Consider the following 53617-nt stretch of genomic DNA (forward strand, 5'->3'; position numbering starts at 1 on the left):
CTGATCGACACCCAGGGCGCGCGCTCGGTGTTGCTGGAAATGGCGGTGCTCGCTTCCAACCTTGCGCTGTCGCCCGTCACGCCGGAAATCCTCGCGGCCCGCGAGCTGCGGCGCGGCACCATGCAGTTGCTCGAAGACATTGCGCCGTACCGGCACCTGGGCATCGAGCCGCCGCCGCTGCATCTGCTCATCAACCGCGTCCATCCGGTGTCCGCCAATGCACGGCTGATCCAGCAGGCTCTGCGCGACCTCTTTCAAAACCATGCCGGCATCCGCGTGCTGACCACGGACGTACCGGCCATCGAAGCCTATCCGCGCGCCGCAACGCGCGGCCTGCCGGTGCATCGGGTCGAAAACCGCCAGCCGGCCGGCAGAGTCGCCCCGGCCGCGCTCGATACGATGCGCGCACTCGCGAGCGAGTTGCTCCCACAATGGCAGGACCGACTGGCTCAAGTATCCGGCCGCCCGCAGCGACCTCTTGATCCTGGGAGGCCCCATGGCGAACGCACATGAGCTGGCCCGCGGGCATAAGCGGCTGCGCGCCCTGATCGAGTTCGCGGTCGGTGAAGGCTGGCACGTCAAGCGCACGCCGGGCGGGCACCTCAAGTTCACCAAGGCCGGCTGCGCGGCAATCTACACCAGCTCGACCGCGAGCGACCACCGGGCCGAATTGAACGCCCGTGCCCAGATCCGCCGCGCCGAGCGAGAAGCCCGCTTGGCGCCGGTCGGCGGTCGCGGGGACTGCGAGGGGTACGGCCATGGCTGACATGACCTCGCAGGACATGGCCGGCAAGCTGCTCGCGGCCGGCTTCGAGCGCAGTGGCCCAGCGGCTACGGCCTTGACCGATCCGATCGCCGACACACCCATGGTCGTGACGCTGGACCAGTTGCGGCCCTACGACCATGACCCGCGCATGAAGCGCAACCCCGCCTACGAGGAAATCAAGGCGTCCATCCGCGAGCGCGGCCTGGACGCGGCGCCGACCATCACGCGCCGGCCCGGCGAGGACCACTACATCATCCGCAACGGCGGCAACACGCGGCTGGCGATCCTGCGCGAACTCTGGTCGGAGACCAAGGAAGAACGCTTCTTCCGCATATCGTGTCTGTTCCGGCCATGGCCGGAGCGCGGTGAAATCGTCGCGCTGACCGGGCATCTTGCCGAGAACGAACTGCGCGGCGGCCTCACATTCATCGAGCGCGCGCTCGGCGTCGAGAAAGCACGCGAGTTCTACGAGCAGGAGAGCGGCGCCGCCCTGAGCCAGTCAGAGCTGGCCCGCCGCCTGGCGGCCGATGGGTTTCCCGTCCAGCGGTCACACATCACCCGCATGGCCGACGCGGTGCGCTACCTGCTGCCCGCCATTCCCACTGTGCTCTATGGCGGCCTGGGGCGCCACCAGGTCGAGCGGCTGTCGGTCATGCGCACGGCCTGCAAGCGCACCTGGGAGCACTATGCCAAGGACCGCACGCTGCCGCTGGACTTTGACAGCTTCTTTCAGGAGGTGCTGGCGCAGTTCGACACGCAGGGCGACGAGTTCGCGCCGCAGCGCGTGCAGGACGAGCTGATCGGCCAGATGTCCGAGCTGCTGGGCGTCGGCTACGACGTGTTGGCGCTGGATCTGACCGAATCGGAAAGCCGCCACCGGGCGCTGGTCAGCGATCCGACGCCACCTGCGGCGCCGCCGGCGTTGCCTTCGCCCACCGCCAGCACGCCGACTCCCCCGGGCGCAGCATCGTCCATTGCCACGCCTGCACCAGCGGCCAGTCCATCACCCGCCAGCCCAGCGGTGTCCGAGCCCACTTTGCGCCACGACGACACGGCGGCTGGCGCAGCGGCCACGGGAAGCCAGGCGGCCGCACCGGGCGATCTGCTTCGCGAGCACATCGTCTCGCCGGCACCGACGACCGAGCGGCTGCAGTCGATCCAGCGCATGGTCGCCGACCAGTTGGGCGATGCGCTGCCGCCCGACTTCTCGGCGAGCGTGCTGCAGTCCATCCCGGTGCAAGCCGGCGGGCTCTATCCGATCTCCGACGTCTGGTACATCGACGCCGGCCTGGACACGCCCGATCGGCTGCGCATCCACATCGCGCAGTTCGCGCGTGAAATTGCCGGCGAGGCTGGCCTGGACGAGTGCATCGAGGACCGCGCCGACGGCATCGGGTTTGCGTGCCGCGCCCACGGCCAAGCCCCGTCGCCGCTCGGCCGCGCGGTGCTGACGCTGCTCGCTTCCCTGACGGGTCAGCCCGTCGCCGAAGCGGGCGTGGACGGCGCGCAGCTTGCCACCGACCTGCCGACCCTGTTGCATGGCCAGAGCCAAGGCCATGGCAGCGGCGCAAGCCGCTTGAGCGACACGGCTTTGGTCAAGCTATTTCGGCTGCTCCGTCTGGCGCGGCGTCTGCTGGACCTGGAAGCCGGCTCCTCGGCGCCCGGGACGTGAGCGAGGGAGGCCGCATGTCCACATCGCATCCGCTCAACCAGGCCGTGATTGCCCAGGCGCTGTATGACCTTCGCAACGGCCAGCTGCGCCGCTGCAAGGCCATGGGCTTCGGCGAGGCCGAGCTGGATGCGCTCAAGCATCCCGCGCTGATCAGCGTGCTGGCCAACGCCAGCGTCTCGTGGTGCTCGGTCACGGTCAACCGCGAAGTGCTGCAGCGCCTGCTCAACCAGGCACAGGACGTGGAGAAGGAAATCGCCACGGTCGATCGCATGCTGCGGTTGGGGGGCAGCACGGAGATGGTCAGCCGCTTCTATGGCCTGACCCATCAGGAAGTCGCCTTGAGGCGGGAGATCCTCGGCCTGCCCAAGCGCAAGGGGCGCCACCCCGTCCTGGACGAGACTCAGGACACCGAACTGTGGCGGCAATGGAAAGCCATGACCAGCAGCAGGAACGTCGATCTGGAGGACGAGACCTCAGTTCTCGATGCGGCCATGGACCTGGCCGAGGGCATGTCACTGCCGCTCTCGGTGGTCTGGGCCGCGATCAGGAACTGGGTCGATCAGGGATTGGGCTAGGCCATGGCCGTGGACGACACCGCCCCACGAGCCCAGCGCCCTGGCCCCATCGCCCTCGCCGACCTGTTCGACGCTGCGCTGAAGGACCTCACGCCCAAGCCAAATCCCAGCGCGCCAGCGCCCATGGCAGTGCCCACGCCTGCGGCGTCCGGCGACGCCTTCCTGTTCAGTGGCAATCGGCATGAGAGCGTGCCGCGGCGGCTGTTCCTCGACCGCCGCCTGACACCGCTGGAGCGCAACGCCTGGCAGGTGTTCCGGCTGATGCTCAACGACGACGGCGTCACGGCGTTCCCGACCTATGAGCAGTTGCGCCCCTGGCTGGCGTCCATGCCCTGCGCGGGACAAGCCTCCCACGAGACCGTCGCGCGGGCGCTGACGCTGCTGCGCCTGACGCGCTGGCTGAGCCTCGTGCGGCGACGGCGCGACCCCAAGACCGGCCGCATCCTCGGCAACCTCTACGTCCTGCACGACGAACCCCTGACACCGTTCGAGGCCATGCAACTCGACGCCGACTACCTGGCCCTGGTCAGCCAGTCGCTGGGGCATTCGGCCAAGGCCGTTCAGGTGGTGGGACTCAATACCCTCCAGGAGATCGCGGACGACCCGATGTTGTCCGGACGCACCTTGCCGTCGCGGCTGCAAGTGCTCGCCGAGCGCCTGGCCGACCAGGGCATCACCGCCTCCGAAAGTTATCCACAGGAGGATGCGATCCACGATTCCGAAGAAGGGCTCACAAGCCTTCTTCGGAATGGCGAACGCCCCTCTTCGGAATCCGAAGCAGGGCCGAAACCCGCGCCAGACGGCGCTCTTCGGAATCCGAAGCAGGACCGTACAGTACGTAGTAGTCGTATTGATGAAGTACGTACTACCGCGCAGGCGCGCGCGCTGGGCGACCTGCAATGGCCCAAACGCTTCACGGATCTGAAAGCGGAACAGCAGGCCGGCGTCAGGATGGCGTTGCAGCAAGTGGACGCTGCCCTGCGGCAGGCCGTGCTGGACGAATGGGCCGCACGGTGCGGCAAGCATGGCATCCGCAACCCCGCCGGATATCTGTTCGGCATCATCCAGCGCGCCATGCGCGGCGAGTTCAATGCCTGGGCCAAGCAGACCGGCCCGGCACCGCCAACACCATCGGCGACGCGAGCGCCACCATCCGAGCCGCCGCGCAACGTCGTGCCGCCCGAGGTGGCCCGGCAGCACATCGAGCGCCTGCGCGACCTGCTGCGCAAGACCTGAGCGCAGGGCTTGGCAAAGCCGTGAAGTAGACGTCTATGGCGGTCAACAGAACGGTCCCCAGGGGACGGCTGTGCGGTGAAGCGCCGGGCGACGGCGCGACCCGCTGCGCGAAACCTGGGCAAAGCGCCTTGGCAAGGCCATGAAGCAGACCTCCATGGCGCTCAACGGAACGGTCCCCTGGGGACGGCTGCGCGGCGAAGGATCGTGTCGAACGGCAGCGCGACGTGCGGTGCAGCACGCATACCGTCAACAACCGAGGACGGGAACGCCGACGTAAGTGCCTATCTGCGGAGCGGTCCCCAGGGGACCGTTGCGCGCTGCACCGCCAGCGCGCACAGAACCGGGGCCGGCTCATTTCGGTTTGTTGACTGACTGCCTTCCGCCGCATGCGGATGCTGGCGGCTCCCTGTCCACCAGCGAGCGATCACCATGGCAACCAGCAACGAACCATTGCAACTCAACCTCGGCTCCCTGCGCAGCGCGATGTCGCTGACGCTGCACACCCACCACGCCTCGCGCATCTGGCATGGCCGCGCCGCCGCTGAGGGGCGACCTGGCATCGTCGGCCTGAACGGCTACATCGCCGTCATGAACAAGATGAAGCGCGGCTCGGAGCAGGACGACCCGTACAGCGACTGGTGGATGCTGCGCATTGAAGACAAGCTCGACCAGACCAAGACCACGCTGCAGACGCTGCGCGAACAGGTGGACCAGGCCCTGGCCGGCGTGCCCGCCGCGTTGACCCTGGGCGAGAATCTCAACGTGCAGCCCGTCAAGCTGCCGCTGTTCGTCAATGCGCAGTTGGGCTTTGCCGCCGTCTATCTCCTGGCCGACTACGACGACATCGCGCGCAAGCTGATCCTCGCCCACCACACCGCGCTGATCGACCGCAGCACTTTGGAGCGCTGGCTCAACGAGGGCGCGCACGCGCTGCGCAGCCTGTTCTCGCTGGCCCAGCAGTACCGCTACTCGGGCTGCACGCGCGACGACTTCGCGGCGAAGAATGCCGCAGCGCGGGCCGCGCTGGAGAAGTTCGGCGAGTTGCCGCAGGACGTCCTCGAAGGCACGCACCGCTCGAAGTTTGCGCCACCCATCGTGCGCCGTGGTCTACAACAGCGCGGTGAGAGTCCTGCCGCAGCCGCTACCAGCGCCGATGGTGATGCGGCCGCTGCTGCCGACCCGTCCGAAGGCGCAGCCACTGCCGGCGAGGACGAATCCGCATGAGCGATCTGTACCAGCCGACCCGCTACTTCCGGGGCCTGCAACAGGGAGCCTTCATGCGCCTGGAGCACGCGGCCTCTCTAAAAGGCCTTTTAAAGCCTTTTAAAGGTAAAGGGGACTTGGAGGCCTGGGCCAGCCAGTGCTTCGCCATGCGCGACGAGTTGATCGGCCTGGCGCAGCGACAAGTGCTGCAACAGGCCAGTGGGCATCCCTTCCACCTGCTGCCCGTGGAACTGGCCCAGCAGACCACTGGCGCGGGAACGACGTTCCTGCGCTGGCGCAGGCACGACCGCTCGGCCATGGGCGTGGCCCTGTGGCAGGAGCTGATGGCGAGCACCAGCACGCCGGTCAACCTGCTGGCCGACCTGCACGCGATCGAGCTGCAGCGCATCACGCTGAACATGCAGATCAGCCTGTTGCACACCCTGGGCAGGCAGGCCCAGGAGTGCGCCAGCAAGGCCGCCGAGGCGGAAGACGCCTACCTGCGCCGGCTCGCGTCCATCCCCCCCGCAGTGCGCGATCGGTGATCGCGTCGGGCACCCCAGCACGCGCCCGGCGGCAGTGAGGCGCGGGTATTTCAACCACCACGGAGATCACACCATGAGCACGCATTTTTCCGGCGAAGGCAACATCGGCTCGCCCCCCGAGTACCGGGAGTTCCCCAACGGCAACGACGAACCGCGGCGCTTGCTGCGGCTGAACGTCTATTTCGACAACCCCGTTCCCACCAAGGGCGGCGACTATGAGGATCGCGGCGGCTTCTGGGCGCCGGTGGAAATCTGGCACCGCGACGCCGCGCATTGGAAGGACCTCTACCAGAAGGGCATGCGCGTGCTGGTCGTCGGCCGCATGGAGCGCGAACCCTGGACCGACAACGAGGAGCAGCCGCGCGAGACCTGGCAGATCAACGCGCGCAGCGTCGGCATCCTGCCGTTCCGCATCGAGTCCGTCGTCCTCAGCCCCAAACCGCAGGAGACCGCGCAGGACGCGCAGCCCAAGCCCCAGCCCGCCCAGGAACCGGCTGCGCCGAAGGAGACCAAGAGCAGGAAGTGACCCAGCATGGGGGGCGGCCGCGGCTCTTCGCCGCCCCCCATGTCCTCGCGAGCTATCCCCTGGGGATAGCTCCACCGACGTCCACCGGCTTCCACGCGCTCCCGAACATCGCGGCTCCCGGCCAGCACACCACCGGCTGCACGCCATCCCCGCCGCAGCCATCCCATCTCGTGAAAGCGGTCGCCACCGCATGCGGCTTGTTTGCTGCTGCTTCCGCAGGCGCTCGGCATCCTCGATCCCGGCAACTCCATGAACAACGGGAAGCGGATGGACGGACATGCGGCTGTTTCTGTGCGAGAAGCCCTCCCAGGGCAAAGACATCGGCCGGATTCTCGGCGCCACCCAGCGCGGTGAAGGCTGCCTCAATGGCTCCGGCGTCACGGTCACCTGGTGCATCGGCCATCTCGTCGAAGCAGCAGCACCCGAGGTCTATGACGCGGCGCTCAAGCGCTGGTCGCTGGAGCAGTTGCCCATCATTCCCCAGCAGTGGCGGGTCGAGGTCAAGCCGAAGACCGCCACGCAGTTCAAGGTCGTCAAGGCGCTTCTGGCGAAGGCGACCCACCTTGTCATTGCCACCGACGCCGACCGCGAGGGCGAGCTGATCGCCCGCGAGATCATCGACCTGTGCGGCTACCGCGGTCCCATCGAACGCCTGTGGCTGTCGGCGCTCAACGATGCGTCCATCCGCACCGCGCTCGCCAAGCTGCGGCCCTCGGCCGAGACACTGCCGATGTATTACTCGGCGCTGGCGCGCTCGCGCGCCGACTGGCTTGTGGGCATGAACCTCAGCCGGCTGTTCACCGTGCTCGGGCGGCAAGCCGGCTACGACGGCGTGCTGTCGGTCGGGCGTGTACAGACCCCGACGCTCAAACTCGTGGTGGACCGTGACCGAGAGATCGCGGCCTTCGTGTCCGTGCCGTACTGGGCCATCGACGTGTCCTTGTCCGCAGGCGGTCAGACGTTCACCGCGCAGTGGGTGGCACCCGATGCCAGCGCCGACGACGCCGGCCGCTGCCTGCAGCAGCCCATCGCACAGCAGGCCGCGCAGCAGATCCGCGCCGCGGGCAGTGCCCAGGTGGTGTCGGTCGAAACCGAGCGCGTGCGCGAAGGCCCGCCGCTGCTGTTCGACCTGGGCACCTTGCAGGAAGTCTGTTCCAAGCAGCTTGGGCTGGACGTGCAGGAGACACTGGAAATTGCCCAGGCCCTGTACGAGACGCACAAGGCCACGACGTACCCGCGCTCGGATTCGGGCTACCTCCCCGAAAGCATGTTCGCCGAGGTGCCCACGGTCCTGGACAGCCTGCTAAAGACCGATCCCACGCTGGCCCCGATCATGGGCCAGCTCGACCGCACCCAGCGCTCGCGCGCCTGGAACGACAGCAAGGTGACGGCGCACCACGGCATCATCCCGACGCTCGAACCCGCGAACCTCTCCGCCATGAGCGAGAAGGAGCAGGCGGTGTACCGGCTGATCCGGGCGCATTACCTGGCCCAGTTCCTCCCGCACCACGAGTTCGACCGCACCGTGGCGGACCTCTCCTGCGGCCAGCAGAAGCTGGTGGCCACGGGCAAGCAGGTCTTCGTCAAGGGCTGGCGCCTGGTGCTGGCCGAGCCAGAACGTGAAGGCAGCGCCGACGAGGACGGCGATGCCCCGCGCAGCCAGGTGCTGCCCGCATTGCGCGACGGGATGGCATGTCAGGTCGCCGGGGCCGACATCAAGGCCCTCAAGACGATGCCGCCCAAGCCCTATACCCAGGGCGAACTGGTCAAGGCGATGAAGGGCGTTGCGCGTTTCGTGACCGACCCGCGCCTGAAGCAGAAGCTCAAGGACACGACGGGCATCGGCACCGAGGCGACGCGGGCCAACATCATCAGCGGGCTGATCGCCCGCGGCTACATCGTGAAGAAGGGACGCTCCATCCGCGCATCGGATGCGGCGCTCACGCTGATAGACGCCGTGCCCGCGGCGATTGCCGACCCCGGCACCACCGCCGTCTGGGAACAGGCGCTGGACATGATCGAGGCCGGACAACTCACCCTGGATGTGTTCATCGGCAAGCAGGCTGCATGGATTTCGCAGTTGATCGCGCAGTACGGCAGCACGTCCCTGTCCATCAAGGTTCCCCAAGGACCGGCTTGTCCGCAGTGCGGCGCACCCACGCGCCAGCGCACCGGCAAGAGCGGCCCGTTCTGGTCGTGCAGTCGCTACCCCGCCTGCAAAGGCACGCTGCCGGTGGCAACCGGCACGTCCAGGCGTGGTGCCTCGCGTCCACGCCGTACCAGTGGCGGTGGCTGCAAAGGCGCCTGACCGCCCCCGTTCCCCGTGAGCCATGCCCGCCATCGGCGGCGTGGCCCGTGTCCCGCATGCCCTGCGGGACGCCCCAGCGCGCAACGCCTTCTTGCTCCGTGTGCGCGTCCCGTCCGGCCGTCCCCGGCCGCGGGACCTGAAGGTGGCTTCTCCGCGAACCGCACCCCGCGCGTTCTCCTCGTCTGCATTCCTTCCGCCGCTGCGAAGGGTCCCCCGATGGCTTGCCTGTGCGAGCCATCCGGAGACCCTTCGCGGTCAGCGGTATTCGGTGCCGGTGCCCGCCGGCGCAAAAACGGGCGCCCTTTGTGCGCGGATGTGCGCCAGACGATGCCGGCCCCAGCCACGACATGGGCCGGGTGTGATTGCTTGATGAGCAGACGGTTCTAGCGACGACCGGGCCTGCCAATCAGCCCACGGGTGGTTCTTCTTTCCTCCCGAGCCGAAGGCCCCTGGGGCCTTCGGCGCCTTTCTCCTGCCTTTCAACGCCCCGGCCAGGGCGATGGCCCTGCGCCATACGAACAGGAGACCGACATGCACCCGAATCTTTGCGCACCGCCGCGCAACACGCCGCTGCTCTACGGCAGCGTCTGCAGCGGCATCGAGGCCGTGAGCCTCGCCTGGCAACCGCTCGACCTCGAAGCCGCGTGGTTCGCCGAGATCGAGCCGTTCCCGAGCGCCGTGCTCGCCCACCGTTACCCCCGCGTGCCTAACCTGGGCGACATGACCGCGATCGCCCGCCAGGTCCGCGCCGGCACCGTGCCAGCGCCCGACATCCTGGTCGGCGGCACGCCGTGCCAGTCGTTCAGCGTGGCCGGCGCGCGCCAGGGGCTGAACGACCCACGTGGTGCCTTGACCCTTGCCTATGTGGAGCTTGCAAATGCCATCGACCAAACCCGCCACCAAGACCGCCGCCCGGCGGCAACGCTCGTCTGGGAAAGCGTCCCCGGCGTCCTCAGCGACCGCAGCAACGCCTTCGGGCACTTCCTGGGAGCACTGGCTGGAGAAAGCCGTGCGCTCGAACCGCCAGGGCAAAAATGGGCGCACGCAGGTTGTGTGTCTGGACCCCGGCGCCGCATCGCCTGGCGCGTGCTCGATGCTCAATATTTCGGCGTCGCCCAACGGCGCCGTCGCGTGTTTCTTGTGGCAAGTGGTGGAGGTGGCGTCGATCCCGCCGAGGTACTTTTTGAGCGCGACGGCGTGCGCGGGGATTCTTCGCCGGGCTTCGTGCCGTGGCAAGACGCTGCCGGCGCTGCTGGATCGGGCGCTGCGGCAGCAGGCGGGTACTCGGGATATGCAGGACTGAAGCAGCCCTACGGCAAGGCCACGGTGACGTTCGGATTCGGCGGGGGCAACACCGCAGGCCCCATTGACGTCGCGGCCTGCCTGACCGCGGCACCTGGCCCGAAGAACGACTTCGAGGTCGAGACCTTCGTGGCGCAGTCCATCGCGGGCAGCATCAGCCACACGCTCAGCACCGCCAACGGCGGCAAGGGCTGCAGCGAGGACGGCACCGGCAAGGGTGTGCCGATCATCGCCTTCACCGCCCAGGGCTGCGGAGCCGATGCAACGATGGCCTGGGCACCGACGCTGCGCGCGGGCGGGCATCGCCTCAGCCACGCGAATGCCGGCGTCGTGCCGGCCATCGCGTTCGCGCAGAACTCGCGCGGCGAGCTGCGGCTGGAATCCGGCCACGGCCAGCTTGCCGGGACGCTCTCCACGGGTGGCGGCAAGCCGGGCCAGGGCCGGCCGATGGTGATCGGCGTGGCGCTGCGCGGTCGCACCGAAGGCCTGGCCGCTGAACTGGGCGATGGCGTCTCGACCGCGCTGCGCACCAGCAGCGGCGGTGCCGACAAGCCCCATGTGCTGGCACCGGACTTCGAGGCACATTTCCGCTACGACTGGAACGACCCCGGCCCGGGCGACTGGTCGCAGTGGCGGGTACGTCGGCTGATGCCTGTGGAGTGCGAGCGGCTGCAAGGCATGCCCGACGACTACACGCTGGTGCCGTACCGCGGCAAGCCCGCCGCCGACGCGCCCCGCTACAAGGCGATCGGCAACTCCATGGCCGTGCCGTGTGTCGCGTGGCTGGGCCAGCGGCTGTTGCAGTGCCCGCACAAGACGGGATCGAGCGCTTCGGATTGATGCACGACGCGGCCGGCGGGCCGCGTGATCCTCCCTCCTGCATTGCCGACGCATCGGCAACAGCCAGCAGCCAGGGTGTCAAGGCTGCCGTGGGTTCCTCCCACGCCACCCGCCAGTTCGCCCCGGCATCTCTCCGGCGAACGCTGCCCACCGGGCATCGATGCCACCTTCCTCCAACCCACGGGATGTATGCCGCGTCCCGTCAGGGGCGTGTCGTCAACCCGGTCGATAACAGGACTTCCTATGGACACCATCACCCGACAAGACCGCATCACGCTCAAGAACCTCAAGGTCGCGGATTTCGCGAGCGAGGAAACGCTGTGCTTCACCGCCACCGTCATGTTCGACGGCAGGCCCATCGCCGAAGCCCGCAATGACGGACACGGCGGCTCGACGTTCGTGCGCCCGCTGCAAGGCCAGGCCGCGCTGCTGGCCCAGGCCGAGGAATTCGCCAAGAGCCTGCCGCCGGCATCGCTCGACGTCGAACGCGAGGACGACGAGCCGCTTCTCATCGACATGACGCTCGACTTCCTCGTGGACCAGTTGGCCGATGCCATGCATGCGGAGCGCAAGCTGCGCACCGCGTTCAACCGCGACATCGGCAACAAGGTGCTGTTCATCAAGGACGGCCGGCTGCTGTTCCTCAAGGGCATCAAGCTCAAGGCCATTGCCGACCGCGCGGCGTATTTCGCAAAGCTGCGCAGCCGACAGGACCAGCCCATCATCATCCTGGCCGAGCTGCCAGCGGACGAGGCATTCGCCATCTGGAAGCAGCATGTCCTGGGTGACAAGCCCCGCTGATCCAGCCTCACCGCACCGTCATGACCGCCCCGCACTCGTTGCGGGGCTTTTCTTTGTCCTGCGCACATCAATCGGGGCTGGACCAGATGCCGATTTCCAACTGACGTGGCGCGGCACCCTCACGAAGCTGTCCGCATGTCCGCTGATTCGTCAGCACATGCCAGCAGCCAGGGTTTCAGGCTGCCGCGGGGTTCTCTCCGCGCAACCCACCAGTCCGCATCGCATCCATTGCGCGGACGCGCGTTCCCAAGACGCTGATGCTTTTTTTTCAACCGCGTGCGGGAGCTGCCATCCCGTGAGGGACAGGGCCCCGCTTTTCCAAGGAGCCCATCCATGTCCCAGCAAGCCTCTTTCGGCCGATTCGGTCAATTGGCCTTGACCTACTGCGGCAAGTTCCTGCCGCTCGAAGTCCTGCACAGCGCCGCCGGCCACTACATCGGCACGCGCGATACCGAAGGTCCCGTTTCGCGGGAATCTCGTGAGTACTTCCGCAGCCATGCTGCGGCTCAACGTGCCCTCGAAAGAGGCGGCTGGTCCCAGCTCGCCATTCCCTGATCCAACTGGAGGAATCACGTCATGAACCAGCTACTGCCGCAGGAAGTCGTCGATCAGATCGTTCGGGAAGAACGGCATTTCAGCGCTGCGCCCCAAGCCTTTTTTGAGGCCTGGAAGCGTGGTGTCGAAATCGCCGGCCCGCAATGGTTTGGCGATGGCACCCGTGAAGGTCTGAACCAGGCCAAGAGCAAGTGGGATCTGCGTCCCGACATGCTGAGGCTCAACGACGCCCTCGGCGTCCTGAGCAGCGGGGAACGCATGTTCCTGTCCGCGATGGTCAGCTTCTACAACGCGCGCGAGGGCGGTGCCATGCTCAAGCGCTGCCACTTCAACGGGTTGTCGGACTTCGACGGCCTCGATCTGCCACGTCGCCAGGTGATCGCCGACCTGCTGCTGAACTACAGCGGTTGGTGAGCCGGTCCCTGGCACACCTTCATCACTGCGTTCACGGGACCCCATGAGGGACATGCGCCTCGTTCGAGGCCATGTCCCTCGCGTTTTCTCCCCGCCCAGCGCCATCCGGCATCAGGCGGTTTCCCCTGCGGATGCCATCGTCCGCAAGGGCTGGCTCCGTTCATTCATCGAAAGGAGCCTTCATGGCCAACAACTACTACGAAGCCACCGGCGTTCTCGTGCTCGACCGTGTGACGCCCGTCATCCAGGCGCTGTTCGGCGCCTTCGCGCTGGACGAGAGCCACCCCGGCAACGGGCAGGCCTACATCGCCCAGATCGCCGAGACCACCAATCCGCAATGGCCGGACGTGCTCGATGGCCTGGAAGACCTGGCCACGCAACTCGGTATTCCGATGCCGGACGACGAAGGGCTGTCGATCCCGCCGCTGCTCGAACTGCTCGCCGTGCACTTCCGTGCCGATGAGGACGAAGAGCTGGGGAACTTGATCGACCGTCATTCGTTCGAGGACACCGCCGATCTCGACGCATTGTTTCTGATCGCCACCCGGTTCGATGACGGGCACCACCTGACCGCCATCCAGTTCGAGGGCTGCTGGTACTGCAGCAAGCCGCGGCTGTTCGAGTTCGGCGGCAACGGCTGCTACCTGAGCCGCGAGGTCCGCTTCATCAGCTCCTCCTCCCAGGCCCTCCAGCTCGGCGACCAATTGCGCAAGACCATTGTGGCCGCCGACATCGAAGAGGCTTCGGCCCTGATCGCGCTGGAGACCATCAATCTGCTGGCGGGCGTCAGCGACGAGCCATTCCGCATGAATTTGCGCCGGCGCGTCGCCGAGCGATTGGCCCAAACGCCAACGATCAGCGTCACCTGACGCTGTTTCCTTTCTTTCCACCCACCGGGGTCAATTCCCGGTGGCGGGGATTTGCTCCATCATTATTCTGTTGGAGAAATCCCATGTCCCAGAATCCCAATCCCTTTCTACGCGGCTACTGGAATCTGAAAATCGTCCGCACGCTGTCCATCAGCTACGAGGACGGAAGCCCGCATGTCTGGCGAAACATCCACCCGAGCCAGCAGCACCTCTGCGACGCGGCGCTGGTTTCTTCTCCTTGCATCATCACCAGCGACTTCGCGGTGGTCAGGACTGGCACCGAACCTGTCGGCGCCGCACTGATCGCCGAATGCGACGCGGCTGAAGGGGGCAGCGGCGAAGGCATGGTGGGTGCCGTGGTGTACGCGATCCACGGCGACGACTTCGACGGCCGCCCCGTCCACATTGGCGACACCTATTCGGCCGAGGCCGCACGGGAAGTCGTGCAGCGGTTGAGCTTCGAGACCGGCTACTACAGCCGGTGCTGGGAAATCAACAGCGCGCACATCAGCCGCGAAACCGGCCAGTACCTGGCCAACCTGGCTGACCTCGCGACGCCGGAGGCCTTTTTGTTCATCGCGTTCCGGATTCCCTACAGCCCGGCGATCGGCGTCAAGCTGATCTCCACGCCCTGGACGGACCAGCACCTGCAGGACGTCGAGGGGATCGCCGCCGAGCAGCTTCGGCAGGAGCACCGCAGCAAGGGCATGCCGGACGAGCTGGCACAGATCCTTGAACTGGCCGGCCAGGCCGACGTGCGCATCCTCATCCTCGATGCCGACGCACCCGTGTTGCCGGGCCTATCGCTGGCCGGCGAATAGCTGCCACACACATCCCCGGCCTTCCTTGTCCTCACCGCATGCCGGCCCGGTCTCCCGCCAGAGAGCCGGGCCGGCGCACTTTCACAGGAGCGATCCCATGTTCCCCGACCTCATCACACCCGCATCCGACTTCGAGCACCAACTCGGAGCCTGCGTCAACGCCATGAGCCAGGAAGATGCCATCGGCCAGATCCTGGTATTCGAGCGCATGAGCGGCACGCTGCACATGCGCCATATCGCCAGCGCCGACCTGGTGGACACCGACGTGGACGACTACGAAATGGTCGTCTTCGACGGTGGCAACACAAGCGGCGACACGTGGAAACACGTGTTCTTTCCGCGTCAGCGCGAGCACTACTTCGTGTACCAAGCCTGATTCCTCCAGCCCCTTTCGAGGGGCTTTTTCTTGCCCGCAGCACAGGAAAACGGTTGTGGTGCGGTGCCGTTTCCTGCGGGCAGGCAGACCGCCCCAGGGCCATGCTTGCCCCATGTTCGTCGGCGTTGCCGGCACATGCCCAGGCAGTCGAGACCTTCGAGGCTGCAAGCGCGGGAAACCGTGCTGGTCGTTTCTTCCTACGGACCTACCGCGTCCATCCACGCCACCCACAAGGGACCTCTCCCTTGCGGGCGGGGAATCCCTTGTTTTTCCTCAAGGAGTTTCCCCATGGATCGTTCCCTCATCAAATCCATGATGCCTTCGCTGGTCGCAGGCCATGTGCCCCGCAACGTGCGGTCGTTCAAGTACCGCGTGTTCGATGATCAGCCGCTGTCCTCAACGCTGGGCTTCGCCATCGACCCCCAACCCTTCGACGGCAAGGTGGTCGCCGCGACCGACGATGCCATCGTCGTCAAGCTCAAGCCTTCCGAGTTCGCGGTGCTCGATCCCAGCCTGGTGACCACGGTTCCTGCCGAAGGCGCCAAGGTGCATGTCCAACCCTATGCCCGTCGTCGCTTCGACGGACTGCGCGCGGACACGCCGGAGGTCATCACCGAGGAGACTTCGGACGGCACGCCGTACACCATCACGAGGCACATCCTCGGCTCGGCGCCGGCCAAGCTGCCCATTCCCACGCCGCAGTGCATGGAGTTGGGCCAGCTCATCGAGCAGTTGGAGGAGATGCCGGCCCCCGATCGCTTCCGGCGCATCACCCACATGCTGGTGGATGCCGGTGCCCGCGACTTCACCTGGGTCGATCCCACGCCCTCCAAGATCATCGAGACCCCGCCGGCGATCAGCTTCACGGTCTCGACCGCGAAGTTCGAGGGCCGGGTGACGATCCTCTACGACCGCGGCGGAGACACCTACGTGGTGGAACTGCACCGTCAGAACGGTGAATCGGTCGAACTGGTCGATCGGCACGACGAGGTGTATTTCGACATGCTCGGCGAAGTGCTGGAGAGGCTCATCGACGACGGGCGCTGGCGCCAGATCGACGTGAGCATCCTCGACGCGAAAGCGGCCCGCAAGCGCCAGGCCGTCCCGGCATGACGCCCCGCAGCGAAACCGGGCGGTCCTGCGGCTGACCCGAGGCATCCGCCACGGCGTTCCAGCCGTTCCGGCCGCGTGCACTACAGGCCCTTCATCCCATCGGATGGAGGCCTTTCTCATTCTTCCACACAGGAGATTTCATCCATGTCACTGCGATTCAAAGGCGCTGACCTGCGCCCCGTGCTGACCGAAGCCATCGCCAATCAGGGGTCGTCTCAGAAAACGGAAAAAAATCGTACGCTAAGAGCCGAAGTGGGCCCTTTAGCAGCAATGCAAAGCTGCGATCAACGGGCAGGAAACATTGCCATGGTGCGCGTTGCACTCTCTCACTAGCGTCGACAGGGCCTCTTCCATCCGCGTGAGGTCCGCCATGCGTGCGCGCACATCGGCCAGCCGGTGAGCAGCCAGTTCGGCCGCCTCGCTGCAATGGGTGCCGTCCTCCAGTTTCAGGAGCTGGCCGACTTCATCCAGGCTGAATCCCAGGCGCTGGGCTGACTTCACGAACTTCACCCGCGCCACGTCCGCCTGCCCGTAGCGGCGGATGCGACCGTAGGGCCGCTCCGGCTGGGGTAGCAAGCCCTTGAGCTGATAGAAGCGGATCGTCTCCACGTTGACCCGGGCTGCCTTGGCGAAGGCCCCGATGGTCAGATTCTCTTGAGCGTTCTCCATGGCGCTTGACTCCGTAGTTGACTACGGAAGTAACGTTACAGCATCAAGCGAAGTCCCGGAAGGAGAACCTTATGTCGGAACCCAAGAACGGCCGCGGCGCACTGGCGACCGGCGGCGTCGCGGCCGTCCTCGCCTCGGCCTGCTGCCTCGGCCCCCTTGTCCTGGTCGCGCTCGGCTTCTCTGGCGCGTGGATCGGCAACCTGACCGTGCTGGAGCCGTATCGGCCGATCTTCATCGGCGCAGCGCTCATCGCGCTGTTCTTCGCCTGGCGCAGCATCTTCCGACCAGCCCATGCCTGCAAGCCCGGCGACGTTTGCGCCGTGCCCCAAGTGCGGACTGCCTACAAGGTGATCTTCTGGATCGTGGCCGCCCTGGTTCTGGTTGCCCTCGCGTTTCCCTACGTCCTGCCGCTGTTCTACTGAAAGGAGATCACCATGAAGAAACTCACCACCCTCACCACCCTCATCGCCCTGGCCGCCGCTCTAAGCGCGCCCGCCTGGGCTGCCACCAAGACCGTCACCCTGTCGGTGCCCGGCATGACCTGCGCCGCGTGCCCGATCACGGTCAAGACGGCTCTGTCCAAGGTCGCCGGCGTCGAGAAGGCCGAAGTCAGCTTCGAGAAGCGGGAGGCCGTCGTCACCTTCGACGAGGCCAAGACCAATGCCGACGCCTTGGCCAAGGCCACCGCAAACGCGGGTTACCCGTCCAGCGTCAAGCAGTGAGGGCGTAATCATGGCCGAGGCGATCACCCTCCACATCGAAGGCATGACCTGCACGTCGTGCGCCGAGCACGTCCAGCAGGCTTTGACGAACGTGCCCGGCGTGCGCGCGGCCTCGGTGTCCTATCCGCAGCGGCAGGCCGAAATCGAGGCGGATGCAGGCGTGAGCGTGGCCCCGCTGGTTGCCGCAGTGGCCACGCTCGGCTATCGCGCACGGCTTACCGACACGCCGAACAAGCCTGCCGGCCTGCTAGACAAGGCGCTGGGCTGGCTCGGTGGCGAAACGAAGCATGTTGGCGGTGAACAAGCGCTGCACGTGGCTGTGATAGGCAGCGGCGGCGCGGCGATGGCGGCTGCCTTGAAGGCCGTGGAGCAAGGCGCCCGCGTCACGCTGATCGAGCGCGGCACCATCGGCGGCACCTGCGTCAATGTCGGCTGCGTGCCGTCCAAGATCATGATCCGCGCCGCGCACATCGTCCACCTGCGCCGCGAAAGCCCGTTCGATGCTGGCCTGCCGGCCGCAGCGCCCGCTGTACTGCGCGAGCGGCTGCTGGCCCAGCAACAAGGCCGCGTCGAGGAGCTGCGCCATGCCAAGTACGAAGGCATCCTGGCAAGCACTCCGGCCATCACCGTGCTGCGCGGCGAGGCCCGGTTCAGGGACACGCGCACGCTGACCGTGGCGACCGCTGACGGCGGCACGCACGAGGTGAACTTCGACCGCTGCCTGATTGCCACCGGCGCGAGCCCGGCGCTTCCGCCAATCCCGGGCCTTGCGGACACACCCCACTGGACCTCCACCGAGGCGCTAGAAAGCAGCTCGCTCCCCGAGCGGCTGGCCGTGATTGGTTCCTCCGTGGTGGCGGTCGAGTTGGCGCAAGCCTTCGCCCGGCTGGGCAGCCAGGTCACGATCCTGGCGCGCAGCACGCTGTTCTTCCGAGAAGACCCGGCCATCGGGGAAGCCGTAACAGACGCCTTCCGCGCCGAGGGCATCGAGGTGCTGGACCACACCCAGGCGAGCCACGTTGCCTATGCGGGCGGGGAATTCGTGCTCGCCACCGGGCAGGGGGAAGTGCGCGCCGACAAGCTGCTGGTCGCCACCGGTCGCGCGCCGAACACGCGCAGCCTGAACCTTGAAGCGGCAGGCGTCGAAGTCAATGCGCAGGGAGCCATCGTCATCGACCGCGCCATGCGCACGAGCGCACCGCACATCTTTGCTGCCGGCGACTGCACCGACCAGCCGCAGTTCGTCTATGTGGCGGCGGCGGCCGGCACGCGCGCCGCGATCAACATGACCGGCGGCGACGCGGCGCTGGACCTGACGGCGATGCCGGCGGTGGTGTTCACCGATCCGCAGGTGGCGACCGTGGGCTACAGCGAGGCGGAAGCGCACCACGACGGCATCGAGACCGACAGCCGGCTGCTGACGCTCGACAACGTGCCGAGGGCGCTCGCCAACTTCGACACGCGCGGCTTCATCAAGCTGGTGGCGGAAGCTGGCTCAGGGCGGCTGATCGGCGTACAGGCGGTCGCGCCGGAAGCGGGCGAACTGATCCAGACGGCCGCGCTGGCGATCCGCCACCGGATGACCGTGCAGGAGCTGGCCGACCAGTTGTTCCCCTACCTGACCATGGTCGAGGGACTGAAGCTCGCGGCGCAGACCTTCAACAAGGACGTGAAGCAACTGTCCTGTTGCGCCGGATGAGGAAAAGGGAGGTGTTCGATGAACGCCTACAGCCGCGCCAACCGCCGCATCTACGCGGCCTTGTCCGATCCCCTGTCGGCCACCCACCGGCACCGCCTCGACGATCTGCTCAAGCGCCACGACAACGGCAAGACGACCTGGCTGGCCTGGCTGCGCCAGTCGCCCGTCAAGCCGAACTCGCGCCACATACTCGAACACATCGAGCGCCTCAAAGCCTGGCAGGCGCTCGACCTGCCTTCCGGCATCGAGCGGTCGGTGCACCAGAACCGCCTGCTCAAGATCGCCCGCGAAGGCGGCCAGATGACGCCCGCCGATCTGGCCAAGTTCGAGGCACAGCGCCGCTACGCGACCCTGGTGCGCTCGCCATCGAGGGCATGGCCACCGTCACCGACGAAATCATCGACCTGCACGACCGCATCCTGGGCAAGCTGTTCAACGCTGCCAAGCACAAGCATCAGCAGCAGTTCCAGGCGTCCGGCAAGGCGATCAACGCCAAGGTGCGGCTGGCCACCTCGATCAAGCAGGGCACGGTGACGGCCTCGCTGATGCTCAGGAAACTCGGCAGCTACCCGCGCCAGAACGGCCTGGCCGTGGCGCTGCGCGAGCTGGGCCGCATCGAGCGAACGCTGTTCATCCTGGACTGGCTGCAAAGCGTCGAGCTGCGCCGCCGCGTGCATGCCGGACTGAACAAGGGCGAAGCCCGCAACGCGCTAGCCCGCGCCGTGTTCTTCAACCGGCTGGGCGAAATCCGCGACCGCAGTTTCGAGCAGCAGCGCTACCGGGCCAGCGGCCTCAACCTGGTGACGGCGGCCATAGTGTTGTGGAACACGGTCTATCTGGAACGGGCCTCAAACGCCTTACGCGGTCACGGCCAGACTGTCGATGACGCCCTGTTGCAGTACCTGTCGCCGCTGGGCTGGGAGCACATCAACCTGACCGGCGATTACCTCTGGCGCAGCAGCGCCAAGATCGGCGCGGGCAAGTTCAGGCCGCTACGACCGCTGCAACCGGCTTAGCGTACGATTTTTTCCGTTTTCTGAGACGTCCCCAATCAGTGCCGCATTGTCCTGGTCAAGGATCAGGGCGTGTACTTCCTCGCCGAGCGTGGGGAGCGTCGCCCGGATGGGCGCCAGGCACTGCTCGCCTACGCCGTCGGATGCAACCCGGACACCGACCCGTTCGATGACTGGTGGCACCTCGCCGGCCGCGAGCTGGGCGGCGATGACTTCGCGGAGTATTTCGACCCGAAGGACGGCCTGTTCACGCGCCTCCAGCACTCGGCGGACGATCTCGTGCTTTCCGCCACCGCCACGCACCTGTCCTTAGCAGTGGTGCCTCCCGCCTGACGCGGCAACCGCCTCGCAGCCCCCGCATCGGGGGCCTTCTTTTGTTCGCACCGCCGCCATCGCCGCGCGTGCGCGTTTGTCTCCAGCCGCCGAGGCACGCCCCGCCGGCCACAACGCCGGCATGCCACCGGAGACAACCGCATGAACACGCCATCGACCTCGCCGAGGCTGCACCTCCTACCGGTGTCGCTGCGCACGGCCAATGCATTCGTTCTGTCGCACCATCGCCACCACCGCCCGGTCCAGGGCGCGAAGTTCGCCCTGGCCGTCACGCTGAGCGACAGCGACCTGATCCACGGCGTGGCCATTGTCGGCCGCCCGGTCGCGCGGCACCTGGACGCTGGAAGTCACGCGGCTGTGCACCGACGGCACACCCAGCGCCTGCAGCAAGCTCTACGGCGCGGCCTGGCAGGCGGCAAGGGCGCTGGGCTACATACGCCTGCTCACCTACACCATGCCCGACGAAGGTGGCGCCAGCCTGCGCGCCGCCGGCTGGCGGCTGATCGGCGCGCGCGGTGGCGGCGCCTGGAGCCGTCCCGGCCGTCCGCGCGCCGATACCCCCGAGCACCTGCGCGGCGCCAAGTGCCTGTGACAGGCGCCGGGTGGCGCGGACAAAGGGAAGCGCCCGGGTGCCGATTGATTGCTGCCGCGCGCGCGAGGCCCCGCCATGCTGGCCCCATGCCTGCTGACGTCGTCAGCGACATGCCAGGCAACCATCGGTCTTCGAGGTTGCGGCGCAGTTCCCACTGCGTGACCGAGCCAGCTCGCACCGCATCCTTCCGCGAGCGGCCACCAGCCTCTGGTGGCGGATGCTTTCGCCTTATCAACCCACCGCGGGGTCACGCACCTTCCCCGCATGCGTGGGCCGGTGTGTCTCCGCTTCATCCCAATGGAGATTCACCATGAACACCACGTCCAACGAGAAATCGTATTTCGACCTCCACACCTCGGGCATCGGCTACATCCAGCGTGTCCGTGAAGTGCCCGTCCGGGGCGGCCGCCGTGCGCAGCCTTTCCTGGCATGCACCATCGCCGCGCTGGTCGGCCCCGCCCGGGACCCCAGCTACCGCTACTTCGACGTCAAGGTCTCGGGTGCCGAGGCCAAGAAGCTCGTTCAGCGCTACATCGGCGTTGACGATCCCAAGCAGCGCCCGCTGGTGCGCTTTCGCCTCGGTGACCTGTGGGGCGATGTGTACATCCGCGACAAGGGTGAGCAGAAGGGTCAGGCCGCCGCGTCCCTCAAGGCGCGACTGCTCAAGGCCGAACTGATCGACCGGGCCGAACTGGCTTCGATCGAGCAGCACGAGTTGATCACCCGCGGCATCGGCTATCTCAATCGTGTGAAGGACGTCACCCCAAAAGCTGGCGACTCGTTCCTCTCTTGCACCGTCGCGGCACTGGCCGGGCCTGTCGATGAACCGGAGTATCGGTACTTCGACACCATCGTCGCCACCCCGGAAGCCGAGCACCTGGTTCGCCGGTGCGTTCAGGCCATCGAGGGTGACCGCAAGGTGCTGATCGCCTTCCGTCTGAACGACATGAAGATCGATCCGTACATCCGCACCAAGGGTGAGCACGCCGGGGAACCGGCCGCCAGCCTGGAATCGACGCTGGTCCACATCGGTCTCATCAAGATCGACGGCACCCAGGTCTATCCGACGAGCCAGGCGCAAGCCGAGGCGCCGCCGGCCGAAGACGCATCCGCGTCCGAAGCCGACGATGCCATCGACACGGCCACCGAGCCCGCCGAGCGCGAGCCCGAGGCGCAAGTCCAGGAGCAGGAGCCGGCATTGGCTGCTTCGTTCTGATCCGGCACGGCCTCTCACGGGGCCTTGTCGCTTTTCCTCCCCACGTACGCCGCGTCCCCAGGACGCGTGCTTGCGCATTTCATCCCCCGAGTTCCGCGTGGTCTCACGGCCACGCGGTTGTCGAATTTCTCAAAGGAGATCAGCCATGTCTCTGGTATCCCGCTTTGCTCCGCAATCCCCGATCCTGCGCTCTGATCGCCCACTCTCGGACGACCGCATTCGTGCCGTCGTTCCGTCGATCTTCGCCGACGCTCCACATGGGAGCCGGTCCGATCGGTATGCCTACATACCGACCTCGACCGTGCTGACCAAGCTGCGCCAGGAGGGCTTCGAGCCCTTCATGGTGTGTCAGACGCGCGTGCGCAACGAAGACCGGCGCGAGTACACGAAGCACCTCATCCGACTTCGCCATGCAAGCCAGATCAACGGCGACGAGGCGAACGAGATCATCCTGCTCAACAGCCATGACGGCACGAGCAGCTATCAGATGCTCGCCGGCATGTTCCGGTTCGTCTGCCACAACGGCCTGGTTTGCGGTGACACCACCGCAGACATCCGCGTTCCCCACAAGGGCGACGTGGCCAGCCAGGTGATCGAAGGTGCCTACGGAGTCCTCGAAGGTTTCGAGCGCGTGCAGAACGCGCGCGATGCGATGCGCACCATCACCCTCGATGAGGGCGAAGCGGAGGTCTTTGCGAACTCTGCGCTCGCACTCAAGTACGACGATCCGGCCAAGTCCACGCCTGTCACCGAGAGCCAACTGCTGGCCCCTCGGCGATGGGACGACCGCAAGAACGACCTGTGGGCCGTCTTCAACCGCGTCCAGGAGAACCTAGTCAAAGGGGGCCTGAACGGACGCACGGCCAACGGCCGCAATCAGCGCACCCGTCCGGTGCAAGGCATCGACCAGAACCTGCGCCTGAACCGGGCGTTGTGGCTGCTGGCCGAAGGCATGCGCCAGCTCAAGGCGTGATGCCACGCGGACCTCGCCCACCTCGGGCGAGGCCATTTCCTCTCATCCACCGGGTGCCGTCGGCGGCCCGTCATTCATCATCAGGAGAACCATCATGGCAACCCCATCGGCTTCCGAGAAATCTGTTGCGCCCATCGTCGTCCCCGGCCAGCTCACGCTGCGTACCATCCGCGGCAAGAACGGCCCGTTCACGGTTGGCCGCCTCGCGACGCACCTCGGTACTTTCGAGGTCAAAGACCCGGAGCTGGAGCAGTACCCCGAAGGCAAGTACGACGGGGAATTCATCATCAGGTACATCTTCCCGAAGTCCTATCCGGTCGGCGGCGGCATGCGGTTCGAGATCCGTGCCAGCCTCGACGGCATGACGCTCAACGGCATCGACAAACTCAGCCGCGACGAAGCCCGCAGCTTCGCCACCCAGGACGTCGATCCGCTCGATGAAGAGCAAGGGGCGCAGCCTGCGGCAACGCCGGCCAAGCCCACCAAAGCGTCCAGGCCCGCCAAGCCCGCACCCGTGCAGGCGTCCGCGGACCCGCTGGTCGATACCACGCCCTTCGGCGTGGATGCGCCACCGCCTGCTACGGCCGCTGCCCCCGGCAGCACCGAAGACAGTGACGCCGCGCTCTTCGGCCTGCTGTGGCCGCTGGGCGAGTCCGTGAAACTGGATTCGACCATCGACCGCCGCACCCTGCGCGCGCAGATCGCCCGCCTGGGCGAGCTGGGCTACGCGCTGGACTTCAAGACGCAGGAGTGGAGCCGCCAGGCCGAACCAAAACCTGCGTGATCGCAGACGCCGCATGCGCGGTGTTCTTCATCCACCCGCCGGGGTTCCTTTCCCATGCGGGGGAGGCCCTGGCCATTTTCTGGAGGTCTCCATCATGTCCACCATCGCTTGCGATACCCCGCGTTCAACGCTGGATGAACCCGCGTGGCGGGACCTTTGCAAAGCGGCCGCCGCACACGCCCAGCGCGGTTGCGGCTTGTCCTACGACCACTACGTGACGCTCTTCAGTTCGGCGATCGACGCACAGGCCAATCGTTTGCCGGATGAGCAACGTGCTCAGGCTCTCGAAATCGCGGCCCAGGAATGGGACTACGCAACACCTGCCGAACGGCAGGAAACCCAGGACTGGAATGCGGAGCATGGCTATTGCTCGCACGGGATCGAGTTCGGCTACTGCCCGGCCGGTTGTGATCGAGACGATGACGACTGGGATTGAGGGCGACGCATAGGTTCCTTCGCCGCAGATGCGGCATTCCATCACCCGCTGGGGGTTCTTCCCCACGGGGAGGCCTTCAGCTCAACTTTTCGAGGAGGCCTCTCATGGGCTGGTATTTCTCAAACCAATCGCGGTCCGAACTGATCGCGGAACTGATCGCACCGCAAGAGACCGAGCGCGCCAGCGTCAAGGTCATCGCTCACACCCTGCGCGGCAACGTGCTGTGGTCCGTCGCCGAAGTGACCGCCAAGGTCGAAGGCGTGCATCGTGATCTCGCACCGGGCCAGTCCCTGCGCTACATCCGCTGCGATCTGCTTGAACGAAGCGGCGGCCAGTGGGGCTACAAGTCCTTGGACGAGTCCATGCACCCGTACTACTACACGTGCCCGCTGTCCTATCTGGACCTCGCACCGGAGCAGTCCGCCGACTGGCGTGCAGGCGTTCGCGCCTACCACGCCCGGCGGCGCACACCCACGGCATCCGCGGCATCCGCCGCGGCGTCGATGGCCTGAGCCAGGAGGAACCGACATGGACCCGATCCTGGCAACGCTTCCGCCCTCGTTGCTGGCACTCGTTGAAGGGAGTTTGTCCAACGACGAAGTGTCCTCCGACGAGGAAATGCTGGCGTACTTCATCGACAACGGCCTCACCGAGGACCAGGCACGGCAGGCACTGACCTACCGCGACCAGTACCTCAACAACATCTACCTGGAAGGCTTCACGCCGATCACTTCGGCGGACGAGCCGCTTCACTTCAACCCGCACACCCGGCAGTTCGAGCCGGACTGAGCGGTTTTCTTCCACCCCCTGGGGCAGTACTTGCCCCAGCGGGCGGTGCTGTTCCCGTTCATCCGAGGACACCACCATGCCCGCAAACACTTCTTCCACGCTGTACCGCATCGACGAATGCCCGGACGTGATGGCCGACGCCTGCGTCGGCGATGACCAGGGCAACCTGATCTTCCTGTCCATCTGGGCGCGGGACACCGCCGTCCAGCAGTTCCTCGCTCGCCTGACCCTCGGGCGCGACGAGCAGGGACTGGACCAGTTCCACGTCATCACCGACCAGGGCGGCAGCGTCCCGGTATTCATCGGCAACGTCGATCGCCTGGAAAAGCGCATCACGCGCGCGTACCGGCGGACGCTGTTCGGCTCGCTGTCCAACGTGTGGCTGTTCGACCGGCGCTGCGTCAAGCCCGACAAGGCCAACGCCAGCGCATTGGCACTGCTGCCACGCGACAGCGCCCACAGGCTTGACCGCCTGTGGATGCTGGTGCGGGACACCTGCCCGTTGCCGCTGCTCGATCACTGGCGCGAGACCGTGCTGGAACTGCTGCAAACCCGCGAGATGCTGGCCCGCCTTCCGTTCGCCCTCGGGCCGCTGGAAGGCCATCGGCTCGCCATCGACGTGCCGGCGCTGACCCTGGCGCTCGGCTCCCTGATCCGCAGCGACGCGCTCACCGCCTATCCGTATCCGGCCAAGATTTGGACGCCGGAAGCGGTAGCGGCTTGACCCACCCTCGGAGGCACGCCTTGGCGTACTTCCGTGTTTCATCCCCGCCAACCAGGAGACTTCCATGGCCCTCATGTTCCCGCGGCTCGCCCGCAATTTCGTCAAGAACGGATATTTCCCGACCGACGAACCCACGCTCGAAAGAGCGCTCAACGCACTGATGCCCAGCGACGGGCCGATGTGCATCCTCGATCCCTGCGCCGGCGAAGGCGTGGCGATCGCCGAAGCCGCCCATGCCCTCGGGCGCGAGCAGGCAAAGGCGTTCGCCGTCGAGTTCGACGCGGAGCGGGCGCGCCATGCCCGCGGCCTGGTCGATCACTGCCTGCACGCGGACCTGATGGACACGATGGTCTCCAAGCAGTCCTTCGGGCTGCTCTGGCTCAACCCGCCGTATGGGGACCTGTCCAAGGACGTCAACGGCAACATCGGCTATCAGGGCCAGGGCCGTGCCCGCCTTGAAAAGCTGTTCTACCAGCGCACGCTCTCGCTGCTGCAATACGGCGGCGTGCTGGTTTTCATCGTCCCCGGCTACGTGCTCGACGCGGAGTTGGTCGGCTGGCTGACGCGCCACTACACGGACCTGCGCATCTACCGAGCGGTGGAGACGCAGTTCAAGCAGGTGGTGATCTTCGGACGCCGGGTGCGCCAGCGCGAGCAGGTGCCCGATGGCGTCAAGGCCGTGCGCAATCTGCTGTTGCAGGTAGGGCAAGGCGAAGTCGAAGCCGAGGAACTGCCGAGCGAGTGGCCGTTCCTGCCGTACATCGTCCCCGCCAGCCCGGCCGAGCCAGAGCATTTCTTCCGCGTGACGATGGAGCCCGAGCAGTTCGCCGATGAGGTTGGCAGGCTGCAAGGCTTGTGGCCATCGCAGGACACGCACCTGGGGGCTGCGCAGCAATCGCTGCGTCCACCGGCGCGGGCCTTGTCCCGCTGGCATCTCGCCCTGGCTCTGGCCGCGGGTGCGATCTCGGGGGTTGTGCGCTCCAAGACCGGGCGCGTGCTCGTCGTCAAAGGTGACACCCACAAGGACAAGACGCTCCAGCGGGAGTTCACCGAACGCGAAGACGGCTCCATCGCCGAGACCCGCATCCTCACCGACAAGTTCGTTCCCGTCATCCGCGCGTGGGACATGACACCTGGCTCCGCGACACGGGGCGAGGTGTTGACCATTCGCTGATCCACCGGACGCGCTGCCGTCCTGCTGTACCAACTCGAAGGAGAAACACCATGATCCCCAATCCGTTCAAGCGGCCTGCGCCGCACAAGCAACCGTTGTTCGCACCGAGTACGTTGAAGTTGAGCGAGAAGGTGCATTGGCTGGCCCGGCGAGGCCTGATCGACCCCTTGGCCTATGTCCAGCGCCATGTGCGCGGGGACTGGGGCGAGATCGATGAGGCCACACGCCAAGCCAACGACGTGGCGATCCAACAGGACAACCTAATGATCTCGCAGTTCAGGATCACGCCGGACCTGGCGCTGATCGTCAAGACCAGCGAGGACCACCAGACCACGGTGGTCCAGCTTCCCGAAGAGCGGGACCTGATCTGAGGCCCCACATCGTCATCCTCATCCACCTGACGGAGCCACTTCACTCCGGCAGGGGTGTCGTGGCTCAATGACTCATCAAGGAGGAGCCCATGGCATCGCATCGCATCGAAACCTACTGCCAGCGGCTGGCGTTCCCCATCGGGGCGCTCATCTTCAGCAGAGGTGTTGACCGCCTGGTCCGCGCGGGTCGCCTGGACCCGATCCCGTACTTCAGGCGCCACACCCGTGGCGACTGGGGCGACGTCAACATCCAGCAATGGCAGACGAACAGCAGCGCGCTTCAATCGGGCGCGTCGCTGGAATCGCACTACGTGATCCATCCGGGGCTCGCCATTCGCATCGTCACCGATTCGCAGCGCTGCGCAACCGTCATCGTGCTTCCGTCCGAAGACTGAGCACGGTTCACCTGCGGGCCGCCCAGGCCAGCACCTTCAACCACCCTCAGCCACGCGTCGATTCTCTTCCCACCACGGGGCATGCCATTGCCCCGCTGGGGGGTGGTGCATGCCCCATTTTTCTTTGGAGCATCACCATGTCCCTCGATCTCGAAACCACTGCCGCTGAATCCGCGCCCGTACAGGGCGAACTGCTCGACGCGGAATCTTCCCCTCTGACCCTGAGCCTTCAGGATTTTGTCGGCGAGTTCGGCGACGAACTACTCGACGCCCTCAACAGCGCTAATCCGCCGGTCTATACCGGCCAACCGCAGGCGCACCGGCAACTGGTGGTCGCCAGCCTCAAGCGCAAGCTGTTCCCAGCCCAGGCCGAAGTCGTCCACGCCGCCGCCGAGCTGCTGATCGACCGTGGCGAACGTGCTGCGATCGTCAATGGCGAGATGGGCTGCGGCAAGACGACCGTCGGCATTGCCACGGCCGCCGTGCTCAACGCCGAAGGCTATCGCCGCACTCTGGTGCTGTCGCCGCCCCACCTGGTTTACAAGTGGCGGCGCGAGATCCAGGAGACGGTGGCCGGTGCCAAGGTGTGGGTACTCAACGGGCCGGATACGCTCGTCAAGCTCATCAAGCTGCGCGAGCAGTTGGGCGTGCAGCCCACGGGCCAGGAGTTCTTCGTCCTGGGGCGCGTCAGGATGCGGATGGGCTTTCACTGGAAGCCTGTCTTCACCACGCGGCGCACCCGCCACGGCGACGTGGCGGCCTGCCCGGACTGCGGCACGGTCATCACCGACCTCGACGGCGAGCCGGTCAACCCGATCGCGCTCCAAGCCGAGGAGTGCCGCAGGAAGTGCGGCCACTGCGCCGCGCCCCTGTGGACACTGATCCGCCCGCGCAGTCTGTCCGGCAGCGACCAGTCCTCGGCCGTGCTCAAAGCCTTAAAGCGCATACCGACCATCGGAGAGGTCACCGCGCAGAAGCTGATGCAGAAGTTCGGTGACGGGTTCCTGGCGTCGATGCTCGGCGACAACATCCATGAGTTCATCAACCTCATGGATGGCAACGGCGAGCTGGTGTTTTCCGACCGTCAGGCCACGCGCATGGAACGTGCGATGGCCAACATGGAGTTCGGCTTTGGCGAGGGCGGCTATCAGCCGTCCGAGTTCATCAAACGCTACCTGCCGCAAGGCACGTTCGACCTGCTCATCGCCGATGAGGCACATGAGTACAAGAACGGGGGCAGTGCCCAGGGCCAGGCCATGGGCGTGCTGGCGGCGAAGGCTCGCAAGACCTTGCTGCTGACCGGCACGTTGATGGGCGGCTACGGGGACGACCTGTTCCACCTGCTGTTCCGAGCCCTTCCGGGGCGGATGATCGAAGACGGCTACCGCCCGACCACGAGCGGCAGCATGACCTCGGCTGCGATGGCGTTCATGCGCGATCACGGGGTGTTGAAGGACATCTACTCCGAGAGCACCGGCACGGCGCACAAGACGGCCAAGGGCACCAAGGTATCGGTGCGCACGGTCAAGGCCCCGGGGTTTGGCCCCAAGGGCGTGCTGCGCTGCATCCTGCCGTTCACGATCTTTCTCAAGCTCAAGGACATCGGTGGCAACGTCCTGCCGCCGTATGACGAGGAGTTCCGTGAAGTCGCGATGGACACGGCGCAAGCCGCGGCCTACCGCGATCTGGCGGGTCGGCTGACCGCGGAGCTGAAACAGGCTCTGGCGCGACGCGATACGACCTTGCTGGGTGTGGTCCTCAACGTGCTGCTGGCCTGGCCGGATTGCTGCTTCCGGTCGGAGACCGTGGTGCATCCGCGCACGCGCAACACCTTGGCGTTTGTCCCGGCTCAGTTCAACGAGTTCGAGATCAGCCCCAAGGAGCGTGAGCTGATCGACATCTGCAAAGCGGAGAAGGCGCAGGGCCGCAAGGTTCTGGCCTACACGGTCTATACCGGCACGCGGGACACCACGTCGCGCCTGAAGGTGCTGCTGGAGCAAGAAGGCTTCAAGGTGGCGGTGCTGCGCGCAAGCGTGGATGCCAGCCGCCGCGAAGACTGGATCGCTGAGCAACTGGATCGTGGCATCGACGTGCTCATCACCAATCCCGAGCTGGTCAAGACGGGATTGGACTTGCTGGAGTTTCCGACGATCGTGTTCATGCAGTCGGGCTACAACGTGTACTCGCTCCAGCAGGCGGCACGCCGCTCCTGGCGCATCGGGCAGAAGTTGCCGGTGCGCGTGATCTACCTCGGCTACGCCGGTTCTTCGCAGATGACCTGCCTGGAACTGATGGCCAAGAAGATCATGGTCTCGCAGTCCACCTCGGGCGACGTGCCCGAATCGGGGCTGGATGTCCTGAACCAGGATGGTGATTCCGTCGAGGTCGCACTGGCCCGGCAACTGGTCGCCGCCTGAACTTCACGCAATGCCGACGACCGAGAGGTCGTCGGCTCTTTTTTCAGCGCCTCGCAGCGTCAAATTGCACCTTGCCGTACACGCCTGGACAGTGATTCAGCGCTTTCCTTGCGCTCGCTGTAACGATCCACCAGATACGGCGCCACGTCGCGCGTGAGCAGCGTGAACTTCATCAGTTCTTCCATCACGTCCACCACGCGGTCGTAGTAGGCCGAGGGCTTCATGCGTCCGGCCTCGTCGAACTCCTGGTACGCCTTGGCGACCGAGGACTGGTTCGGGATGGTCAGCATCCGCATCCAGCGGCCCAGCACGCGCATCTGGTTGACGGCGTTGAGACTGCGAGCCGCCCGATACCTGCATCACCGCCAGCGTCTTGCCCTGGGTCGGGCGCACCGCGCCGACCGACAGCGGAATCCAGTCGATTTGGGTCTTCATCAGGCCGGTCATCGCGCCGTGGCGCTCCGGCGAACTCCACACCATGCCCTCGGCCCATTGCACCAGTTCGTGCAGTTCCTTGACCTTCGGGTGATCGGCCGGCGCATCGTCCACCAGAGGCAGCCCGGACGGATTGAACAATCGGGTCTCGCCGCCCAGCGCCCGCAAGATGCGTGCGGCTTCTTCGGCTGCGAGGCGGCTGAACGAGCGTTCGCGCAGCGAACCATAGAGCAGCAGGAAGCGCGGCGCGTGCGTGGCCCGTGCCGGCGCGAACAGATGTTCGGTGTCCGGTTGCTGGAACAGCGCCGTGTCGATGTTCGGCAGGTCGAGACGAGATTCAGACACGGCGGCCGTCCTGATCGACCACCGGCTCGCCGTCTTCCTTGTTGAACGCGCCGCGCTGCGGCTGCGGCAGCAGGTCCAGCACGGCTTCCGAAGGCCGGCACAGGCGCGTGCCTAGCGGCGTGACCACGATAGGCCGGTTGATGAGGATGGGATGCTGGAGCATGAAGCCGATCAGGTCGTCGTCGCTCCACTTCGGGTTGCCCAGGTCGAGGTCGGCATAGGGCGTGCCTTTCTCGCGCAGCACGTCTCGCACCGGCACGCCCATCGCCGCGATCAGCGCCTGGAGCGTGTCGCGGTCGGGCGGCGTTTTCAGGTACTCGATGATGGTCGGTTCCTCGCCGCTGTTGCGGATCAGGCCCAGCACGTTGCGCGAGGTGCCGCAGGCTGGGTTGTGGTAGATCGTGATGGTGCTCATGGATGCCTCTTGGAGGTTACGAAGTGGTCGCGCGGCGTTCGTACCAGCCGCGTGAGCGATTGACCACGCGCACCACCAGCAGCATGACCGGCACCTCGATGAGCACGCCGACCACTGTTGCGAGTGCTGCGCCGGAATGGAAGCCGAACAGGCTGATGGCGGCGGCCACGGCCAGCTCGAAGAAGTTGCTGGCACCAATCAACGCGGATGGCCCAGCGACGCAGTGCTTTTCGCCCACCTGGCGGTTGAGCCAGTACGCCAGACCGGAATTGAAGAACACCTGGATCAGGATCGGCACCGCCAGCATGGCGATCACCAGCGGCTGCCGGATGATGGCCTCGCCCTGGAAGGCGAACAGCAGCACCAGCGTCAGCAACAGCGCGGCGATGGACAATGGGCCGATGCGTTCCAGTGCCCTGTCGAACACGGCCTGCCCCTTGCGCAGCAGCGCCCGGCGCCAGAGCTGGGCCAGGATGACCGGAATGACGATGTACAAACCCACCGACACCAGCAAGGTGTCCCACGGCACCGTGATCGACGACAGGCCCAGCAGCAGGCCGACGATGGGTGCGAAGGCGAACACCATGATGGTGTCGTTCAAGGCCACTTGCGACAGCGTAAATACCGGATCACCGCCAGTCAGCCGACTCCAAACGAAAACCATTGCGGTACACGGTGCAGCAGCCAGCAGGATCAGGCCGGCGACATAGCTGTCGAGCTGATCGGCGGGCAGCCAGTCGGCAAAGACGTGGCGGATGAAGATCCACGCCAGCAACGCCATTGAGAACGGCTTGACGGCCCAATTGATGAACAGCGTGACCCCCATGCCCCGCCAATGCTGGCGCACCTGGCCAAGCGCGGCGAAGTCCACCTTCAGCAGCATGGGGATGATCATTACCCAGATCAGCAGGCCGACCGGCAGGTTGACCTTGGCAATCTCCATGCGGCCGATGGCCTGGAATGCGGCGGGCGCGAACTGGCCCAGAGCGATCCCCGCGATGATGCACACCGCCACCCATAGCGTCAGGTAACGCTCAAAGCCGCTCATGGCGGAGTTTGCTGGCGCGGGGCCGGCAGTATCGGTTGCGCTCATCGGGCGGGCCTCACTGGCGGCCGATGTCGCGCAGTTCACGCTGCAACGACATGGCATCGAGACTCTTGATCGGAAGCGACAGGAACAACTCGATACGTCGGCGCAGCGTCATGGCGGTATCGAAGAACGCCTTGCTTTGTCGTTCCAGGGTGCCTTCCACGGCTGCCGGGTCAGGCACGCCCCAATGCGCCGACACCGGCTTGCCCGGCCACAGCGGACACGCCTCGCCGGCTGCGTTGTCGCAGACGGTGAAGATGAAATCGAACACCGGCGCATCGGGCTTCACGAACTCGTCCCAGCTCTTGCTGCGGTAGCCCGTTGTCGGAAGGTGCAGCCGCTCCAGCGTGGCGAGTGCCAGCGGGTGAACTTCGCCTTTCGGATGGCTACCTGCAGACCAGGCGTGAAACCGCCCTTGGCCCATGTCGTTGAGGATGCCTTCGGCGAGGATGGAGCGGGCCGAATTGCCCGTACAGATGAACAAGGCGTTGTAAGTGGTATCGGTCATGGTCAGCAGCAGGTCTTGGATGGAGAAACCTCGCATACGCCACCTTGGCAGCAATGCTCGGTCAGGTAACCGATCAGACCGTCCATGCGGCCGTACTCGGCGCGATAAATCAGGTTGCGGCCCTGCTGCTCGATGCTGACGAGGCCAGCATGGGCCAGTTCCTTCAAGTGGAAGGACAAGGTGTTGCGGGCCACGTCGAGCTGGTCAGCTAGCGTGCTCGGCGTCAGTCCGCCCGGGCCAGCAACGACCAAGGCGCGGAACACGCGCAGGCGCTGGGTGTGAGCCAGGGCGTTTAAGGCGGAAATGGCTTGATCCTCTTTCATGATTCGATAATACAACATTTATAGAATTAATGTGCAAACCACAGTTGGATTTGCGGGTTGCGCTATGTGTTGGACTGCAAAAGCGGGCACCCCCCAGTTCGCATTCCTGACTGACCGCGCAGCCGCGCGCAGCCAAGGTATCGGCATCGCAACAGAAGAGCCGATGCCATGCCTGCAATCCATGTATCCCGGTGTCTGGTCGGTACCAGCCTCCTGGCCGCAGCCTTGGCCAGCGGCTGCGCGACCACGCCACCGCCGCTGGCCGCCAGCACCGTCGAGGACGTCCCACCCGCGCCCGAGGCTGCACCGCCCGAGTTCATTCCCGTCGTGCGCTATGGCCGCTACACCCTGGTGGAGCTGGCGCCGATGGCGGCGCAGCGCGATCTGCTGGTGCAGACCATCGACGTGTCCATGCCCGAGGAGGTCCGCGCCACGGTCGGCGACGGGCTGCGGCATGTGCTCAAACGCAGCGGCTACCAGCTTTGCGAGACCCCGCATGCGGTGATCGAGCTGTACGCGCTGCCGCTGCCGGCGGCGCACTTGCATCTCGGCCCCATGACCTTGCGCGATGCACTGCTCACCCTGGCCGGTCCGGCTTGGGAACTGCACGCCGATGACCGGACGCGGCAGGTCTGCTTCGAGCGGCCTGGTCGCGACACCGGTGCCGAGCCGGTGTCCGAGCCGCCTGCTGCCGAGGCCGTGCAGACGTTCCCCTTTGCGGGAGGCCAGCCATGAACGCGGCACAGCCGCTCCGGCGCCCGACCGCCGCCGTGGTGTTGCAAAGCCTGCTCTGGCTTTGGCTGCTGGGTCTCAGTGTCTTCGCGATCCTGGGCCACCAGACGATGACCGATCAGGCCGACCAGCAGCAGCTCGATGTCCGGTTGCAGCGCCTCGAAGCCCAGGTGACCGGGCTGGCCGAGACCACGCGGGCCTTGCAGCAGCAGCCCGCAGCCGCCACCGCCGCAGGCCTGCAAGACGCTCGGCAGGCAATGGAGGCGCGCATCGTTCAAGCCGAACAGGCGCTGGGTGGCTATGCCACCGCCGAGGACGTTCAGGCGCTGCGTACCGAAGTCGAGCAGATCAAGGTGCGCCAAGCGACTGCGCGTGCAGCGGCGCCTACCCAGCGGCGCACCCCGAGCCAACCGGCCACCGCCAAGTCCGAACCGCCGCCGCTGCCATTTCGTGTCGTCGGCGCTGAGCTGCGCGCGGGTCAGCGCAGCGTGTCCGTCGCCCCGAGTGCCGGAGATTTCACGCCCGATCAGCTCCAGGTGCTGCTGCCGGGTGATGCGCTGGGTCCGTGGCGCCTGCAGGCGATCGAGGGCAATGCCGCGGTGTTCCAGGCCGGCGACCAGACCCGTCGCGTGGCGATTCCTTGACCGGAGCCCACCACATGAAGCCGTCGATCATCCTGTACGCGTTCCTGCTGGGCTCGATGCAGTTGCCCGCCTGGGCGCAGCAGCCCGCCACGACCCCCGCCCGCAATGCGCAGAGCCAGGAGCGCCCGCTGGCCGCCCGCATCCTGGACGACCGGGTGGCAGGCGAATGGGGCCTGCAACCGCAGGAATGGGCGCGCTATCGCGACTTGATGGATGGGCCGCTGGGCATCTACTCGCCAAATCTGGACCCGCTGTCCGCCCTGGGCATCGAGGCGCGCACCGACGAAGAACGGCGGCGCTACGCAGAGCTGCAGGTGCAAGTCGAAGCGCGCCGCGTGGAGAAGCTGCTCGCGTACCAGCGCGCCTACGACGAGGCCTGGCAGCGCCTGAACCCCGGCATGCAGCGGGTGAACCTGTCTGACGAGAGGCCAGGCGCCGCCGCTGCGCGGGGCAGCGGTCGCACGGCAGTGTTCATCAAGGACGGCTGCGCGGCTTGCGGGCAACTCGTCCAACGCCTGCAATCCTCGGGTGCCGAGTTCGACCTTTACATGGTCGGCAGCCGCCAGGACGATGCGCGCATCCGCGACTGGGCCAAGCGCGCCCAGATCGACCCGGCCCGGGTGCGCAGCGGCGGCATCACGCTCAACCACGACGGCGGCCGCTGGCTGTCGCTGAGCCTGCCCGGCGATTTGCCTGCGGTTGTGCGCGAAGTGAACGGCCAATGGCAACGCCAGCCGTAACGGCGCTGCTGCGCGCACTGGCGCTCACTGCGGGCCTGTTCGCCTGCGCCGCCCATGCCCAGGAGGTTCCGCCACCGGCCTACCAGCTTGCCGCACAGCGCGCGGGCATTCCCTCGACGGTGCTCTACGCCGTGGCCTTGCAGGAGAGCGGCATGCGACGCAATGGACGCATCGTCCCATGGCCGTGGACCCTGAATGTCGCCGGCCAGTCGCGGCGCTTCGCCACCCGTGCCGATGCCTGCGCCGGTTTGCAGCAGGCGATGCGATCTACGCCACCCACGCGCATCGACGCGGGCCTGGGCCAGATCAACCTGGGCTACCACCCGCACCGCTACACCCATGCCTGCGACTTGTTGGACCCGTACCGCAATCTCGCCAGCGCCGCCGAGATCCTCAAGGAGCAGTACACCCCCGGTGAAGACTGGCTGCTGGCCATGGGCCGCTACCACCGGCCCGCGGGCGGTGAGCCTGCCGCCCGCTATCGACGCAGCGTATCCCGACACCTCGCCCGCGTGCAGGGCACGCACTCAATCGCCACGGCGCGAGCCGTGCGTCAGGAGTCGACCCCATGACGAAACCGCTCTGGACCCTGCGGGGCCTGCTCGCGCTGCTGGCGGCGCTGCCGTTGGTCGCGCATGCCGCCGAACCGCTGATCGTGGTCGAGGACCGCGGCGGCGCGTCGGCGCTGCCGTACTACGAAGCGCTTAACCTGCAGCCACGCGCCAACAGCGCGTTGCGGCCTCCCATTCCGACGCCGCAGATTCCCGCCACCCCCGCTGACGAGGCAGCGATGCTGCCGGTACGCAGCGCGAAGCTGATGCCCGGCTTCGTCGCGCGGCGCGTGATCGAGGCACCGGGCCTGCGGCCTTTCGTGGTCATCGGCGACGATGAGACCTCGCAAGCCTGGCTGCGCCGTCACGCGGCGTCGCTGCACGACCGCGGCGCGGTCGGCCTGGTGGTCAATGTCGAGACCGCGCAGGCTTTGGCGCGGTTGCGCGCACTGGCGCCTGGCGTGCCGATGGCCCCCGTGGCCGGCGATGATCTGGCCGAACGCCTGGGCCTGCGGCACTACCCGGCGCTGATCACGGCGACCGGCATCGAGCAATGAGGCCATGTCGGGGAAACAGCCCGTCGAAGTCCTGTTGCGCCCAGCGGTGGAGCTATACACCGTCGCGGCATGTGCGGGCGCCGCGTTTCTGTCCCTGGTGGCCCCGTGGTCGCTCGCGCTGAGCCCAGCCATGGGCGTCGGTGCCGCACTGGCGTTCGGCGCCTATGGCGCGATCCGCTACCGCGATGCGCGGGTGATCCTGCGCTACCGCCGCAACATCCGGCGCCTGCCGCGCTACGTGATGACGAGCAGGGACGTGCCGGTCAGCCAGCAGCGCCTGTTCGTGGGGCGCGGTTTCCTGTGGGAACAGAAGCACACCCACAGGCTGATGCAGACGTACCGGCCGGAATTTCGCCGCTACGTCGAGCCAACACCGGCATACCGGCTGGCGCGACGCCTGGAGGAGCGGCTGGAGTTCGCACCGTTTCCACTGTCTCGCCTCGTACGGCTCACGGGCTGGGATGTGTCATTCAACCCCGTGCGGCCACTGCCACCGGTAGGCGGCCTGCCGCGATTGCACGGCATCGAACCCGACGAGGTCGACGTCAGCCTGCCACTGGGTGAGCGCGTCGGCCATTCGCTGGTGCTGGGCACCACGCGCGTGGGGAAGACGCGGCTGGCCGAGTTGTTCGTCACCCAGGACATCCGTCGCACGAATGCAGACGGTGAGCATGAGGTCGTGATCGTCATCGACCCCAAGGGCGACGCGGATCTCTTGAAACGCATGTACGTCGAAGCCAAGCGAGCGGGTCGCGAGGGCGAGTTCTACGTCTTTCACCTCGGCTGGCCCGAGTTCTCTGCACGCTACAACGCGGTGGGGCGCTTCGGACGCATCAGTGAAGTCGCCACGCGCATTGCCGGGCAACTCTCCGGCGAGGGCAACAGTGCAGCGTTCCGCGAGTTCGCATGGCGCTTCGTCAACATCATTGCGCGCGCATTGGTGGAACTGGGGCAGCGCCCGGACTACATGCTGATCCAGCGGCACGTAATCAACATCGACGCGCTGTTCATGGAGTACGCCCAACACTACTTCGCCAAGACCGAGCCCAAGACCTGGGAGGTGATCGTCCAGATCGAGGCCAAGCTCAACGAGAAGAACATCCCAAGGAACATGATCGGGCGCGAGAAGCGTGTGGTGGCGCTGGAGCAATACCTCTCCCAGGCGCGCAACTACGACCCTGTGCTCGATGGCCTGCGCTCGGCGGTGCGCTACGACAAGACCTACTTCGACAAGATCGTTGCATCGCTGCTGCCGCTGCTGGAAAAGCTCACCAGCGGCAAGATCGCCCAACTCCTGGCGCCGAATTACTCCGACCTGTCTGACGCGCGCCCGATCTTCGACTGGATGCAAGTCATCAGGAAGCGCGCCGTGGTCTATGTCGGCCTGGATGCGCTGTCGGATGCTGAAGTCGCCGCGGCGGTCGGCAACTCCATGTTCTCCGACCTGGTGTCGGTAGCCGGGCACATCTACAAGCACGGGATCGACGACGGCCTGCCGGGTGCCTCGGCTGGCACGCGCATTCCCATCAACGTCCATGCCGACGAGTTCAACGAACTGATGGGCGACGAGTTCATCCCCCTTATCAACAAGGGCGGCGGTGCCGGGCTGCAGGTGACCGCGTATACGCAGACGCTCTCGGACATCGAGGCCCGCATCGGCAACCGCGCGAAGGCCGGCCAGGTGATCGGCAACTTCAACAACCTGTTCATGCTGCGGGTTCGGGAAACCGCCACCGCGGAATTGTTGACCCGTCAATTGCCCAAGGTGGAGGTCTATACCACCACCATCGTCTCCGGCGCGACCGATGCCTCGGACATCCGCGGGACGACGGACTTCACCAGCAACACGCAAGACCGCATCAGCATGTCGAGCGTGCCGATGATCGAGCCATCCCACGTCGTCGGCCTGCCCAAAGGCCAATGCTTCGCGCTGCTGCAGGGTGGTCAGCTCTGGAAGGTCCGGATGCCACTGCCAGCGCCTGACCCCGATGAAGTGATGCCGGCGGACTTGCAGCAACTGGCTGGGTACATGCGTCAGAGCTACAGCGAGGCCACGCAATGGTGGGAGTTCACCAGTTCCCCAGCCTTGCAGGAGGCTGCCTTGCCCGACGACCTGCTGGATGACGCCGCTCCGGCCGAGCCTGACGCGGTGGCCACCGGCGCCGACGACAGCACCGGCGAGGCCGCACCATGAAGGATGCCGCCTCGACCGCGCAGCGGGAGCAGAACCAGCGCCAGGGGCTGATCGTCGGCACCATCACCTTGCCGTTCAGGCTGCTCGGGGTGCTGATCGGTTCGCTGCTGTTCTCGATCGTGGTGGAGTGCGTCGGCATGCACCTGTTCTGGAAGGACCAGGGCTGGCGCCACTCCCAGCAGATGCTGCAGTACGAACTCGGGCACCTGTCGAACCACTTCACGCGCAGCGTGGTGGTGCAGGAGCCCGGGCGCACGGCGCACGAGCTGGTGGATACCGGGTACGGGTGGGTGTTCGTGCGCTCGGGGTTGCTGGAGCGCATGAGCCAGACCGCCGAGCGCGCCCGTGCGCCCAGCCGCGAGCCGACGCGCAACTTCCGCTATTACATCAGCCAGGCCTATGTCTGGGCCGAGAGCTACCTGATCGCCGCGGCCTTCACGACGCTCACGTTCCTCGTGCGCCTGCTGGTCCTGGTGCTCACGCTGCCGCTGATCCTCACTGCGGCATTCGTCGGCCTGATCGACGGCCTGGTGCGGCGGGACGTGCGGCGGTTCGGCGCGGGCCGGGAATCCGGCTTCATCTACCACCGCGCGAAAGCGAGCCTGATGCCGCTGGCCGTGCTGCCCTGGATCACCTACCTCGCGCTGCCGATCTCGGTGCATCCGCTGCTGATCCTGCTGCCCAGCGCAGCCTTGCTGGGACTGGCCGTGAGCCTGACCGCGGGCAGCTTCAAAAAGTACCTCTAGGCCATCAATCCGGTCGCTTCCGGGTTCCTATTGTTTGCGGCCTGAAACAGCCCTGATCTCCACGATCAACCCATTGCTGATCACACAGGAATGGCGCGATGTTGGCTTCGATCTGGCTGCGCGCCGCGCATCGCGGCGTGCCCACTTTTCTCGTGACGGCCCTCGTGCTGGGCCGGTCCCCGATGGCCTTGGCCGAGTCCCCGGCGCAGCGCCAGGAGTTGGTCGCCGCGCTGCGCCAGCTCGACGCGCTGGAACGCACCGTCGCGGACAGCGCCGCGCATACCCCCATCACACCGGGCGAGCGCTACCACTTCGATTACCCGCGGCTCCAGGCTGACTTGGCGCGCGTGCGCGCCGGCATCCAATTTCACCTGACGCCATCGCGCGCTCAACCGCGCGCCCCCTCCGAACTGGCCGGCGAATACCGCACCGAACGGGCGACCGAGCCGCTGCCGGCGACGACTGCGGAGGGCAAGCAATGAACGGCGCCCAGGTCTCGGCATTTCAAGCCAACAGCGGTATCGCGCCTTCCGCGATGGCGACCGTTCTGGTCGGCGTCGTGTTCGCGGTCCTGCTCGTGTGGGGCGTCTGGGCCATCCGAACGGCCTACGTGGGGTGGTCCGAGAGCCGCCTCAACCAGCGCCAGTTCCTCGGCGTCTGCATCCGCTTCGTCGCGATGTACCTCGTCCTGAGTTTCTTCCTTCTGTCCTGACCTGAAAGGCCCGACCATGCACAACCGCAACCTCACTTCCCGTTTTGCCCAGCGCGCCGCCGTGGCCCTGGGCGCCGCCGCGCTGCCGGCGCTGTCGTTCGCGCAAGGTCTGCCGCAATTGGAGAACCCCACGCGCGGCACCGGCAACGGCATCATGGAGACGATCCGCAACTACGGCTACGACATCATCATGCTCGTGGCCCTGCTGGTGGTGGCGTCGATGTTCATCGGCGTCTGCTACCACGCCTACGGGACCTACGCGGAGATCCACACCGGCCGCAAGACGTGGGGCCAGTTCGGCCTCACGGTCGCTATCGGCGCCGTGCTGCTTGTGATCGGCATCTGGCTGCTCACCGAAGCCACCGGCATCCTGTAAGCGAGGCCGGTATGTCCGAGCAGCAGCACGTCCGTGCGGACGGAACGGTCACCTTCCTTCCGCACCGGCTCAACCGCCATCCCGTTGTGGTGCGCGGCCTCACCGCTGACGAACTCTGGATTTGCTGCGGCCTGTCCGGTGCCGCCGGCCTGCTGGTCGGCGCGCCGCTGTCCTGGGTGTTCCGCACGATCGCGCTGGCGCCGACCTTCGTCGTCCTGGGCGTGGCGCTCGGCGTCTTCATCGGCGGCGGCATCCTGCGCCGCCTCAAGCGTGGGCGTCCCGACACCTGGCTGTATCGGCAACTGCAATGGCGCATCGCCACGCGCCATCCGCTGATGGCCGGCTGGGTGGGTGGCCATGTGCTGATCTCGCGCTCGGGCTTCTGGTCCACCCGCAGGAGCATGCGATGAGCCGCTTCAAAAACGAGATCACCCACCTGCAGGCGCACATCAAGACCTTGCGGCTGGCCGCGGGCGCGCTGGTCGTCGTCGCCCTGGTCATGGGCGGCGGCTGGTGGAGCGCGCCGCGCGACCTGACCATCCACGTCCCGCCCGACCTGCGCTCTGGCAGTACCCGCAAGTGGTGGGAAGTGCCGCCCGAATCGGTCTATGCGTTCACGTTCTACGTGTTCCAGACGCTGAACCGCTGGCCAACCAATGGCGAGGAAGACTACTCGCGCAACCTCCACACGCTCTCGCCGTACCTCACCCCGTCCTGCCAGGCCTTCCTGCGGGCGGACTATGACTACCGCCGCTCCACGGGCGAGCTGCGTCAGCGCGTGCGCGGCATCTACGAGATTCCCGGCCGCGGCTATGGCGACGACCCCACGGCGCGCGTGCGCACCGTGTCCGATCGCGACTGGGTGGTGACGCTGGACATCACGGCGGACGAGTACTACGGCGCCGAGCAGGTCAAGCGCGCCCTGGTGCGCTATCCGATCAAGGTCACGCGGGTGGACGTCGATCCCGCCCGTAACCCGTTCGGCCTGGCGCTGGACTGCTACGACGGCGCGCCCCAGCGCATCAGTGCACCGGAGCCGACGCGCCCGGCGCCGAGTGGCCTGTCTCCGCAAGCGCCTCAAGGAGGAAACACCCCATGAAGCACCCTGTACTCGCGCTGCTGGGGCTACTGGCCGTGGCCGCGGCACCCGTCGCCCATGCAGTGGAAATCCTGCGCTGGGAACGCATGCCACTGGCAGTGCCGCTGAAGGTCGGTCAGGAACGCATCGTGTTCATCGACCGCAACGTGCGCGTGGGCGTGCCCGCGGGCGTGGGCGAACGCCTGCGCGTGCAGAGTGCGGGGGGCGCGGTGTACCTGCGCGCCAGCGAGCCGATCGAGCCCACGCGGTTGCAACTGCAGGACGCCGACACGGGCGCGCTGATCCTGCTGGACATCGCAGCCGAACCACCCAAGGACGGGGAAGCCGAGCTGGAGCCGGTGCGCATCGTCGAGGGTGACAGCGCACCGGGACGCTATGGCGAGCAGGCCGACAGTGCCGAGGCCCCGGCACGCGCCCAGGGCCAAGCAGGTGCGCGGACCGCGCGGCGCGAAACTCCGGTCCCTGTCGTGCTGACGCGCTTCGCCGCGCAGAACCTCTACGCACCGCTGCGCACCGTCGAGCCGCTTCCGGGCGTCATGCGGGTCAACCTGCCCCGCGACCTCGACCTGGACACACTGATGCCAACGCTGCCCGTGCGCGCGGTCGCACTCGCGTCGTGGCGCCTGGAGGACCAGTGGGTCACTGCCGTGCGCCTAACCAACGGCAGCGGCGGCTGGATCACGCTCGACCCGCGCGTGCTGCAAGGCGATTTCCTCACCGCCACCTTCCAGCACGAGGCGCTGGGCCCGCGCGGCACGCCCGAGGACACGACCGTCCTGTACCTGGTCACGCGCGGCCGCGGTCTCGCGCAGTCGCTGCTGCCGGCGATTCACCGCTTCGACCCGGCCGTGCATCTGCCGCAGCCGGACGGCGACGAGAACACCAAGGAGGCCCGCCATGCGCAGTAACGGCCTGCTCAAGTGGCTGATGATCCCTGTTGCCATCCTGGTGCTGTTCGTCGGTATCCGGCTGTTCTCGGGTGGAGGCAGCACGGCGCCACCCGCGGCGGACAACGGCGCCCAGCTCACGCCCGATGAAATGAAGGCGCTGGGCATCGAAGGCGACACCCCGCGCGACACCGTGGCGACGCTCGTTGCCCAAGTGAAGCAGTTGCGCACCGAGCTTCAGACCGCGCTCTCGGACAACAAGTCGCAGCGTGAAGAGAACCAGCGACTGCGCCAGCGCGAGAACTCCATCGACCAGCGCATCAACTCGGCGCTCGAATCCGAGCGGTCCAACCTGCGCCGCGACCAAGAGCAGGCGGCCAGCGCGCGCCAGCAGACCGAAGGGCTGCTCGCCGACCTGCAGCGGCGTCTGGACAGCATCGGCGGGCGCGGCGGCGGCCATGCGGACCTGCCCGTGGGCCTGGGGCTGCAGGGCGGCGACGAGGCAGGCATGGAGGGCGGCGTGCGGTGGGTCGAGCCGGACGACGCAAAGCCCGCCGAGGGGCGCAACGGGGGGCGTGGCGCGAGCGGCGGCATGAGCTTCCCCACGAGCTTCGGCCCGGCGCAGAGCACGCTCGAAACCACCGCGGAAACCGTGGCCAACGCGGGCGCCCGCGCCGCCGGGGTCAAGAGTGCCAAGCCGGTCTACACCGTGCCGACCAACTCCACGCTCATGGGTTCGGTCGCCATGACAGCGCTGATCGGCCGCGTGCCGATCGACGGCACGGTCAACGATCCCTATCCGTTCAAAGTTCTGGTCGGGCCGGACAACCTGACCGCCAATGGCATCGACATTCCCGACGTGGCCGGCGCCGTGTTCAGCGGCACCGCTTCGGGCGACTGGACGCTCTCGTGCGTGCGCGGCCAGGTGCGCAGCATCACGTTCGTCTTCCACGACGGCACGATTCGCACGATCCCCGAAGACCGCGAGGGCAACCAGCAGAACAACCAACAGCGCGATGGCTTGGGCTGGATCAGCGATCCCCACGGCATTCCTTGCGTCAGCGGCGAGCGGCGCAGCAACGCCCAGCAATACCTCGGCTCGCAGGCCCTGATCACCGCGGCCGGCGCCGGTGTGGCCTCACTCATCGAGAGCGACAGCGGCCGCATGTCCTATGTCGGCTCGGACGGCTCCATCGGCACCGTGGGCATCACCGGCCAGGAAGCGGTCGGCCAGATTCTGGCGGGCGGCGTGCGGGACATGTCGGCCTGGGTCAACAAGTTGTACGGCCAGGCGTTCGCCGCCGTCTATGTCCAGCCCGGCGCCAAGGTTGCCGTCCACCTCGAAAAGCCGCTCGCCATCGACTTCGATCCCGAAGGCCGCAAGGTCGATCACCGCGCAGGAGAAAGCCATGCACTCGAACTTGACTAACCTGGCCCGTGGCCTGGCACTGGCCCTCGCCGTCGCGGTGCTTGGCGGCTGCGCCACCAGCAAGGAAAAGCTGCTGACCCACGGTGACCGCACGATGATGGACATCTGGCAGCAGGAGGCCGGCGACGGCGGTGGCGCAGCCGGACGGAACGCCGGCCGCCAGCTGCTCGATGCGCGCCAGAGCCTGCGTCGGCCCCTGACCGACGCCGACGTGCAGGTCGCACCCGTCGAGCAGATGCGCTACACGCGCACCGCGCGCAATGAGGTCCACCGCCAGTTCCAGCGTCTGCCCAATCCCGATCTCGTCATGTACGTGTATCCGCACCTGGCGGGCACGGACCCCGTGCCGGTGCCGGGCTACACGACGGTCTTCCCGCTCAACCAGCGCATCCAGTACGCCATGCCAGGCGAGCGCGTGGAGGCCTACTGATGCGGTGGAAACTTCCCTGGCCTAAGCCGGCCGCGCCGAAGCTGGCCGCATCCGGCGCTGGTGATGATGAGCAGCCGGACGGCTGGCAGCGCCACGTCGAGGCCTTGCGGCAGGTCGGCATCCCCGAACCCGGCTCGGCAGTCCGGGGCCGCAAGCCGGCGACGGAGGCCGACGAGCAGGCGCTGTACGACGTCGCACCGTCCTTCGTGGAACTGCTGCCCTGGGTGGAGTTCTTGCCCGAGTCGAAATCGATGCTCCTGGAGGACGGCCAATCGGTGGCCGCCTTCTTCGAGCTGGTGCCGCTGGGGACCGAGGGCCGGGAACCCGGCTGGCTCGCGCACGCCCGCGACGCCTTAGAAAACGCGCTCCAGGACAGCTTCGATGAACTGGACGAGAACCCCTGGGTGTTGCAGCTCTACGCCCAGGACGAACCGAGCTTCGACCAGTACATGCAGACGTTGCGCGACTACGTGCAGCCGCGCGCCCGTGGCACGGTGTTCACGGAGTTCTACCTGCGGTTCTTTGCCCACCATCTGCGCGCGGTGGCCAAGCCCGGTGGCTTGTTCCAGGACACGGTGGTCACACGCTTGCGCTGGCGCGGCCAGACGAGGCGTGTGCGCATGGTCGTCTATCGCCGCGTGACCGGACAAGGACAGGGCCAGGCAAACCGCCGGGGCCAGACACCCGAGCAGATGCTGAACATCGTCTGCGACCGCCTGTGCGGCGGGCTGGCGAACGCCGGCATCCAGGCTCGCCGCCTGGGTGCGGCAGACGTCCATGACTGGCTGCTGCGCTGGTTCAACCCGCGTCCGACGCTGCTCGGGCCTGGGGTCGAGGACCGGGAGCGCTTCTATGCGTTCGCGCGCTACCCCGCCGACACCGAGGCTGGCGAGATCGAACTGGCGAGCGGGCGGGATTTTAGCCAGCGGCTTTTCTTCAGCCAGCCACGCTCGGACGTGGAGCATGGCACCTGGCACTTCGACGGCATACCGCACCGTGTGTTGGTCACTGACCGGCTGCGCATGCCGCCCGGAACGGGACACCTGACTGGCGAAACCCGCAAGGGCGATGCGATCAACACGCTGTTCGATCAGATGCCCGAGGACACGACGATGTGTCTGACCATGGTGGCGACGCCCCAGGACATTCTCGAATCGCACCTGAACCACCTGGCGAAGAAGGCAGTCGGCGAAACACTGGCATCGGAGCAGACGCTCAAGGACGTGCAGGAGGCGCGCTCGCTCATCGGCAGCGCGCACAAACTCTACCGCGGCACGCTGGCCTTCTATCTGCGCGGACGCGACGAAGCCGAGCTTGACCGGCGCGGTCTGGACCTCGCCAACGTGATGCTCAACGCGGGGTTGCAGCCCGTTCGCGAGGACGATGAAGTCGCGCCGCTCAACAGCTATCTGCGCTGGCTACCGTGCTGCTACAACCCCGCGCAGGATCGGCGAAACTGGTTCACCCAACTGATGTTCGCCCAGCATGTGGCGAATCTCTCGCCGGCGTGGGGTCGCAGCCAGGGTACGGGCCATCCGGGCAACACGTTCTTCAACCGCGGTGGCGGGCCGATCACGTTTGATCCGCTGAACCGCTTAGACAGGCAGATGAATGCCCATCTATTCCTGTTCGGCCCCACCGGCTCGGGCAAGAGCGCCACGCTCAACAACCTGCTGAACCAGGTCACGGCCATCTACCGGCCGCGCCTCTTCATCGTGGAAGCCGGCAACAGCTTCGGGCTGTTCAGCGGCTTCGCCAGGCGCCTGGGCCTGACGGTGAACCGGGTCAAGCTGGCCCCCGGATCGGGCATCAGCCTGGCACCGTTCGCGGATGCCCGCCGGCTGATCGAAACACCCAGCGACGTGCAGACGCTCGATGCCGATGCGTTGGACGAAGACCTGCCACCGGATGCCTCGGTCATGGAGGCAGACGAACAGCGTGACGTGTTGGGCGAGTTGGAGATCACGGCACGGCTGATGATCACCGGCGGCGAGGACAAGGAGGAAGCCCGGATGACGCGGGCCGACCGTTCGCTGATCCGCCAGTGCATCCTCGACGCCGCCGAACACTGCGTGGCTGAGAAGCGCACGGTGCTCACTCGCGACGTGCGCAACGCGCTGCGCGCCCGCGGTCAGGACTCGACGCTTCCCGAGATGCGGCGCATGCGGCTGCTGGAGATGGCGGACGCGATGGACATGTTCTGCCAAGGCACCGATGGCGAGATGTTCGACCGCGATGGCACGCCGTGGCCCGAGGCCGACATCACGCTGGTGGATCTGGCGACCTATGCCCGCGAGGGCTACAACGCGCAGCTCTCCATCGCCTACATCAGCCTGATCAGCACGGTGAACAACATCGCCGAGCGCGACCAGTACCTGGGTCGTCCGATCATCAATGTGACCGACGAAGGCCACATCATCACGAAGAACCCGTTGCTCGCGCCCTACGTCGTGAAAATTACCAAGATGTGGCGCAAATTGGGCGCCTGGTTCTGGCTGGCGACCCAGAACATCGACGACCTGCCGCGTGCCGCAGAGCCCATGCTCAACATGATTGAGTGGTGGATCTGCCTGTCGATGCCGCCCGATGAGGTCGAGAAGATTGCACGCTTCCGTGAACTCTCACCAGCGCAGAAAGCGCTGATGCTTTCTGCGCGCAAGGAGGGGGGGAAATTCACCGAGGGCGTGATCCTGTCGAAGTCGATGGAAGTGTTGTTCCGCGCGGTGCCGCCGAGCCTTTACCTCGCGCTTGCGCAGACCGAACCCGAGGAGAAGGCCGAGCGCTACCAGCTCATGCAGCAATACGGCTGCACCGAGCTGGAAGCCGCCTTCAAGGTGGCCGAGAAGATCGACCAGGCACGCGGCATCGAGTCGCCCGCCTTGGAACTGTCGTAAGCCGGAGAACGCCATGGAACACAAACATCCTTCCATCCCGATGCAGGTGCAGGCGTTCCGCCGTCGGCGCTGGGGGACCCGCTGGCCGTGGGCGTTGGCTGCAGTGCTGGTTGCGCTGCTGCTGATCTGGCTCGTGTCCCGTTCGCCAGGCGGGTCCACACCTCAGACTTCGGCGCCAGTCAGCGAGACACAGGTGGCAGGGCCTCCGTGGCAGATGGGCAATCCGGAAGGTCGTTTCACACTGACGCTGTACGCGGACCTCGAATGCCCGTTCTGCCGGTCCTATTTCCCTGTGCTCAAACGTTGGGTGGCCGGCAATGCCGACGTGGCCTTGCAATGGCACCACCTGCCGTTGGCCGCACATGAACCGGCCGCTTCTGCCGAAGCGCGTCTGGCGGAATGCGCCGGCGAAGCCGGCGGGCATGCCACCTTCTGGCAAGCCGTCGAGTGGGTATATGCCCACACGCGCAGCGACGGCCAGGGCTTGCCCGAGGACCTGCGCTACCCCGACCTGACGCCAGCCATCGAGCAGTGCATCGCGAGCGAGCGGCCCGACGCGGCGATTCGTACCCAAACTGCGGAAGCCACGAACAGCGGCGTGACCGCCACGCCGTCGCTGCGGCTGCACGATCGCGAAAGCGGCAAGGCGATCCTGCTGCAGGGTCCGATCGAGGGCGATGCCTTGCTGTCAGCCATGGACATGCTCGCCGCCGGCGATCCCGCCACCACACCCACATCGGAAATGCCTGCCGACGTCGTCGGCGACATGCCCAGGTAGCCCCGGTCTTCAAGGCTACGGCGCAGTCCGCTGCGCTGACCGCAACCCGTTCGCCTCGCGTCCTGGCCGCGAACGATCACCGCTACCGCGGTGATGGATGCACCTTGTTCGTTCCCCAGGAGGGCTTGCCCTCCCAGGGCGCGCGCCCTCCGATCTCACCGTCTGGAGGTTCGCCATGTCTTTCGTCGTCAATGACTCCTACCTGGAGTCGCTTTCCGCCATCGCTACCCAACACGAGGACTGGATCATCCAGCAAGCCATCGTGCTGCTGGAGAGACGGATCTTCAAAGCTGGACCGTGCCTCAGCCGACCGGCCGCTGTGCGGGACTACCTGCGTCTGAAACTGGTCGCTGAGCCCAATGAGATATTCGCCGCTGTGTTCCTGGACAGCATGCACCAGGTGCTGGCCTACGAGCCGTTGTTCAGGGGCACGATCAACTCGACATCGGTCTATCCGCGTGTCGTCGCGCAGCGTGTGCTGGAGTTGAATGCCGCCGCGGTGGTCTTCAGCCACCAGCACCCCTCGGGCATCTCCGAACCGTCGAGCGCGGATCGCATGCTGACCCAGCAACTGCAGGTCGCGCTGGCGCTCATCGATGTGCGGGTACTGGACCACATCATCGTCGGCCAGGGTGCCCCGTTCTCCTTTGCGGAGTCCGGCCTGCTGTAAAGGTTGCACTGCTTCGTTGATCAGCGCGGAGGCTTCGGCCTCCGCTTTTTCTTCGCAGCGACGCAAGCAGGTATGCGGGGTGGCCGCGATGCGCATTGTTTGTTGGGGCCGCGTGGGGTTCGGCGTTTGACTATGGCCCTGATCAACTTCCGGGGCGCATGACATGCCAGCAGCTTTTACCCGGTTCGCACCAGGCTGGCGAACCCTTGGCCTGGCCGTGGCGCTGCCGGCATCTCTGGCCGTGTTCAGCCCGGCCACCTTCGCCGCCGACGTGGTGGTCGTCACCGACAGCCGCCACCCGGTCAAGACCGCCGGCGGCGAGCGGCTGATCGAGTTGGACGAAGCGCCCCGGATCGAGGCCGAGCTTTCCGCGGATCTGCCGGCCGACCCCGAGCGGGCAGCAGCCATCGTCCGGCAACGACTGAACCAAGGCGGCACCGATCTTCAGCGCCGCATCGGCACCGCCTACCAGGGCGTCGCCGATGCATGGAGCCTGGGCGTCGCCGCCATCCCGGCCGTCGTGGTAGATCAACGCTATGTGGTCTATGGCGAGCCGGACGTGGCCCGGGCGGTGTCCCGCATCGAGCAGTACCGGAGGACGCAGCCGTGACCCATCGCCCATTCGACTTGCTGCGCCGCCTGCGCGTCGCCGTGGCCTCGCTGCTGTTGGTCAGCGCCACCGGCAGCTACGCCCTGAACACCGCCACCATCGTGTCCTCCGTCATGTCGCCGGACTGCCTGGAATACCGGGTGGTGGGCATCTGCTACTGGCTCTACTGCACCTGGACGGGCTGCACGGTGCGCACGTCCACCAAGGTCCGGCACTACGTGCCCGATGCGGTCGTCTCCAGCTACAGCAACACCGGGGAGAACCCCTGGGTCGAAGTGCAGGCGATGAGCACGCCCAACCCATCCGCACAGGCAGGTGGGGATGGGACCACGAACGAAGACCACGAAAACAACCTCGCCAAATTCAAGAACAGCGATGTCATCGGCCATCCTGGCGGCGAGGTATTCAACCAGTTCGCATCGTCGTCGGGCTATTTCTGCCAAGGCGCGGGCACGGCCTTCATGCCGTATCTACTCAGCACGCTGGACACGCTGGCTTGGCGCTACAACGTGCCTGAAATGGCCTACCCGGAGGCGTTGATTCCGGGCATGCGCGAGGTCGGTGCGCGCACCACGATGAATCTCTGGGGCAACGTCTATCCGCGCGGCGGCTTCCTGCACCAGACCGACGACCAAAAATCCGGGGCTGTGGTGGCCCAGCGCGCGGGCGATGTCGTCACGCGCCGCGGGCAGATCCACGTGTACCAGCCGCTGCTTGCCAACGCCCGCGACGGCTACTGGCCGGCCGGCGAGCTGATGGAGGGTGATGCCTCTACGGGCAAGTGGCAGGAGCTGACGCCGCGCCTGTCCAACACCTGCGTGGTGTTCCCGCACAGCGGCACGCTGACCCAGGCCCAGCAAGGCGACTACGCCTGGGCGCTGTGGCGTCCCTATGCGTGCTGCGAACGCCGCGGTCAGGTGTTCCTGGGCAGCGTCGATTTCCTCTGAGGTGCCACGATGAAGCGTCCTGAACCGATGAACCTTTCCGCCAAGGCGTGCCGCCTGCTGCGCCCGACGGCGCTGGCCGGCACGCTCGCTCTGGTCTGCGGCATGGCGTGGGCGCAGGTCGGATACCAGAACAGCGGCCCCGTCCTCGGCGATGACGTCATGTACTCGATCGGCGGTGGCAGTGCGGTGTCCATGGGCCGCGCGGCCGGCATGCGTTCCATCGGGGTCGGCGTGGGGTGGAACAGCAACCTGATCTGCGGCGACATGAGCATCCAGACCACGCTGCGCAATCAGCTTAACGGCATCACGAACGGCTTTCAGCAGATCATGAGCAACGTGATCCAGAGCGCGACCAGCGCGGTTGCATCGCTGCCGGCGCTGATCATTCAGCGCGCCGATCCGGGCCTGTACAACCTGCTGACTAACGGCGTGCTGCAGGCGCGGCTGGACTTCGACCGCTCCAAGCTGACGTGCCGCGCCATGGCGGAGAAGATGGCCGAGACGGCGGGTGGCCAGCTTGGCTGGAGCCAGATGGCCGAAGGCATGGCCCTGCGTGACGCGGTTGGCAGCAACGATGCCGTATCGGCCGTCGAGCAGGCCGAGACGCGCCGCGGCAACGACGGCGTGCCCTGGGTGGGCGGCAGCAATGCCGGTGGCGCGGGCCAGTCCGCCATCCGGGTGGTCGGCGACGTCACCCGCGCGGGCTACAACCTGGTCAACGGTCGCGGCGTGACGGACACCTCCTCCATCGCGTCCACCAGTTGCGCGAGCCTGTCCTGCCAGACCTGGACGTCGCCGCAGCAGGCGACCGAATGGGCCACGCGCGCCCTCGGAGAGCAGGTGCAGCGCACGTGCGACTCCTGCACTAAGACCGAGACGGTGCCCGGCGTCGGGCTGACGCCGCTGATCCAGGAGGAGTACGAAGCCAAGCTGGAGGTCTTGCAGGAGCTGGTTTCCGGCACGCGTAATACCACCTTCGAGAACTTGCGCGAGGCCGGCAGCACGTCGCTGCCGATCACCCGCGGCGTGATCGAGGCGCTGCGCGACGAGCCGGACCAGGACCTGCTGGCGCGGCGCCTCGCGTCCGAAGTGGCGCTGTCATCGGTGCTGGAGAAGGCGCTCCTGCTCCAACGCACGCTGCTCACGGGCAAGAAGGAGCCCAACGTCGCAGCCAACGAACTTGCGGTGCAGGCCGTGAACCATGAGAGCGACACGCTCGACCGGGAGATCCGCAACCTGAAGACGGAATTGGAGCTGCGGCGCGAACTGGCGAACAACTCGCCGATGGCCATCATCCAGCGCCACGGCACGCGGGCGGCCGGCTCGCGCGGCATCTACGAGGGCGATCCGGTACCCGACCGCCTTGACCAGTTGCAGAAGGGCAATCCCGGAGCCAGGCCATGAACGCGGAGCGCATGGCCTGGCGCCCCTTGCGCTGGCTCTTCAGCCGGCGCGCGGCGACGGCGCTGCTGTGGGCGGTGGTGCTCGTCGCCGCTGCGGTGGGTGCCAACATCGCCGGCATCTACCTGGTCGGCAGCGTGGCCGGATGGGAGCGGTGGCTCGCGGCCGCATCGGGCTACTTCTTCGTGTGGCGGCTGTGTCTGTACGGGGCCACGGTTTACGGGTGGCTCTGGATGCGCCGCCGGCTGCTGGCGCGCGAAGACCAGGACGGGGCAGATGGGCAGGCACGGCGCCGCCTGATGCGCAGCGAGATCGCGGGCGTCGTCGCCATCGTCGTGCTGGAAGCCAGCTTGTTGATGCAGGCCGCTTGAGGGGATCGAGGCCATGACGCTTTTCACGACCGACTACCTGGAGTACTACCTCACACTCGTTTCCTGGATCGTCAACAACGGCATCTGGGCGGTCCTCGTATCCAGCGGGGTATTCGCGCTGCCTTTCGTCGCCATCGTCGTGCAGGAGTGGTTGAAAGCTCGTGCTGAAGGCGCCGACGAGGGCAATAAAGGCGTGCTGAGCGCCGCCCGCATCGAGAACCGGGTCTTCGTCGCCATCGTGGTGGTGATGTTCGCCGGCATTCCGTTCATCGACGTGGACCTAAACACCATCCAGTACGACAGCTCGCGCTCGGCCCAGTGCCAGGTCAGCGTGGCGCAGCCCGCGGATACCGGCTGGTCGCAGTCCTTCAGCACCATCAACAACCAGTCGGCGAAGGTGCCGGTGTGGTGGGCGTTCATGCACGCGCTCTCGCGCGCCGTCACGGGCGCTTCGGTGGCGGCAATCCCGTGCGGCACGGACCTGCGGCAGATGCGCATGGAGATCGACGCCACGCGCATCGATGATCCGGTGCTGGCTCAGGAAGTAGCGGATTTCTCTCGGGATTGCTATGGGCCTGCACGGGCCAAATTGTTCATGCAGCGCCCTCAACTTGATGAGCAGCAGATGCACGACGTGACCTGGATCGGATCGCGGTTCTTCACCGACACGAACGGGTACTACGACACGTATCGCTCCAGCACGCCGCGCGATGACTGGCCCTATGACAGCAACCGCGACGCTGGGCTGGCCCAGGTATCCAGTGGCGGTGGCTACCCGACCTGCAGGCAATGGTGGGCTGATGGCAGCAATGGCCTGCGGGCACGGCTGCTGGGACAGGTGGACCCGAGCCTGCTCAATCGCCTGGCGGGCTGGGCTGGCTTCCTGAGCCGGGCCGAGGTGGACAATTCGGTGATCCGCGCGATCGCGTCACCGCGGCAGCAGAAGCTGAACCAAGGCAGCGTCTATACCGACTACGGCGGCCAGATCGACAAGACCTTGCCAAACATCGTGACGCGGGCTACGGGAGACGTTGGAATGGCAGTTGGCGCGATTGCCTCGTTTCCCGCGATGGACGTCGTGCGGCAGGCGCTGCCGATGGTGCTCGCCTTGCTCAAGATGGCATTGGTAATCTGCATCCCGCTCGTGCTGGTCGTGGGCACCTATGACTTGAAGACGGTCGTCACGGTCAGCGTCGTGCAGTTCGCGCTGTTCTTCACGGATTTCTGGTTTCAGCTTGCGCGCTGGATCGATTCGACGATCCTGGACGCACTTTATGGCTGGGGGTTCGGCTGGAACCGGCCGCACACCAACTTCGACCCGCTGGTGGGGCTGAACAACGCCTTCGGCGACATGCTCCTGATGTTCGTCACAGGCACGATGTTTCTGGTCCTGCCGACGTTTTGGGTCGCTGCTTTGGGGTGGGTCGGAGTTAAGGCTGGGGTGATTGCTCAGAACCTTGCTGTCGGCTCCAAGGAAGCGCGTGATAGCGCCGGGTCAGGTGTA

The 53617-nt window shown here is 66.5% G+C and carries 60 protein-coding genes and 4 pseudogenes (2 of these 64 cut by a window edge); 58 read left to right on the forward strand and 6 right to left on the reverse strand.

Annotated features, from left to right (window positions below):
* The 17 genes from ACZ5YA_RS27485 to ACZ5YA_RS27565 form a co-directional block, all read left to right on the forward strand.
* On the forward strand, nucleotides 1–513 hold the 3' portion of the coding sequence (locus ACZ5YA_RS27485) for a ParA family protein (protein ID WP_042992897.1). Its footprint begins 363 nt before the window's first position; the window shows 513 of its 876 coding nt (coding positions 364–876); its start codon lies beyond the left edge, outside the window; its stop codon occupies nucleotides 511–513.
* On the forward strand, nucleotides 497–766 hold the full coding sequence (locus ACZ5YA_RS27490) for a hypothetical protein (RefSeq protein WP_042992896.1): 270 nt from the start codon (nucleotides 497–499) through the stop codon (nucleotides 764–766). Before ACZ5YA_RS27485 ends, ACZ5YA_RS27490 begins: the two co-directional genes overlap by 17 nt.
* Nucleotides 759–2438 (forward strand): ParB family protein, encoded by a 1680-nt coding sequence (locus ACZ5YA_RS27495; RefSeq protein ID WP_042992895.1) that lies wholly within the window; start codon nucleotides 759–761, stop codon nucleotides 2436–2438. Before ACZ5YA_RS27490 ends, ACZ5YA_RS27495 begins: the two co-directional genes overlap by 8 nt.
* A 14-nt stretch (nucleotides 2439–2452) precedes the next feature.
* Entirely contained in the window at nucleotides 2453–3013 is a 561-nt protein-coding gene (locus ACZ5YA_RS27500) for a DUF2857 domain-containing protein (RefSeq protein ID WP_023087324.1), read from the forward strand.
* Nucleotides 3014–3016: 3 nt separating this feature from the next.
* Nucleotides 3017–4249 (forward strand): STY4528 family pathogenicity island replication protein, encoded by a 1233-nt coding sequence (locus tag ACZ5YA_RS27505; protein WP_023087323.1) that lies wholly within the window; start codon nucleotides 3017–3019, stop codon nucleotides 4247–4249.
* Between the two features lie 429 nt (nucleotides 4250–4678).
* Nucleotides 4679–5473, forward strand: a complete 795-nt coding sequence (locus tag ACZ5YA_RS27510; protein WP_023087322.1) for a PFL_4669 family integrating conjugative element protein — start codon at nucleotides 4679–4681, stop codon at nucleotides 5471–5473.
* Nucleotides 5470–5997: a DUF3158 family protein gene (locus ACZ5YA_RS27515; protein ID WP_023087321.1), complete on the forward strand. Its 528-nt coding sequence runs from the start codon at nucleotides 5470–5472 to the stop codon at nucleotides 5995–5997. The genes ACZ5YA_RS27510 and ACZ5YA_RS27515 overlap by 4 nt, the downstream gene beginning before the upstream one ends.
* 73 nt (nucleotides 5998–6070) lie before the next feature.
* Nucleotides 6071–6523 carry a single-stranded DNA-binding protein gene (locus ACZ5YA_RS27520; protein WP_013391788.1) on the forward strand — a complete coding sequence of 151 codons (453 nt, stop codon included), beginning with the start codon at nucleotides 6071–6073 and terminating at the stop codon, nucleotides 6521–6523.
* Between the two features lie 277 nt (nucleotides 6524–6800).
* The gene (locus ACZ5YA_RS27525; RefSeq protein ID WP_042992894.1) at nucleotides 6801–8831 is read left to right on the forward strand and encodes a DNA topoisomerase III; all 2031 of its coding nucleotides are present in this window, start codon (nucleotides 6801–6803) and stop codon (nucleotides 8829–8831) included.
* Between the two features lie 531 nt (nucleotides 8832–9362).
* On the forward strand, nucleotides 9363–10973 hold the full coding sequence (locus tag ACZ5YA_RS27530; RefSeq protein WP_042992893.1) for a DNA cytosine methyltransferase: 1611 nt from the start codon (nucleotides 9363–9365) through the stop codon (nucleotides 10971–10973).
* A gap of 243 nt (nucleotides 10974–11216) precedes the next feature.
* On the forward strand, nucleotides 11217–11774 hold the full coding sequence (locus tag ACZ5YA_RS27535; protein WP_041652386.1) for a hypothetical protein: 558 nt from the start codon (nucleotides 11217–11219) through the stop codon (nucleotides 11772–11774).
* Nucleotides 11775–12107: 333 nt separating this feature from the next.
* A complete protein-coding gene (locus ACZ5YA_RS27540; protein ID WP_003120032.1) occupies nucleotides 12108–12329 on the forward strand; it encodes a hypothetical protein in 222 nt (73 codons plus the stop codon).
* A gap of 21 nt (nucleotides 12330–12350) precedes the next feature.
* Nucleotides 12351–12743 carry a hypothetical protein gene (locus tag ACZ5YA_RS27545; RefSeq protein ID WP_003050375.1) on the forward strand — a complete coding sequence of 131 codons (393 nt, stop codon included), beginning with the start codon at nucleotides 12351–12353 and terminating at the stop codon, nucleotides 12741–12743.
* 182 nt (nucleotides 12744–12925) lie between these two features.
* Nucleotides 12926–13612: a hypothetical protein gene (locus tag ACZ5YA_RS27550; protein ID WP_003116830.1), complete on the forward strand. Its 687-nt coding sequence runs from the start codon at nucleotides 12926–12928 to the stop codon at nucleotides 13610–13612.
* 83 nt (nucleotides 13613–13695) lie between these two features.
* On the forward strand, nucleotides 13696–14433 hold the full coding sequence (locus tag ACZ5YA_RS27555; RefSeq protein ID WP_034022477.1) for a DUF5983 family protein: 738 nt from the start codon (nucleotides 13696–13698) through the stop codon (nucleotides 14431–14433).
* 97 nt (nucleotides 14434–14530) lie between these two features.
* Nucleotides 14531–14809 carry a hypothetical protein gene (locus ACZ5YA_RS27560; RefSeq protein WP_003116828.1) on the forward strand — a complete coding sequence of 93 codons (279 nt, stop codon included), beginning with the start codon at nucleotides 14531–14533 and terminating at the stop codon, nucleotides 14807–14809.
* A gap of 288 nt (nucleotides 14810–15097) precedes the next feature.
* Entirely contained in the window at nucleotides 15098–15922 is an 825-nt protein-coding gene (locus ACZ5YA_RS27565) for a hypothetical protein (protein ID WP_003098941.1), read from the forward strand.
* Nucleotides 15923–16183: 261 nt separating this feature from the next.
* Here the strand turns inward: ACZ5YA_RS27565 and merR are convergent, their stop codons facing one another.
* Nucleotides 16184–16591 (reverse strand): Hg(II)-responsive transcriptional regulator, encoded by a 408-nt coding sequence (merR, locus tag ACZ5YA_RS27570; protein WP_003098939.1) that lies wholly within the window; start codon nucleotides 16589–16591, stop codon nucleotides 16184–16186.
* A 71-nt stretch (nucleotides 16592–16662) separates the two neighbouring features.
* Between merR and merT the strand changes: the two genes are divergently transcribed.
* The 18 genes and pseudogenes from merT (at nucleotide 16663) to ACZ5YA_RS27660 (ending at nucleotide 30229) form a co-directional block, all read left to right on the forward strand.
* Nucleotides 16663–17013 carry a mercuric ion transporter MerT gene (merT, locus tag ACZ5YA_RS27575; protein WP_011804695.1) on the forward strand — a complete coding sequence of 117 codons (351 nt, stop codon included), beginning with the start codon at nucleotides 16663–16665 and terminating at the stop codon, nucleotides 17011–17013.
* Between the two features lie 12 nt (nucleotides 17014–17025).
* On the forward strand, nucleotides 17026–17313 hold the full coding sequence (merP, locus tag ACZ5YA_RS27580; protein WP_464091485.1) for a mercury resistance system periplasmic binding protein MerP: 288 nt from the start codon (nucleotides 17026–17028) through the stop codon (nucleotides 17311–17313).
* A 10-nt stretch (nucleotides 17314–17323) separates the two neighbouring features.
* Complete coding sequence (gene merA, locus ACZ5YA_RS27585; protein ID WP_034061735.1) at nucleotides 17324–19012, forward strand: mercury(II) reductase; 1689 nt, start codon at nucleotides 17324–17326, stop codon at nucleotides 19010–19012.
* Nucleotides 19013–19030: 18 nt separating this feature from the next.
* Complete coding sequence (locus ACZ5YA_RS27590) at nucleotides 19031–19546, forward strand: Tn3 family transposase (protein ID WP_003098931.1); 516 nt, start codon at nucleotides 19031–19033, stop codon at nucleotides 19544–19546.
* Nucleotides 19510–20028, forward strand: a pseudogene (locus tag ACZ5YA_RS27595) (Tn3 family transposase); the annotation flags it as partial. The gene ACZ5YA_RS27590 and the pseudogene ACZ5YA_RS27595, both read left to right, overlap by 37 nt.
* A 33-nt stretch (nucleotides 20029–20061) precedes the next feature.
* Nucleotides 20062–20358, forward strand: a pseudogene (locus ACZ5YA_RS27600) (DUF3085 domain-containing protein); the annotation flags it as partial.
* 141 nt (nucleotides 20359–20499) lie between these two features.
* A pseudogene (locus ACZ5YA_RS27605) lies at nucleotides 20500–20950 on the forward strand (XF1762 family protein).
* A gap of 310 nt (nucleotides 20951–21260) precedes the next feature.
* On the forward strand, nucleotides 21261–22166 hold the full coding sequence (locus ACZ5YA_RS27610) for a DUF3577 domain-containing protein (RefSeq protein WP_003098919.1): 906 nt from the start codon (nucleotides 21261–21263) through the stop codon (nucleotides 22164–22166).
* A 145-nt stretch (nucleotides 22167–22311) separates the two neighbouring features.
* Nucleotides 22312–23139, forward strand: coding sequence for a DUF932 domain-containing protein (locus ACZ5YA_RS27615; protein ID WP_013391792.1), 828 nt, complete (start codon nucleotides 22312–22314; stop codon nucleotides 23137–23139).
* Between the two features lie 94 nt (nucleotides 23140–23233).
* Nucleotides 23234–23923: a DUF3275 family protein gene (locus tag ACZ5YA_RS27620; protein WP_464091486.1), complete on the forward strand. Its 690-nt coding sequence runs from the start codon at nucleotides 23234–23236 to the stop codon at nucleotides 23921–23923.
* A gap of 94 nt (nucleotides 23924–24017) precedes the next feature.
* Nucleotides 24018–24359 carry a hypothetical protein gene (locus tag ACZ5YA_RS27625; protein ID WP_003116822.1) on the forward strand — a complete coding sequence of 114 codons (342 nt, stop codon included), beginning with the start codon at nucleotides 24018–24020 and terminating at the stop codon, nucleotides 24357–24359.
* 104 nt (nucleotides 24360–24463) lie between these two features.
* Nucleotides 24464–24871: a hypothetical protein gene (locus tag ACZ5YA_RS27630; protein ID WP_003116821.1), complete on the forward strand. Its 408-nt coding sequence runs from the start codon at nucleotides 24464–24466 to the stop codon at nucleotides 24869–24871.
* A 16-nt stretch (nucleotides 24872–24887) separates the two neighbouring features.
* Nucleotides 24888–25148, forward strand: a complete 261-nt coding sequence (locus ACZ5YA_RS27635) for a hypothetical protein (RefSeq protein WP_003090124.1) — start codon at nucleotides 24888–24890, stop codon at nucleotides 25146–25148.
* A 76-nt stretch (nucleotides 25149–25224) separates the two neighbouring features.
* Nucleotides 25225–25872 carry a hypothetical protein gene (locus ACZ5YA_RS27640; protein WP_003116820.1) on the forward strand — a complete coding sequence of 216 codons (648 nt, stop codon included), beginning with the start codon at nucleotides 25225–25227 and terminating at the stop codon, nucleotides 25870–25872.
* Between the two features lie 64 nt (nucleotides 25873–25936).
* Nucleotides 25937–27046 (forward strand): DUF6094 domain-containing protein, encoded by a 1110-nt coding sequence (locus ACZ5YA_RS27645; RefSeq protein ID WP_003116819.1) that lies wholly within the window; start codon nucleotides 25937–25939, stop codon nucleotides 27044–27046.
* A 50-nt stretch (nucleotides 27047–27096) separates the two neighbouring features.
* Nucleotides 27097–27417 (forward strand): hypothetical protein, encoded by a 321-nt coding sequence (locus tag ACZ5YA_RS27650; RefSeq protein WP_003116818.1) that lies wholly within the window; start codon nucleotides 27097–27099, stop codon nucleotides 27415–27417.
* Nucleotides 27418–27506: 89 nt separating this feature from the next.
* Nucleotides 27507–27812, forward strand: coding sequence for a hypothetical protein (locus ACZ5YA_RS27655; protein WP_003116817.1), 306 nt, complete (start codon nucleotides 27507–27509; stop codon nucleotides 27810–27812).
* A gap of 137 nt (nucleotides 27813–27949) precedes the next feature.
* Nucleotides 27950–30229 (forward strand): helicase-related protein, encoded by a 2280-nt coding sequence (locus ACZ5YA_RS27660; RefSeq protein ID WP_013391793.1) that lies wholly within the window; start codon nucleotides 27950–27952, stop codon nucleotides 30227–30229.
* A 59-nt stretch (nucleotides 30230–30288) separates the two neighbouring features.
* On the opposite strand, the pseudogene arsH reads toward ACZ5YA_RS27660, so the two are convergent.
* The 5 genes and pseudogenes from arsH to ACZ5YA_RS27685 form a co-directional block, all read right to left on the reverse strand.
* Nucleotides 30289–31009 (reverse strand): annotated as a pseudogene (gene arsH, locus ACZ5YA_RS27665) (arsenical resistance protein ArsH).
* Nucleotides 31002–31424 (reverse strand): arsenate reductase (glutaredoxin), encoded by a 423-nt coding sequence (arsC, locus tag ACZ5YA_RS27670; protein ID WP_013391795.1) that lies wholly within the window; start codon nucleotides 31422–31424, stop codon nucleotides 31002–31004. Before arsC ends, arsH begins: the two are co-directional and overlap by 8 nt.
* Nucleotides 31425–31440: 16 nt before the next feature.
* The gene (gene arsB / locus ACZ5YA_RS27675; RefSeq protein ID WP_464091487.1) at nucleotides 31441–32517 is read right to left on the reverse strand and encodes an ACR3 family arsenite efflux transporter; all 1077 of its coding nucleotides are present in this window, start codon (nucleotides 32515–32517) and stop codon (nucleotides 31441–31443) included.
* 10 nt (nucleotides 32518–32527) lie between these two features.
* The gene (locus ACZ5YA_RS27680) at nucleotides 32528–33022 is read right to left on the reverse strand and encodes an arsenate reductase ArsC (protein ID WP_013391797.1); all 495 of its coding nucleotides are present in this window, start codon (nucleotides 33020–33022) and stop codon (nucleotides 32528–32530) included.
* Between the two features lie 2 nt (nucleotides 33023–33024).
* A complete protein-coding gene (locus tag ACZ5YA_RS27685) occupies nucleotides 33025–33345 on the reverse strand; it encodes an ArsR/SmtB family transcription factor (RefSeq protein WP_016445103.1) in 321 nt (106 codons plus the stop codon).
* A gap of 168 nt (nucleotides 33346–33513) precedes the next feature.
* Here ACZ5YA_RS27685 and pilL2 point away from each other — a divergent pair, with 168 nt between their 5' ends.
* The 23 genes from pilL2 to ACZ5YA_RS27800 form a co-directional block, all read left to right on the forward strand.
* Complete coding sequence (gene pilL2, locus ACZ5YA_RS27690) at nucleotides 33514–34080, forward strand: PFGI-1 class ICE element type IV pilus protein PilL2 (protein ID WP_013391799.1); 567 nt, start codon at nucleotides 33514–33516, stop codon at nucleotides 34078–34080.
* Nucleotides 34077–34721, forward strand: coding sequence for a hypothetical protein (locus ACZ5YA_RS27695; protein WP_013391800.1), 645 nt, complete (start codon nucleotides 34077–34079; stop codon nucleotides 34719–34721). The genes pilL2 and ACZ5YA_RS27695 overlap by 4 nt, the downstream gene beginning before the upstream one ends.
* Nucleotides 34722–34735: 14 nt before the next feature.
* Nucleotides 34736–35461 carry a TIGR03759 family integrating conjugative element protein gene (locus ACZ5YA_RS27700; RefSeq protein WP_013391801.1) on the forward strand — a complete coding sequence of 242 codons (726 nt, stop codon included), beginning with the start codon at nucleotides 34736–34738 and terminating at the stop codon, nucleotides 35459–35461.
* A complete protein-coding gene (locus ACZ5YA_RS27705; RefSeq protein WP_013391802.1) occupies nucleotides 35443–36033 on the forward strand; it encodes a transglycosylase SLT domain-containing protein in 591 nt (196 codons plus the stop codon). The genes ACZ5YA_RS27700 and ACZ5YA_RS27705 overlap by 19 nt, the downstream gene beginning before the upstream one ends.
* A complete protein-coding gene (locus ACZ5YA_RS27710) occupies nucleotides 36030–36569 on the forward strand; it encodes an integrating conjugative element protein (protein WP_013391803.1) in 540 nt (179 codons plus the stop codon). Before ACZ5YA_RS27705 ends, ACZ5YA_RS27710 begins: the two co-directional genes overlap by 4 nt.
* A gap of 4 nt (nucleotides 36570–36573) precedes the next feature.
* A complete protein-coding gene (traD, locus tag ACZ5YA_RS27715) occupies nucleotides 36574–38763 on the forward strand; it encodes a type IV conjugative transfer system coupling protein TraD (RefSeq protein ID WP_013391804.1) in 2190 nt (729 codons plus the stop codon).
* The gene (locus ACZ5YA_RS27720; RefSeq protein WP_013391805.1) at nucleotides 38760–39509 is read left to right on the forward strand and encodes a TIGR03747 family integrating conjugative element membrane protein; all 750 of its coding nucleotides are present in this window, start codon (nucleotides 38760–38762) and stop codon (nucleotides 39507–39509) included. Before traD ends, ACZ5YA_RS27720 begins: the two co-directional genes overlap by 4 nt.
* 98 nt (nucleotides 39510–39607) lie before the next feature.
* Nucleotides 39608–39991: an integrative conjugative element protein, RAQPRD family gene (locus ACZ5YA_RS27725; protein ID WP_013391806.1), complete on the forward strand. Its 384-nt coding sequence runs from the start codon at nucleotides 39608–39610 to the stop codon at nucleotides 39989–39991.
* A complete protein-coding gene (locus tag ACZ5YA_RS27730; RefSeq protein ID WP_003050225.1) occupies nucleotides 39988–40221 on the forward strand; it encodes a TIGR03758 family integrating conjugative element protein in 234 nt (77 codons plus the stop codon). The genes ACZ5YA_RS27725 and ACZ5YA_RS27730 overlap by 4 nt, the downstream gene beginning before the upstream one ends.
* Nucleotides 40222–40237: 16 nt before the next feature.
* Nucleotides 40238–40597 carry a TIGR03745 family integrating conjugative element membrane protein gene (locus ACZ5YA_RS27735; RefSeq protein WP_003090173.1) on the forward strand — a complete coding sequence of 120 codons (360 nt, stop codon included), beginning with the start codon at nucleotides 40238–40240 and terminating at the stop codon, nucleotides 40595–40597.
* An 11-nt stretch (nucleotides 40598–40608) separates the two neighbouring features.
* Nucleotides 40609–41007 (forward strand): TIGR03750 family conjugal transfer protein, encoded by a 399-nt coding sequence (locus ACZ5YA_RS27740; RefSeq protein ID WP_003050133.1) that lies wholly within the window; start codon nucleotides 40609–40611, stop codon nucleotides 41005–41007.
* Nucleotides 41004–41696 carry a PFL_4703 family integrating conjugative element protein gene (locus ACZ5YA_RS27745; protein ID WP_003116810.1) on the forward strand — a complete coding sequence of 231 codons (693 nt, stop codon included), beginning with the start codon at nucleotides 41004–41006 and terminating at the stop codon, nucleotides 41694–41696. The genes ACZ5YA_RS27740 and ACZ5YA_RS27745 overlap by 4 nt, the downstream gene beginning before the upstream one ends.
* A complete protein-coding gene (locus ACZ5YA_RS27750; protein WP_003116809.1) occupies nucleotides 41693–42604 on the forward strand; it encodes a TIGR03749 family integrating conjugative element protein in 912 nt (303 codons plus the stop codon). The genes ACZ5YA_RS27745 and ACZ5YA_RS27750 overlap by 4 nt, the downstream gene beginning before the upstream one ends.
* Nucleotides 42594–44012: a TIGR03752 family integrating conjugative element protein gene (locus ACZ5YA_RS27755; protein ID WP_003116808.1), complete on the forward strand. Its 1419-nt coding sequence runs from the start codon at nucleotides 42594–42596 to the stop codon at nucleotides 44010–44012. The genes ACZ5YA_RS27750 and ACZ5YA_RS27755 overlap by 11 nt, the downstream gene beginning before the upstream one ends.
* Nucleotides 43993–44442, forward strand: coding sequence for a TIGR03751 family conjugal transfer lipoprotein (locus ACZ5YA_RS27760; protein ID WP_003116807.1), 450 nt, complete (start codon nucleotides 43993–43995; stop codon nucleotides 44440–44442). Before ACZ5YA_RS27755 ends, ACZ5YA_RS27760 begins: the two co-directional genes overlap by 20 nt.
* Nucleotides 44442–47336, forward strand: a complete 2895-nt coding sequence (locus ACZ5YA_RS27765; protein WP_034022491.1) for a conjugative transfer ATPase — start codon at nucleotides 44442–44444, stop codon at nucleotides 47334–47336. The genes ACZ5YA_RS27760 and ACZ5YA_RS27765 overlap by 1 nt, the downstream gene beginning before the upstream one ends.
* 13 nt (nucleotides 47337–47349) lie before the next feature.
* The gene (locus ACZ5YA_RS27770; RefSeq protein WP_003116805.1) at nucleotides 47350–48114 is read left to right on the forward strand and encodes a DsbA family protein; all 765 of its coding nucleotides are present in this window, start codon (nucleotides 47350–47352) and stop codon (nucleotides 48112–48114) included.
* Nucleotides 48115–48289: 175 nt separating this feature from the next.
* Nucleotides 48290–48784 carry a JAB domain-containing protein gene (locus ACZ5YA_RS27775; protein WP_003116804.1) on the forward strand — a complete coding sequence of 165 codons (495 nt, stop codon included), beginning with the start codon at nucleotides 48290–48292 and terminating at the stop codon, nucleotides 48782–48784.
* Between the two features lie 163 nt (nucleotides 48785–48947).
* On the forward strand, nucleotides 48948–49394 hold the full coding sequence (locus ACZ5YA_RS27780) for a TIGR03757 family integrating conjugative element protein (protein WP_003116803.1): 447 nt from the start codon (nucleotides 48948–48950) through the stop codon (nucleotides 49392–49394).
* Nucleotides 49395–49477: 83 nt separating this feature from the next.
* Nucleotides 49478–50341, forward strand: coding sequence for a TIGR03756 family integrating conjugative element protein (locus ACZ5YA_RS27785; RefSeq protein WP_425439547.1), 864 nt, complete (start codon nucleotides 49478–49480; stop codon nucleotides 50339–50341).
* Nucleotides 50342–50350: 9 nt separating this feature from the next.
* Nucleotides 50351–51745, forward strand: coding sequence for an integrating conjugative element protein (locus tag ACZ5YA_RS27790; protein WP_013391809.1), 1395 nt, complete (start codon nucleotides 50351–50353; stop codon nucleotides 51743–51745).
* Complete coding sequence (locus tag ACZ5YA_RS27795; protein WP_013391810.1) at nucleotides 51742–52113, forward strand: hypothetical protein; 372 nt, start codon at nucleotides 51742–51744, stop codon at nucleotides 52111–52113. The genes ACZ5YA_RS27790 and ACZ5YA_RS27795 overlap by 4 nt, the downstream gene beginning before the upstream one ends.
* 13 nt (nucleotides 52114–52126) lie before the next feature.
* On the forward strand, nucleotides 52127–53617 hold the 5' portion of the coding sequence (locus ACZ5YA_RS27800) for a conjugal transfer protein TraG N-terminal domain-containing protein (protein WP_042992643.1). The gene runs 27 nt beyond the window's last position; 1491 of the gene's 1518 nt are visible here — the first part of the coding sequence; its start codon is at nucleotides 52127–52129; the stop codon falls past the right edge of the window.

This window comes from Achromobacter sp. JCM 18799 (assembly GCF_055395645.1).

What these genes read in the sequence shown, in the direction of transcription:
- ACZ5YA_RS27490 (WP_042992896.1), top strand. Translation starts at nt 497, where the DNA reads ATGGCGAACGCACATGAGCTGGCCCGCGGGCATAAGCGGCTGCGCGCC.
- ACZ5YA_RS27495 (WP_042992895.1), top strand. Translation starts at nt 759, where the DNA reads ATGGCTGACATGACCTCGCAGGACATGGCCGGCAAGCTGCTCGCGGCC.
- ACZ5YA_RS27500 (WP_023087324.1), top strand. Translation starts at nt 2,453, where the DNA reads ATGTCCACATCGCATCCGCTCAACCAGGCCGTGATTGCCCAGGCGCTG.
- ACZ5YA_RS27505 (WP_023087323.1), top strand. Translation starts at nt 3,017, where the DNA reads ATGGCCGTGGACGACACCGCCCCACGAGCCCAGCGCCCTGGCCCCATC.
- ACZ5YA_RS27510 (WP_023087322.1), top strand. Translation starts at nt 4,679, where the DNA reads ATGGCAACCAGCAACGAACCATTGCAACTCAACCTCGGCTCCCTGCGC.
- ACZ5YA_RS27515 (WP_023087321.1), top strand. Translation starts at nt 5,470, where the DNA reads ATGAGCGATCTGTACCAGCCGACCCGCTACTTCCGGGGCCTGCAACAG.
- ACZ5YA_RS27520 (WP_013391788.1), top strand. Translation starts at nt 6,071, where the DNA reads ATGAGCACGCATTTTTCCGGCGAAGGCAACATCGGCTCGCCCCCCGAG.
- ACZ5YA_RS27525 (WP_042992894.1), top strand. Translation starts at nt 6,801, where the DNA reads ATGCGGCTGTTTCTGTGCGAGAAGCCCTCCCAGGGCAAAGACATCGGC.
- ACZ5YA_RS27530 (WP_042992893.1), top strand. Translation starts at nt 9,363, where the DNA reads ATGCACCCGAATCTTTGCGCACCGCCGCGCAACACGCCGCTGCTCTAC.
- ACZ5YA_RS27535 (WP_041652386.1), top strand. Translation starts at nt 11,217, where the DNA reads ATGGACACCATCACCCGACAAGACCGCATCACGCTCAAGAACCTCAAG.
- ACZ5YA_RS27540 (WP_003120032.1), top strand. Translation starts at nt 12,108, where the DNA reads ATGTCCCAGCAAGCCTCTTTCGGCCGATTCGGTCAATTGGCCTTGACC.
- ACZ5YA_RS27545 (WP_003050375.1), top strand. Translation starts at nt 12,351, where the DNA reads ATGAACCAGCTACTGCCGCAGGAAGTCGTCGATCAGATCGTTCGGGAA.
- ACZ5YA_RS27550 (WP_003116830.1), top strand. Translation starts at nt 12,926, where the DNA reads ATGGCCAACAACTACTACGAAGCCACCGGCGTTCTCGTGCTCGACCGT.
- ACZ5YA_RS27555 (WP_034022477.1), top strand. Translation starts at nt 13,696, where the DNA reads ATGTCCCAGAATCCCAATCCCTTTCTACGCGGCTACTGGAATCTGAAA.
- ACZ5YA_RS27560 (WP_003116828.1), top strand. Translation starts at nt 14,531, where the DNA reads ATGTTCCCCGACCTCATCACACCCGCATCCGACTTCGAGCACCAACTC.
- ACZ5YA_RS27565 (WP_003098941.1), top strand. Translation starts at nt 15,098, where the DNA reads ATGGATCGTTCCCTCATCAAATCCATGATGCCTTCGCTGGTCGCAGGC.
- merR (WP_003098939.1), bottom strand. Translation starts at nt 16,591, where the DNA reads ATGGAGAACGCTCAAGAGAATCTGACCATCGGGGCCTTCGCCAAGGCA.
- merT (WP_011804695.1), top strand. Translation starts at nt 16,663, where the DNA reads ATGTCGGAACCCAAGAACGGCCGCGGCGCACTGGCGACCGGCGGCGTC.
- merP (WP_464091485.1), top strand. Translation starts at nt 17,026, where the DNA reads ATGAAGAAACTCACCACCCTCACCACCCTCATCGCCCTGGCCGCCGCT.
- merA (WP_034061735.1), top strand. Translation starts at nt 17,324, where the DNA reads ATGGCCGAGGCGATCACCCTCCACATCGAAGGCATGACCTGCACGTCG.
- ACZ5YA_RS27590 (WP_003098931.1), top strand. Translation starts at nt 19,031, where the DNA reads ATGAACGCCTACAGCCGCGCCAACCGCCGCATCTACGCGGCCTTGTCC.
- ACZ5YA_RS27610 (WP_003098919.1), top strand. Translation starts at nt 21,261, where the DNA reads ATGAACACCACGTCCAACGAGAAATCGTATTTCGACCTCCACACCTCG.
- ACZ5YA_RS27615 (WP_013391792.1), top strand. Translation starts at nt 22,312, where the DNA reads ATGTCTCTGGTATCCCGCTTTGCTCCGCAATCCCCGATCCTGCGCTCT.
- ACZ5YA_RS27620 (WP_464091486.1), top strand. Translation starts at nt 23,234, where the DNA reads ATGGCAACCCCATCGGCTTCCGAGAAATCTGTTGCGCCCATCGTCGTC.
- ACZ5YA_RS27625 (WP_003116822.1), top strand. Translation starts at nt 24,018, where the DNA reads ATGTCCACCATCGCTTGCGATACCCCGCGTTCAACGCTGGATGAACCC.
- ACZ5YA_RS27630 (WP_003116821.1), top strand. Translation starts at nt 24,464, where the DNA reads ATGGGCTGGTATTTCTCAAACCAATCGCGGTCCGAACTGATCGCGGAA.
- ACZ5YA_RS27635 (WP_003090124.1), top strand. Translation starts at nt 24,888, where the DNA reads ATGGACCCGATCCTGGCAACGCTTCCGCCCTCGTTGCTGGCACTCGTT.
- ACZ5YA_RS27640 (WP_003116820.1), top strand. Translation starts at nt 25,225, where the DNA reads ATGCCCGCAAACACTTCTTCCACGCTGTACCGCATCGACGAATGCCCG.
- ACZ5YA_RS27645 (WP_003116819.1), top strand. Translation starts at nt 25,937, where the DNA reads ATGGCCCTCATGTTCCCGCGGCTCGCCCGCAATTTCGTCAAGAACGGA.
- ACZ5YA_RS27650 (WP_003116818.1), top strand. Translation starts at nt 27,097, where the DNA reads ATGATCCCCAATCCGTTCAAGCGGCCTGCGCCGCACAAGCAACCGTTG.
- ACZ5YA_RS27655 (WP_003116817.1), top strand. Translation starts at nt 27,507, where the DNA reads ATGGCATCGCATCGCATCGAAACCTACTGCCAGCGGCTGGCGTTCCCC.
- ACZ5YA_RS27660 (WP_013391793.1), top strand. Translation starts at nt 27,950, where the DNA reads ATGTCCCTCGATCTCGAAACCACTGCCGCTGAATCCGCGCCCGTACAG.
- arsC (WP_013391795.1), bottom strand. Translation starts at nt 31,424, where the DNA reads ATGAGCACCATCACGATCTACCACAACCCAGCCTGCGGCACCTCGCGC.
- arsB (WP_464091487.1), bottom strand. Translation starts at nt 32,517, where the DNA reads ATGAGCGCAACCGATACTGCCGGCCCCGCGCCAGCAAACTCCGCCATG.
- ACZ5YA_RS27680 (WP_013391797.1), bottom strand. Translation starts at nt 33,022, where the DNA reads ATGACCGATACCACTTACAACGCCTTGTTCATCTGTACGGGCAATTCG.
- ACZ5YA_RS27685 (WP_016445103.1), bottom strand. Translation starts at nt 33,345, where the DNA reads ATGAAAGAGGATCAAGCCATTTCCGCCTTAAACGCCCTGGCTCACACC.
- pilL2 (WP_013391799.1), top strand. Translation starts at nt 33,514, where the DNA reads ATGCCTGCAATCCATGTATCCCGGTGTCTGGTCGGTACCAGCCTCCTG.
- ACZ5YA_RS27695 (WP_013391800.1), top strand. Translation starts at nt 34,077, where the DNA reads ATGAACGCGGCACAGCCGCTCCGGCGCCCGACCGCCGCCGTGGTGTTG.
- ACZ5YA_RS27700 (WP_013391801.1), top strand. Translation starts at nt 34,736, where the DNA reads ATGAAGCCGTCGATCATCCTGTACGCGTTCCTGCTGGGCTCGATGCAG.
- ACZ5YA_RS27705 (WP_013391802.1), top strand. Translation starts at nt 35,443, where the DNA reads ATGGCAACGCCAGCCGTAACGGCGCTGCTGCGCGCACTGGCGCTCACT.
- ACZ5YA_RS27710 (WP_013391803.1), top strand. Translation starts at nt 36,030, where the DNA reads ATGACGAAACCGCTCTGGACCCTGCGGGGCCTGCTCGCGCTGCTGGCG.
- traD (WP_013391804.1), top strand. Translation starts at nt 36,574, where the DNA reads ATGTCGGGGAAACAGCCCGTCGAAGTCCTGTTGCGCCCAGCGGTGGAG.
- ACZ5YA_RS27720 (WP_013391805.1), top strand. Translation starts at nt 38,760, where the DNA reads ATGAAGGATGCCGCCTCGACCGCGCAGCGGGAGCAGAACCAGCGCCAG.
- ACZ5YA_RS27725 (WP_013391806.1), top strand. Translation starts at nt 39,608, where the DNA reads ATGTTGGCTTCGATCTGGCTGCGCGCCGCGCATCGCGGCGTGCCCACT.
- ACZ5YA_RS27730 (WP_003050225.1), top strand. Translation starts at nt 39,988, where the DNA reads ATGAACGGCGCCCAGGTCTCGGCATTTCAAGCCAACAGCGGTATCGCG.
- ACZ5YA_RS27735 (WP_003090173.1), top strand. Translation starts at nt 40,238, where the DNA reads ATGCACAACCGCAACCTCACTTCCCGTTTTGCCCAGCGCGCCGCCGTG.
- ACZ5YA_RS27740 (WP_003050133.1), top strand. Translation starts at nt 40,609, where the DNA reads ATGTCCGAGCAGCAGCACGTCCGTGCGGACGGAACGGTCACCTTCCTT.
- ACZ5YA_RS27745 (WP_003116810.1), top strand. Translation starts at nt 41,004, where the DNA reads ATGAGCCGCTTCAAAAACGAGATCACCCACCTGCAGGCGCACATCAAG.
- ACZ5YA_RS27750 (WP_003116809.1), top strand. Translation starts at nt 41,693, where the DNA reads ATGAAGCACCCTGTACTCGCGCTGCTGGGGCTACTGGCCGTGGCCGCG.
- ACZ5YA_RS27755 (WP_003116808.1), top strand. Translation starts at nt 42,594, where the DNA reads ATGCGCAGTAACGGCCTGCTCAAGTGGCTGATGATCCCTGTTGCCATC.
- ACZ5YA_RS27760 (WP_003116807.1), top strand. Translation starts at nt 43,993, where the DNA reads ATGCACTCGAACTTGACTAACCTGGCCCGTGGCCTGGCACTGGCCCTC.
- ACZ5YA_RS27765 (WP_034022491.1), top strand. Translation starts at nt 44,442, where the DNA reads ATGCGGTGGAAACTTCCCTGGCCTAAGCCGGCCGCGCCGAAGCTGGCC.
- ACZ5YA_RS27770 (WP_003116805.1), top strand. Translation starts at nt 47,350, where the DNA reads ATGGAACACAAACATCCTTCCATCCCGATGCAGGTGCAGGCGTTCCGC.
- ACZ5YA_RS27775 (WP_003116804.1), top strand. Translation starts at nt 48,290, where the DNA reads ATGTCTTTCGTCGTCAATGACTCCTACCTGGAGTCGCTTTCCGCCATC.
- ACZ5YA_RS27780 (WP_003116803.1), top strand. Translation starts at nt 48,948, where the DNA reads ATGCCAGCAGCTTTTACCCGGTTCGCACCAGGCTGGCGAACCCTTGGC.
- ACZ5YA_RS27790 (WP_013391809.1), top strand. Translation starts at nt 50,351, where the DNA reads ATGAAGCGTCCTGAACCGATGAACCTTTCCGCCAAGGCGTGCCGCCTG.
- ACZ5YA_RS27795 (WP_013391810.1), top strand. Translation starts at nt 51,742, where the DNA reads ATGAACGCGGAGCGCATGGCCTGGCGCCCCTTGCGCTGGCTCTTCAGC.